Below are 56,703 nucleotides of genomic sequence, written 5' to 3' on the forward strand. Positions count from 1 at the left end.
GTCAGGGCGGCCGGCCCGCGGGTCAAGCCGCCCCCTCAACCACCACAAAGGCCGCCTGAACCACGTTGGAGACACCGCGGCTTGAGGCGCGGGCCGTCCGCGCGGAAAATCGAAGAGCGGGAGGGGCGGGAGGCCGCCAACAGCCGAACAGGCACGGGACGGTGCAGGCCGGCGCAGTTCACGACGCGCCGGCGCGGCCCAGGAACGGTGCAGCCACCGTCCCCAGGCCGCCCCCGAACGGCAGGCCTGTTGGAAGCCGGGTCAGCCGGCGAACCAGCCGCCGTCGACCGGCATGATCGCCCCACTCACGTACGACGCCGCGTCCGACGCCAGGAACACCGCGACCGAGGCCATCTGCTCCGGCTCGGCCATCGCGCCCGCGTTCATCAGGACGCCCGCGAGGCGGCCGAAGCCGGCCTCGCTCATCTCGCCCTGGACGATGTTGGTGTTGACGCCGCCGGGGCAGATCGCGTTACAGCGCACGCCCTGCTCGCGGTACATGTACGCGATGCTGCGGGTCAGGCCGACCACACCGTGCTTGGACGCCGTGTAGGAGGGGCCGCCGCAGCCGCCGCGGATGCCCGCCTCGGAGGCCGTGTTGATGATGCTGCCCTTGCTCTCCAGCAGGTGGGGGAGCGCCGCGCGGGCGACCAGGAACACGCCGGTCAGGTTGACGCCTATGGTGCGCTGCCACTCGGCGAGGGAGATGTCCTCGAGCACGCCCATGGAGTCCAGCACGCCCGCGTTGTTGCACAGCACGTCGAGGCCGCCGTACGTGGACACCGTCGTGGCGACCAGTGCCGCGACCGACTCCTCGTTCGCGACGTCGACCTGCACCGCGGTGGCGGTACCGCCCGCCGCCTGGATCTCGGCGACCGTCTTGCCGGCCGTCTCCTCGAACAGGTCCGCGACGACGACGCGGTCGCCGAGCGCCGCGAAGGCGATCGACATGGCCCGGCCGATGCCGGAGCCGCCGCCGGTGACCAGGACGGTGCGGCCAGTCCGCTCGGGGGTGACGCTCATGATCGGCTCCTTGTACACGACGCTGTGACGAGCTGCTGCCGGACCACGACGGGCCGTTCCCGCGAACCCGCATGACGCACCATCAGTTCCGGCGGCCACCACCGTATGGCACGTCGTGCCAAAAAGGGACCTCCCGCGACCGACCAATTTCGGCCGCCCAACCCGCCCGACCCGCCCGACCTGCCGAGCCGCACAGCCGCCCGACCTGCCGAGCTGCTCAGGCCGCCCAAGCCGCGCAGGCCACCCCGAGTCGCTCAGGCCGCCCCCGACCGCCCGTCAGGCCTTACCGCGGCGGCGGCACCGACACCACGAGCGTGATCACCGTCGGCACGCTCCCGTTGTTCGCGTACGTGTGCGCCACGTGCGACTCGTAGCTCGCCGTCGACCCGGCCGGGATCACGTGGTCGTGTCCGTCGAGGACGAGGGTCAGCTCGCCCTCGTCGACCCGGACGAGCTCGGCGGTCCCGACGGGGTGCGGGTCGGAGTCGTGTCGCTCGCCGGGCATCAGGCGCCAGCTCCACAGTTCGAGCGGGCCGGGGGCCTCGGTGCCGGCGAGGAGGCGGCCCTGCGAGCCGGCCTCGGTGTGCCACAGGACGACGGCGTCCTCGTCGGCGGTGATCCGCACGGTCGGGGCGTCGGAGTAGTCGAGGAGCTGGGCGATGCTGACGCCGAGCGCGTCCGCGACGCGGATCACGGTGCCGAGGCTCGGGTTGGTGCGGGCCGCCTCGATCTGGATGAGGATGCCGCGGCTGACGCCGGCGCGGGCCGCGAGTTTGTCCAGGCTGAGGCCGCGCGCCTGGCGCACGCGCTTGGTGTTGCGGGCCAGCGAGTCCGCGATGATCTTGAGCTCGGGCATCCGACCGTCCAATATTCTGGATGACACAGTTCACTCTGATGCACTACGTTCTACTGAACCATCCGGTTCACCGTACTGCACTCGAGGTCTGGCGATGACGATAGTGCTCGCGCTGCTCACCAGCGCGCTGTGGGGCTTTGCGGACTTCGGCGCGGGCCTGCTGTCGCGACGCATGGCCTCCGCGCGCGTCGTCGTGCTCTCGCAGGCCGCCGCCGCGCTCGTGCTCGCTGTCGTGGTCGCCGCCACCGGGGCCTACGACGAGGCGGGCCCGCGTCTGTGGTTCGCGGTCGGCGCCGGAATCGTCGGCCCCGTCGCCCTCCTCTGCTTCTACGAGGCGCTCGCCCGCGGCCCCATGGGCGTGGTCTCGCCGCTCGCCAGCGCGGGCGTCATCATCCCGGTCACCGTCGGCCTCGCGGTCCACGGCGACCGGCCCGGGCTGCTGCAGTACGCGGGGATCCTCGTCGCGGTCGTCGGCATTGCCCTCGCAGGCGGCCCCAGGCTCGGCGGCGCAGCCGTCCACCGGTCCACCCTGCTGCTCACCCTCGGGGCGGCGCTCGGCTTCGGTACCGTCTTCGCGCTCATCGCCGAGGCGTCCACCAATGTCACCGGATTGTTCCTCGCGCTGTTCGTCCAGCGCGTCGTCAACGTCGGCAGCGGCGGCGCACTGCTGCTCCTGACCGAACGCCGCGGCCGGGCCCGGGCCGCGGCCGGACCGCCCCACGGCACGGCCGAAGAGCCCCCGTCGAACACGCCCACAGCGAACGGTGCTTCAACGCGTCCGGCGTGGGCCCGGATGCCCGCTAAGCTCGTGCTCGCACTCACCGTGGTCGGCGTCGCGGACGTCGCCGCGAACGGCACGTACTCGACGGCCGCCCGGCTCGGACCGGTCACCGTCGCGGCCGTCCTCGCGTCGCTGTACCCGGTGGTCACGGCACTCGCGGCACACGGGATCCTCAAGGAACGGCTGCAGGCGGCCCAGGCGTTGGGCGCGGGACTCGCGCTCGCCGGGACGGTCCTGCTGGCGGCCGGCTGACGCCGGGCCCCAAGACGCGTGCGGCGGTAGGAACGGGGCGCTCCTGCCGCCGCACGCCCGTGTCCGGGCGCGGCCGTTACGGCGTCCCCGCCCCGGCCACCGCCACCTCGGTCGTCTCGATCCGGCCCGCGCGCAGCGCCCGCGACGTGTCCGGGTCGCCCAGCGTCTCCGCCGTCACCATGAACAGCGTCCGGCGCTCCGGCCCGCCCAGCACACACGCGATCGCGCGCCGCTCGTCGCCCAGTTCGATCGCGTCGGTCACCTCGCCGCCGGGCAGCACCCGCACGAACCGGCGCGCGACCGGGCACGCCACCCACACCGCGCCCTCCGCGTCCAGGCAGATCCCGTCGGGGTGGTCGCGCGGGCCGAGCGCGGCGAACACCCGGCGCCCGGACAGCGATCCGTCCGCCGCGACGTCGAACGCGGTCAGCCGTTGCGCCGCGCTTTCCGCGACCACCAGCAGCGTCCCGTCGGGCGAGAGCGCCATCCCGTTCGCGCAGTGCAGGTCCTCGGCGACCGCACGCACGGTGCCGTCCGGCGCGACGCCCAGCAGCGGCAGCGGCTCGGGCCGCGTGTCGTGCGTCGCGTAGTCGTAGCCCATCTGGCCGACGTACGCGAAGCCGTCCGCGCGCACCACCATGTCGTTGACGTGCAGCCTGCCGAGCTCCGGCGCGTTCAGGTCCGCGTGGGTGCTCAGCGTCCCGTCGGAAGCCCGGCGCAGCACGCGTCGCCCGGCCATCGCCACCACCAGCAGGTCGCCGTCCGGCAGGAACCCCAGCCCGGACAGCTGGTCCTCGTGCTCGGGCACGACCTCCTCGACCGCGCCCAGCCCGTCCACCGCGAGCACGCGGTGCCTGACCAGGTCCGAGAACCACAGCCGCCCGGCGTGCCACCGCGGGCCCTCGGCGAAGCACAGGCCGTCCACCAGCGTCGTCAGCTTCCATATGCGCACCTGGCTACCGGACGCCGCCACAGATGTGAAGGCGCGTCAGGGCAGGTAGCCGGTGTGCGTGACCGGCTCGACGGGGCCCTCGGTGCGCGCCCGGGCGCGGGCGAGGCCTTCCAGCAGTACGTCGCGCAGCTCGGCCGGGTCGATCACGTCGTCGTACGACAGCGCGTTGGCCGAGCGCCACGGCCCCGACGCCTCGTTCGCGACCAGCCGGGCGCTGGTCTCGGCGTCCTGCTTCGCCGTCGCGGCGCCGGATGCCGCGGGGATGCCGCCGAGGGTGACGCCCGGGAACGCGTACGACACCGTCTGCGCGTCGAACGGGTTCATCGCCATCACCGACGACCCGAACCCGAACGCCTTGCGCAGCGTGACGTGCAGCTTCGGCACCCGCAGCCGGTGCTGCGCCGCGAACAGGCGGGCGGACGCGCGCAGGATGCCCGCGCGCTCCGACGCCGACCCGGCGAGCACGCCGGGGTTGTCGGCCAGGAACACGACGGGCAGGTGGAACGCGCCGCACACCTCGACGAACCGGGCCGCCTTCGCCGCCGCGTCCGCGTCGATCGTCCCGGCCCTGACGGCGGGCTGGTTCGCGACCACCGCCACCGCGTGGCCGCCGAGCCGGGCCAGCGCGGTGAGCACGGACGCGCCGAAACGGGGCTGGAGTTCGAGCACCGAGGCGGCGTCGAAGACGGTCTCGAGGACGGCGCGCATGTCGTACGGGCGGCGGGCGTCCGGCGGTATCAGGTCGAGCAGCGCGTCGACCGGGCGCGGTCCGGTGTCGGCGTTGCCGTGCTCGGGGCCGGCGTACGGCGGGCGCTGCCACGCGTTCGACGGGAGGTAGGACAGGTAGCGGCGGGCCAGCCGCAGCGCGGCCGCGTCGTCGGGTGCCGCGTTGTGCGCGACGCCGCTGAGGACGGTGTGCACGTCGGCGCCGCCGAGCGTCAGCTTGTCGACCTGCTCGCCGATCGCCGCGGCGACCAGCGGGGGACCGGCGGTGAACAGCGCCCCCTCGCCCGCGACCATCACCACGAAGTCCGACAGCGGCGCGGTGAGCGCGCCGTGCCCGGCGGACGGGCCGGTGACGACCGCGACGGTCGGGACGACGCCCGCGAGTTCGGTGAGCGCCTGGAGGTCGTTCGGCGACGCGGTGTGGCCCTGCAGGGCGTTGGTCGCGCGGTGGCCCGCTCCCTCGAGCAGCATGACCAGCGGCGCCCGCTCCTGCCCCGCGAGGCGGGCGAGCCGGGCCCGCTTGGCGGCGGCGGACGGACCGATCGAACCGCCCTGCACGGTGAAGTCCTCCGCACCGACGAACACCGGACGGCCGTCGACCCGGCCCGACCCGGCGACGAACGCGTCCGCGGGGACGTCCGCGCCGCCGGCCAGCGTGCCGAGCTCGGTGAACGAGCCAGGGTCGAGCAACGCGTCGACCCGCGCCCGCGCGGTGAGCCGCCCGCCCGCGGTGTAGCGGGCCAGCTTGGCCGGGCCGCCCATCGCACGGGCGGCGGTACGGCGCCGGGCGAGGTCGTCGCGGAGGGGGCGCCACGCGGCGCGGTGGGGGGACTCGACGGGGTGGTCCGGGTCGGCGGGGCCTGCGGGGTCGGGCATGAGGGCTCCCGGGGTGGGGCTGATGTGCAGGCCTCGACTAATATCAGACTCGATCAAGCTTTTGGTGGTTGTGGTCGCTGCGCGGCCGTCAAACAACCGGCGAACCGCTGTCAAACGGTCGATCCGCATCAACGGCAGCACAGGCCCGCTCGACCCCGGACGGTGCCGCAGACCAGGTCGAGGTGGTGCGGCGTCCACTCCAGGACGTACGCGAACGGGTAGTCGCCCGCCGTCAGCACCTGGTCGCGCGTGGCCACCCGCGGTGCCGGATCAGCGAGTTCGGCGGCGCGCCCGGCGCCCGAGCCGACGTCGTCCAGGTGGAACTTCAGCAGGGCCGGGTCCCGGTACGCGGCGGTCGGCCGCACGCGGCGCGGCGGATTTCCGCGCGGGCTTTCCCCACGTCGGTTGCGGCCGCTCAGACGAGGATGACCGTCTTTCCGCGCGCCGCCTTGCCGGCGCGGCCGCGTGCCACGGCGTCCGGGGCGTCGGCGAGTGGCACCTGGGCGCCGAGCTGCACCGTCACCCGACCGGCCGACACCTCCGCGGCGAGGCGGGCGAGCAGGTGGCCGTTGGGCTCCACGACGAAGTTGACGCCCTCCACGCCGCGGCGGGCCAGCGACTCGACGTCCGCCGACCGGATCGCGCTGATCGCCACGCCGCCGTCCGAGACCAGCGTGGCGTACTCGGCGAACGCCTCGGGCGGCGAGACCAGGTCCACCAGGGCGTCGACGCCGTCCGGGTACGCCTCACGCAACGCGTCCACCGGCGGCCCGGCCTTCGCGTCGACGGTGTCGGCTGCGCCCAGTTCACCCATCAGCAGCTCGCCGACGCCCCGGGTCACGGCGACCACCCGCACGTCCCTCGACGCCGCCAACTGCGTCACGAACGACCCGACCCCGCCGGCGGCGCCGACGAGGAGCAGTGTCTGCGCGGCCTCGACGCCGCCGACGTCCAGGATCGACAACGCGGCCATCCCGGCGGTCGGCAGCGCGGCGGCGAGCGGCAGCGGCAAAGCGTCGGGGGCGAGCGCGAGGACGCCGTCCTCGGCCGCGACCACGTACTCCGCGTACGTCCCGTACGCGCCGACCGCCGCCGGGGCGGGCTGGCCGAAGACCGCGTCGCCCACGTTGAACTTCGACACGCCGGGCCCGAGCGCGGCGACCTTGCCGGCGAAGTCGACCCCGTAGATCAGCGGGTACACCGCCTCGGCGACCCCGTCCCGCGCCCGGTCCGCGAGCTTCCAGTCGACCGGGTTCAACCCCGCCGCGACCACCTTGACGAGAACTTCGCCCGGACCCGGCTCGGGCACCGGAAGCCGCATGAGCTCCGGGCTGCCGGTGGGCTTGGCGACGGCTACCGCGCGCACGGGGCCTCCTGGTCGGACACGACGACGGCCGCGAAACAGGACGAACCGCCTTTGGCCCATGGTCGCGGCAACCCGCCCCCACGGCAACGCGAACCCCCCCCCGCCGGGGTGACGAGCCGTCAGCCACCCGTGGAGGTCAGGACGGGGACGCGACGATGTGGCCCGACGCGGCCGACGAGCCCGCCGACAGCCGGCGCCCGACCCGAACCGATCAGCAGGCCAGTCCGAACGGCGCCAGCGCGCGCGGAGACGAGCGCAGCGCCCCGACGCGGAGGAGGAGCGCCCGCCGACAACCCGGCCCTACGCGAGCAGCGGTCACCCGGTCGGGCTGTGCGGCATCGACGGGGCCAAGGGGAGTAGTGTCGACGCCCGCACCGCACGGGACGGACGCGACTGCTCGCGCTTCGCTGACTCGTCTCGCATCGGCGGCGCGGTGGAGGAGCGCCCGCCGACGGCCCGGGCCCCGAGGCGAACTGGTCGGCAGGCGGGCCAGGCTGCGCCGTGCCGACGCGCGGGGCGGCGAGCACCGACGCGCTCACCAGCCCCGAGCGTTCGGCCGGAGCCGCTTGCAAGAGTCGGCGGCGTCGTGGGTCGGCTGCCGCGCCCGCCCGTCTCGACGGTGTTGCCTGCGGTGACGCCAGCACGCGGCTTCGGCCTGGAGCTGAAGCCGGAACAGCGCCGCGCTGACGATCCGTCGTCGGGCGGGGCGGCGGCCGTTGCTCCCGTGACCCGGACTCGTCCTACAGGGGCGCCGAGCCGGGGGAGGTCAGGACTCGGGCTGCGGCGGCGTGGCCTGTTGCGCAGGCCTTGGTCAGGTCGTCGGTCTCCATGTAGGTCGACAGGAACCCTGCGGCGAAGGCGTCGCCTGCGCCGGTCAGATCCCGCACTTCGCGGACCGGGGGGACCGGGATCGCGAACGGGTCGGCGCCTGGGGCGTCGACCCAGGTCGGGTCGGCGCCGTGCTTCACGACCACGATCGTGTCGGGGAGGGCGACCCGGTCGGGGCCCGGTGCGCCGGACCACCACAGCCCCAGGCAGGCGGCCTCTTCGGCGTTGGCCAGCAGGACGTCCGGGCGCAGCTCGGCCATCAGGTCGAGGAAGCGGCGGGCGCCGTAGCGGGCGAGCATTCCTGTGGACGAGGCGTCGACGGAGATCCGCGCGCCGAAGGACCGGGCGCGGCGGATCGCGTCGGCCGTCGTGATGCCGGTGGGCTCGCCGTGGAAGGCGTACGCCGGAACGTGCAGCAGCCGCAGGTCGTTCAGCCACGCGTCCGGCACCTCGTCGAGGAGGACGGACGCGCCGCGGTCCGGCAGCATCGTCCGTTCACCCTCGGCGTCGATGAGGATGACGATGGTGCCGGTGCTGCCGTGCCGGTTGACCCGCACGTCCACGCCGTCCGCCTCCAGGGTCGCGACCAGCGCGTCCCCTCGGGCGTCCGCGCCGACGCAGCCGATGAACCGGGTCGCGCCGAACCGGGCCGCGCTCGTCGCGACGTTCGCTCCGCTGCCGCCGCGGGTGTGGAAGATCCGCGACTCGGTGTCCGTGCCGTGCTCGATCGGCCCGGACAGCCACACGACGGTGTCCTCGACGAGGTCCCCGATGATCCCGATCACGTGTCCGCGCCCCCGCCCCGTCAGGCGGACAGGGCCGCGGCGACGCGGCCGCCGAGCGCGACGTTGCCGCGGTAGACCTCGACGTTGACGTCGAGGCTGCGGCCGCCGGTCGTGCGCTGGATGTAGTCGAGCAGGAACGGCGTCGTGGCGTTGCCGATGATGCCCTTGCGGTCGGCCTCCGCCCAGGCCGCGGCCAGGATCGCGTCGAGCTCCTCCGGCGGCAGCTGCTTGTCGGCGGCCACCGGGTTCGCGAGCAGCACCGCCTGCGGCAGGCCCAGCCCGTCGCGGGCGTTGAGGACCGCGGCGGCCTCCTCCGGGGTCGACACGGAGTAGCCCACCTCGTGGCCGGAGTCGGTCACGTAGAAGCCCGGGTAGCGCGTGGTCCCGTAGCCGAGCACGGGGATGTTCAGGGTCTCGAACCGCTCCAGCGTCGCGGCGATGTCCAGGATCGACTTCACGCCCGCGCTGACGACGAGTACCGGGGTGGTGGCCAGCGTCGTCATGTCGGCCGACTCGTCGAAGGTCTGCGACGCGCCGTGGTGCACGCCGCCGAGGCCGCCGGTGGAGAACACCTTCACGCCCGCCCGGTGCGCGAGGAACGCGGTCGCGGCGACGGTCGTGCCGCCGTGCAGGCCGAGCGCGCTGACCACGGGGAGGTCGCGCAGGCTGACCTTGGCGATGCCGTCCGTCTCGGAGAGCTCGGTGATCTGCTCGGGGGTCAGGCCGACGGTCGGCGTGCCGGCGTACACGCCGATCGTCGCCGGGACGACGCCCTGGCCGCGCAGGATCTCCTCGGCCTCGCGGGCCACCTCGAGGTTGCGGGGGCGCGGCAGACCGTGGGTGAAGATCGTCGACTCCAGCGCCACGACGGGCCGGCCCTCGCGGACCGCGGCTTCGACCTCTTCGGATACACGGACGACGGACGAGTTCATGTGCAGCGCTTTCTGTGGCCGACGCGGGCATGTGGACTGGCGAGACGGGGCCGGACGGATGCCGGACGGGTCCGCACGCCACCCTAGGAGCCCCGGAACCGGGAATCCACAATCAATCCCGATGCAAGCGATAGCCTAAGCCTATGGGAGTGACGTTGCGGCAGGTCGAGGTCTTCGTGTCGGTGGCCGACCACCTGCACTTCGGCCGGGCCGCCGAGGCGCTGCACATCTCCCAGCCGACCGTCAGCCAGGAGGTCGCCCGCCTCGAGCGCGCGCTCGGCGTGCCGTTGTTCGACCGGTCGGGCCGCTCGGTGCGGCTCACGCCCGCGGGCGAGGCGATGGTGGAGCAGGGGCGCGGGCTGCTGGCCCAGGCCGACCGGCTCGTCCGGGACGTGCGCATGTACGAGGCGTCCCGGCTCAAGACGGTCCGCGTCGTCGCGACGCCGAGTGTCGTGAACCGGCTCCTGCCGGCCGTCATCAAGCGGGCGGAGCGTGAACTCCCGGACGTCACCATCGACGACGTCGCCGTCGACACCGGCGCCGTCGCGGCCCAGCTCGCGGCCGAGCACGGCGACCTCGGCCTCGGCCGCTTCCTCGCGCCGCTCGACGGCTACACCGCCCAGGTCGTCGCGCACGAACCGGTGTTCGCCGCGCTGAGCCGCGACCACCCCAGCGCCTCGGGCGACGCCGTCGACCTTGCCGCGCTGCACGACCTCCCGCTCCTGCTGTGGCCGCGCGAGCAGAACCCCCGCTATCACGACCGGCTGCGCGCGATCTGCGCCGAACGCGGCCTCGACCCGTTCCTCCTCGTCAGCCCGCCGCGCATCGTCGGCTCACGGCTCTACCTGCTCGCCGAGGGCCGTGCGTTCTCGCTCGTCCCGCACTCGGTGACGGCGTCGCTGCCGGAGGGCGTGCGCGCGTTGCCGCTGACCACCCCGGCGGAACTGCCGCTGGAGATGCAGTGGCGCGACGGTGACACCCGGCCCCACATGCGGGCGCTGCGCGACCTGATCGTGGCCGAGGCCCGCCGGCTCGACGGCGGAACCGAGGACTGACCCGCGTCAGCAGCCCGACACCAGCTTCGTGACGTCGTCCGACGTCAGCACCCAACCGTCCGAGACATAGCCGGTCTTGCCGCCCGGCTCGGTGACCTTGTCCCACGTCGTCGTCGAACGGCCGCTGGACGACACCACGCTCGGGCCGGTCGTGTAGCAGATCAGCGTCAGCGGCGTGTTGTTCGGCACCGACGCGACCAGGTCGGAGCGCTGCGTCGGGGCGCTGCGGACCAGCAGGTTGTACTGGTGGGCGTACGCGACGGGCTTCGGCGGTGGGGCGGGCTCCGGTGCCGGGGGAGGCGGCGTGGGGCTCGCGGGCGGGTCGGCCGGGGGCTGCGGGGCCGGGGTGGTGGACTTGGGCGGGGCGGGCGCGTGGCTCGGAGGCGGCTGCGTCGGCGTCGGCGCCTCGGCCGGGGCAGGCCCGGACGGCGGCCGGTTCTGCGGCGGGACGGGCTGGTCCTGCGCCGCCGGGCCCGCGGCGGCGACGGCGGCCGGTTCGATCGGCGGCCACGCCGGGGTGGTCGGCGGCGTGGGCTTCGGCGGCTCGGCGTTGCGCCGGCTCGGGTCGTGGCCGAACGTGACGTCGGCCAGGATCCAGCCGACCAGCACCAGCACCACCAGGCCGAACACCGCCGCCGCCCGCGACCCCGCCGCGCGGACCGCGCTGCCGACGGCACGCCGACGCCGCGCCTTGAACCCGTCGAGCACGGCGGGCAGGCGCGCGTACCACGGGCGCTCGCCGTTCGCGCGCACCATGGCGTCCCCCTGACTCTCCGCGATCCGCCTCCTCGGCGGCGACGACCGGACGAAAGACGCGGATCGGGCGCTAAAGCGGATGGATCCCAACCAACTTCATTATCCGCCACTGGAGTTGATCGTCCAGGGCGCACAGGGGGCGCCTGGCGACATCCTCGCCGCCGACACCCTGATGGCGCAATCCGTGGGGTGCGCGTCGTGGACGCCATCGGCACGCGCGCGGCAGGCTGGACGCGTGCCCACCACCCGAACCGTCGTCTTCGTCGTCTTCCCCGGCTTCCAGGCGCTCGACCTGACCGGCCCCCACGAGGTCTTCGCGCAGGCCGGCGGCTACCGGTGCGTCGTCGCCGCGCACACCGCCGGACCGGTGCCGTCCAGCAGCGGACTCCCCGTGCACGCGGGGGCCGCGCTCGCCGACCTCGCCGCGGAGCGCATCGACACGCTCGTCGTCGTCGGCGGGTCCGGCGTCGACCAGGCGTGCCGCGACCTGCCGACGGTGGAGTGGGTGCGGGACGCCGCGCCGCGGGCCCGGCGCGTCGCGTCCGTCTGCAGCGGCGTGCTGCTGCTCGCCGCCGCGGGGGTGGTCGCCGGGAAGACCGTCACCACGCACTGGAGCCGCGCCGCGCAGGTCGCGCGCGTCCATCCGGACGTCACGGTCGACGCCGACCCGATCTTCGTGCGTGACGGCTCGGTCTGGACGTCGGCCGGCGTCACCGCGGGCATGGACCTCGCGCTCGCCCTCGTCGAGGACGACCTCGGCCGCGAGGCCGCCCACGCGGTCGCCCGCGAACTCGTGCTGTTCCTGCGTCGCCCCGGCAGCCAGTCGCAGTTCAGCGTGCCGATGCGCGCCGCCCGCAGCACCACCGACCCCATCCGCGCCGCGACCGACGCGGTCGCCACCGACCCGGCCGCCCGGCACACCGTCGACACGCTCGCCGCCCGCGCGGGGCTCAGCGCACGGCACTTCCAACGCCGGTTCACCGCCGAGTGCGGCGTCTCGCCGACCGCGTACGTCGAGGAGGTCCGCGTCGAGGCGGCCCGCCGCGCACTCGCCGAGGGCGACGACCCCGTCGAGTCGGTCGCGCGGCACTGCGGCTTCGGCACCGCCGAGACGCTGCGCCGCACGTTCCACCGGCGGCTCGGCGTCTCGCCGTCGGACTACCGCGAGCGGTTCCGCAGCAGCCGGCCCGCCGCCCCGCGCCCGTGACCCCCCGACGGACCCCGTCACGCACCGAAAGGACCACTCGTGACCACGTACGGCCTACTGATGTTCGACGACTTCGAGGAACTGGACCTGGTCGGCCCCTGGGAGGTCTTCGGCGCCTCCGCGATGCTGCGCGAGCGGGACGGCCACGGCGACCGCGTCGTCGCCGTCGCTGAGCGCCCCGGGCCGGTGCGGGCCGCGAAGGGCCTTGTCACCACGGCCGAGTTCGGGCTCGCCGACCACCCGCCGCTCGACGTCCTGCTGGTCCCCGGCGGCATGGGCACCCGCCGCGAGGTCGCCAACGAGGTGCTCATGGGGTGGATCGCCAAGACGGCCGAGACCGCCGAGTGGGTGACCAGCGTGTGCACCGGCTCGCTGCTCCTGCACGAGGCCGGGCCGGCGCGGGGGCGCCGTGTGGCCACGCACCACGGGTTCGAGGACACGCTGGAAGCCCGCGGCGACATCACCGTCGTCCGCGACGCCCGCTACGTCGTGGACGGCAACCTGGCTACCTCGCAGGGCGTTTCGGCCGGCATCGACATGGCGCTGTGGCTGGTCGGACGGCTGCACGGCCGCGACCACGCGCGCGCCGTACGCCGCTACATCCAGTACGAGCCCGCGCCGCCGTACCTGGCCGACGAGCCCGTCGCCTGACCCCGCCGCGGCCGTGTCGGCGGGACGAAAGTCCCTCCGACGCGTGCCCTGCGGCCCTGCCGTCCACGTCCTTCGCCGAGTCGCAGCCGCCCACCCGGGCGGCAACCATGGTCTGAACCGGACGGGTCCGTCCGTCCGGCATGCGACGACGCGGCGACGAGACGGCGAAGGAGCGGACGCGATGACCGAGGGCCTGGCCACCCGTGTCGACGGCCTCATGGACGGCCTGTGCGACGACCTGCGCCGCCTGACCCGCATCCCGTCCGTCAACTTCCCCGGCTACCCGGACGAGCCGGTCAAGGCCGCCTACGACCTGGTCGTCGAACTGCTGCGCGACGCGGGCGTCCAGGACGTCAAGGCGCTCACCCTCCCGGACACCGCCCCCGTCGTCACCGGCCACATCCCGCCGCCCACTCCCGACGCGCCGACCGTCCTGCTGTACGCGCACTACGACGTCCAGCCGTCCGGCGACGAGGCGCTGTGGACCACCGAACCGTTCGAGCCGACCGACCGCGACGGCGCCGTCCACGGGCGCGGCGCGGCCGACGACAAGTCGAACCTGATCGCCCACATCGGCGCCATCCGCGCCTTCGACGGCAGGCCGCCGGTCGGTGTCCGCGTCGTCTTCGAAGGCCAGGAGGAGTACGGCAGCGGTTTCGACGACTACCCGGCCGAGCACGCCGACGAGTTCGCGTGCGACGCCATGGTCGTCGGCGACATGGGCAACATCCGCCCCGGCGCGGGCACCCTGACCGTCGCGCTGCGCGGCGTCGTCGAACTCGTTGTCGAGGCCCGCACCCTGGACGTCGCCAAGCACAGCGGCAACTTCGGCGGCGCGGCGCCCGACGCGCTCATCGCGCTCATGCACGCCCTCGCCACCCTCCACGACGACGCGGGCGACGTCGCCGTCCCCGGCCTGCTGCGCGAGGAGTGGGACGGATCCGGCTGGACCGAGGCCGAGTTCCGCACCCTCGCCGGCGTCCGCGACGACCTCCCGCTCATCGGCACCGGCGGCCTCGGCGCCCGCCTGTGGTCCGGGCCTGCGATCACCGTCATCGGCCTGGACGCGCCCAGCGTCGACCGCGCCGCCTCCGCCGTCGTCCCCTCCGCCCGCGCGAAGCTCAACGTGCGCGTGCACCTGCGGCAGGACCCCGTCGAGGCCGAGCGCATCGTCATCGAATTCCTCGAAGCGGCCAAGCCGTTCGGCATCCCGCTCACCGTGCGCCGCGCCGGTGAACCGGGCGCGGGCTTCGCCGCCGCCACCGGCGGGCCCGCCTACCAGGCCGCGCACGAGGCACTGCGCGCGGCGTGGGGCGACGACCCCGTCCACGCCGCCGCCGGCGGGTCGATCCCGTTGGTCAACAGCCTCGCCGCCGCGCAGCCGCACGCCGAGATCCTGCTGATGGGCGCCCAGGACAGCCTGTGCAACCTGCACGGGCCCAACGAGCGCGTGCTGGTCAGCGAACTGCGCGGCGCGGTGCTCGCGGAAGCGGAGTTCTTCCGGGCGTACGCCGAACGCTTCGCGCGCGCCCGGTAGCCCCCGAACCCGGGTGCGCGGGACGGGCCGCGCCGTCTCCGGCCCGCCCCGCGCACCCGTCCCTCACGGCTGTCCGCTCAGAACGACATGAATCCCGAGTGCTCGACCTCGACCAGGTACACCACCCGCTCCTCACCGCGCGGGTAGGGAACGCCGAGGTACTTCAGGGCCATCCGGTCGATGATCGCCCAGCCCTCGTCGCCGTCGACGCACTTCACCACCCGGCCGCGCGCGTGCGCCATCCGGCGCGGATCCGCCGCGTCGAGCACGGACAGCGCGACCCGTGGGTCCTTGTCCAGGTTGCGGGCCTTGCGCGACGTCGGCCCGGTCAGGAACGCGACGCGGTCGCCCTCCATGTCCACCCACAGCGGGACGGAGTGCGGGGAACCGTCCGGCATGAGCGTGGCCAGGTGGGCGAAGTTGACACCGGCGAACAGCGCGCGGACGTCGTCGTGCAGGGTGGTCATGGGGACAGTCCTCTCCCAGGGAACGAGCCGTACCCCCTTTGGACCGCGACTCCTTCCGGAACTCATCGGTGGGCCACGGGAATCTTTCCGGCCAACCCACCGGTGACACTGTCGCCGTCGTACGGCAGGATGCCGGGCGCCGGTGGGGACCGCTCGACGCGCCCCGCTACCAGCCGGTCCACCACAGCCACTCCGGGGAACCCCACGTGTCCGCAGACGTCCCGTCCCAGCTCCCGCCCCCGAACGCCGCGTGGCCGACGCCGATGCCGGCGGCACTGCCGCCCGCGGTGGCCCGGCCGCTCCGGGGAAGGGCGAAGATCGCGTCCATCGCACTCGCTGTCATCGGCGTCCTCGCGTTGGCCTGCGCCGTGGTGCTGATGCGGCAGGCCGCGGACGTCAACGGCATGGACCCCGCGCGGTGGAACGGGGAGAACCCCTATCAGGACGACGAACTCGTCGCACGGTCGTGGAGCGGCCCCCTCGGGCTCGAACTGCTCGGTGCGGCGGCGTTCATCCCTTGGTTCTACCGGGCCCGGACCAACATCGAGGCGCTCTCGCCCGGACCGCGCACGCTCGGCAAGGGCTGGGCGGTCGGCGGTTGGATCGTTCCGCTCGGCATGGCCGTGCTTCCGGCGATCGTCGCGCACGACATCTGGAAGGGCAGCGTCAGCGAGCAGACCGCGCACGAGGGACGCCCACGGGCGCGGCACCTGCTCCTGTGGGGCTGGTGGCTGACCTTCGCCGCCGCGTCCTTCCTCTACGGCAGGTCGCTGACCGGCCACACGTCTCCGGACAAGGTCAGGGAAGGCAAGGCGACGGCCGCCGAACTGCTCGACGGCGCGCACCGCTCCTTCGTCATGGCCTCGTTCGGTCTCGTCCTGACGGCCGTCGCCGCCGCGTTCGCCATCGCCGTCATTCACCGCATCACCGCGATGCAGGCCCGCCTGATGGAGGACTGACAACCACGCCCGGGCGGGGCAGGGCGCTCCCGTACCCTGTCCCGCCCGGGCGGTCCGCGGTGCGCTGGGTCCCGGTCAGGCGCTCAGCTTGTCGCGGCGTGCGGCGGCGCGGCGCTCGGCTTCGAGCGCGGCCGGGGAGGTGGCGAGGTAGTCGATCGCCTTCTGGGTCGAGGCCTCGCCCTCGGGGTGGTACGACGGCTTGAAGTAGCGCGGAATCGCCCCGATGAGCATGAGGTAGCTCGGCACCCGGTCCTGGCGGGCCGCGCGGCGCATGTCGCGGAAGGTGTAGCGGCGGTCGGGGATCGACGGGTCGTGCCGCATCAGGTAGCTCGCGCCGATCTGCCACAGGCCGAGCAGCGCGGGCGCGGTGAAGACCATGCCCTCGACGCGCCGCGGGTAGCGGCCCCAGGTGCCGCCGAGGTGCTGGTACAGGTCGAACGCGACGGAGCGGTGCTCGACCTCCTCGGCGCCGTGCCAGCGCAGCAGGTCCATCATCATCGGGTCGGCACCGAGGATGTCGAGCTCCTCGTTGTCCAGCACCCACTTGCCGAGCAGCGCGGTGAAGTGCTCGACCGCCGCGATGATCGACAGCCGCAGCTTGAGCCATTCGAGAGCGGGCATCGGGATGAGCGGCTTGTCGCCCAGGAAGTCGAAGAAGAACCAGTCCAGGCGCTTGGTGTAGCCGCGCGTGTCGATGCCCTGGTCGCGCAGGTGGTCCAGGACGGCCGCGTGCGAGTACGAGTGCACGGACTCCTGGCCCATGAAGCCGCGCACGTCCTCGCGCAGCTTGTCGTCCGTGATGAGCGGCAGGGCCTGCTTGTAGACGTGCACGAACCACTTCTCGCCGGCGGGCAGCAGCAGGTGCAGGACGTTGATCAGGTGGGTGCTGGGCGCGTCCCCCGGGATCCAGTGGACGGGGGTGTTCTCCCAGTCGAACGCCACCCGGCGCGGGCGGATCGGTGTGTCGCTGACGGAAATCGCGCTGACGGATGTCTCCGCTGTCACGGCTGATACCTCCTCACTTCGGTTCGGGCGACGGTCACTTCGGCAGGTCGACGCGGGCGAGCGCACGCAGGACGCGCGGCGTGAACCGCGAGGCGGCGTACGCGGCGTGCGCCTCCGGCGTCACCGGCTGCACGGCGGTGTTCTCGGCGACCGCGCGCAGGATCGCGTCGGCGACCTTCTCCGGGCCGTAGCCGCGCCGCTTGTACGCCTTGGTGGTCTTCTCGCGCAGCGAGCGCTCCTTCTCGGCGCTGGTGCCGACGAAGCGCGTCGCGCCGGTGATGCCGGTGGCCACGAAGCCCGGGCAGATCGCCGTCACGCCGATGCCGTGCGACGCGAACTCGGCGCGCAGGCACTCCGACAGCATCAGCACCGCGGCCTTCGACGTCGAGTACGCCGGCAGGCCCTTCGACGGCTGGAACGCCGCCGCGGACGCGGTGTTGACGATGTGACCGCCCTGCCCGCGCTCGACCATCATCGCGCCGAACAGCCGGCAGCCGTGGATGACACCCCACAGGTTGACGTCGAGCGTGCGCTTCCACTCCTCGGGCGAGGTGTCCAGGAACGAACCCGCGATGCCGATACCGGCGTTGTTGACGACCAGGTCCGGAACGCCGTGCGTGGCACGGACCTTCGCGGCGAGCTGCTCCATCGCCTCGGCGTCGGACACGTCGACCGTCTCGGCGTACGCCTCGGCGGCGCCCAGGACCTGGGCCAGGTCCACGGTGCGCTCCGCCGACGCCGCGTCGCGGTCGACGAGGACCAGTCGCGCACCGGCCTCGGCCAGCGACAGCGCGGTGGCCCGGCCGATGCCGCTGCCCGCGCCGGTGATCACTGCCAACTGCCCCGCGAAACGGCGGCGGTTGGCCTCGTCGCGGCGTGCCTTGCGGCCCTTGGAGGCGAGCGTCGCCGCCGCGGTGGCGGGCTTCGCCGTGCCGTGCTGTTCCACCTGGTCCACGAACTCTCCGATCCAACGGGCCATCAGGTCGGGCCGGGTGCGGGGCACCCAGTGGCCGCCGGAGACCTGGCGGCGGGTCAGATGCGGGGCGAACCGGTCGAGTTCGTCGTACAGCCGCTTGGCGAGGAACTTGTCGCGGTCCGGGACCACGAGCTGCACCGGCATCTCGGCGATCGCGTCGTGCCGCGGCGCGGCCATGCGGTGGCGGACGTTCGCGCGGTACAGCTTGGCGCCGAACGCGGCGTCCTCGGGCAGCGACGGCTCGGGCGGGCCGAGCGTCTTCTCGGACCGCGCCATCATCGCGGGCCAGTGCTTGCCGAGCACGCCGCGCCACGCCAGTTCGGGGACGACCGGCATGTGCAGCGCGTAGACGTACCACGAGCGGAACAGCTGCTCGACGTTGCGCGAGAGCCGCTTCGGCGTGGGCCTCGCGAGGCCCTCGCGGGTGACGAGGGCGAGGTGGTCCAGGCTCGGCCCGGAGACCGTGGTGAACGAGGCGACGCGTTCCGCGGTGCGGCGCGTCGTCACGAACTCCCAGGACTGCACCGAGCCCCAGTCGTGCCCGACCAGGTGCACCCTGCCGTCGGGCGCGACGGCGTCGAGGACGTGCTCGAAGTCGTCGGTCAGGCGGTGCAGCGCGTAGGCGGAGGTCGCGTCGGGGCGGCTGGACTCGCCGGCGCCGCGCACGTCGTACGCGACGATCCGGTAGCGGTCGGCGAGCCGCGCCGCGACGTCGGCCCAGACCTCCTTGGTGTCGGGGTAGCCGTGCAGCAGCAGCACGGTGGGCCCGGCCGGGTTGCCGGCCTCCACGCAGGCGAGGCGGACGCCGTCGGTGGAGGCGACCTCGAACCGGCGCGCGCCGGGCAGGTCGTACAACGAGGTCACACCGCCTCCTTGGCGATCGCTTCGGCGGTGGCCACGACGGCCCGGGCGGCGGTCTCGCCGGGGGGGTCGGCGTCGGGCGCGCTGCCGGTGGCGAGGCTCCCGGAGATGCCGCGCCCGGCCCAGCGGCGCAGGTGGGGGAGCGTGTCGTCGAGCCAGTAGGCGTCGCCGTCCTCCTGGACCACCAGCAGCTCCTCGAACTTGGCGCCCACGCCCCGGAATCCGAGGTGCGGCTCGACCGCCCACAGGCCCGGCGTGGCGGGGTGGTCGGAGCTCTTGCGCGGGTTCCACAGCGGGGACCAGCCCTCGCGGTGGCCGCGTACGCCGTCCTGGAGGAGGCCCAGCAGAGCGCGGCTGCCGAAGCCGAAGGCGTGCGGGCGGACCGTGCCGTCGGAGATCTTGCCGACGCGGTGCGCGATGACCCCGAACGGGTAGGCGCGGTGCCGGTTCTCGTAGCCCTGGCGGGCCATCAACTCGTCGACGTCCAGGTAGATCTGACGCAGCGTCCGGCCGGCGCGCACGGCCTCGACGATGAGCGCGCGGTGCACGGCGAGGTCGTCGAGGAGGTGGTCGAGGACCCGGTTGGGGCCGAGCGACGACGTGTAGCCGATGTCGGCGGTGTAGCCCTGGTAGATCGGCGCGGCGTCGAGGATGAACGGCATGCCCTCGGTCAGCCGGCGGCCGGTCGGGAAGAACTGGTGCGGAACCTTGAAGCCGGTGAACGCGGTGCGGTCGCCGAACCACGCGAACGGCAGGTGCAGCCAGTCGTGCACGCCGCGGTCCGCGAGCCAGCGGCGCATCATCGCGGCGGCCTGGCGCTCGGTGACGCCGGGGCGCAGCTGCGCGGCGACGGCTTCGGCGCAGTCGTACGCGAGGCGCTGGACGGTGCGGAATCCGTCGATGTCCGGCCCGGAAACCCCGGCGCGGGCCGCCATGAGCGGGGTCGCCATACGACCACCTTCCCTGGGGGAGATCGGTGTTACCGGGGGTAACATACCCGGGAGCGGACGGCTGTGGAACCCCCCGGTGAACGACACCTTGCGCGCGACACGCCCGACACAACCACTAGGGGTCGCATGCGCGGGCACCCACTACATATATGCTCCTGCTCGCAGCTGGTTCACCCGCTCCGGGCACTTGGAGCGGGTGGCGAAAAGGCGCTGATGTCCCGTCAGGCATGGTTCTGTCCGGGGCGTCGCGCGCCTTTGAAGAGGGAACCCGGGTGCCACGCGGACGGCTCGAGAGCCGACCGACGTCGCACGCGAAAGCCGGGACTGCCCCCGCAGCGGTGAGCGGGAACGACCGCCGTCACCAGAGCACTCCGGGCCTTCGGGCCCGGGGGAAGCGACGGCCACTAGGACCTCCGCGGCCCGGCACACGCCATCGGTGTGCCGGTGCCCGGCATGCCCGCGAGTCCGAAGACCTGCCGGCTGCCCGTGCCCGCTCCCTGTCGGCGTGCACGGTGGTCACCGCACGATCGAGCTCGCGAGGAGAGAGCCCCGTGACCGTCATGGACAGCGCGATTCCGCGCGCCCAGAACCGACCGGTTTCTACCGGTTCGTCGGCAATTGTCGAGGCGGACGCCGCCGCGCTCCCCACCGCACCCGAGGCCCTCCTCGACGCGGTCCGCGCGCTCGCCGCCGACCTCCCCGACACCGACCCCGCGCGCGTCGTCGACCGCGCCGTCGCCGGCCTACACACCGGCGCCACCGCCGCCGAACTCGACGCGCTGGCCGTGCGTACCGCCGCCGAACTCATCGCCCAGGAGCCCGAGTACTCGCGGCTCGCCGCGCGCCTGCTCGCCCGCACTATCGGCGCCGAGGTCCGCAGCCAGGGCGTCGGCGCGTTCAGCGAAGGCATCGCGCTCGGCCACGCCGAAGGCCTGATCGGCGACACCACCGCCGCCTTCGTCGCCGCGCACGCCGCCGAACTCGACGCCGCCGTCGACAGCGCGCTCGCCGCGGGTGCCGACCGCCGCTTCGAGTACTTCGGCCTGCGCACCGTCTACGACCGCTACCTGCTGCGCCACCCGGTCAACCGGCAGGTCGTCGAGACCCCGCAGTACTTCCTGCTGCGCGTCGCCTGCGGCCTGTCCCGGACCGCCGAGGAGGCCGTCGGCTTCTACCGCCTGATGTCCTCGCTCGCGTACCTGCCCAGCTCGCCGACGCTGTTCAACTCCGGTACCCGGCACACCCAGATGTCGTCCTGCTACCTGCTCGACTCCCCGCAGGACAACCTCGAGTCGATCTACGACATGTACGGCCGCATCGCCCGGCTCTCCAAGTTCGCCGGCGGCATCGGCGTCGCGTGGTCCCGCATCCGCTCGCGCGGCGCGCTCATCCGCGGCACCAACGGCCACTCCAACGGCATCGTCCCGTGGCTCAACACGCTGGACGCCTCCGTGCAGGCGGTCAACCAGGGCGGCCGCCGCAAGGGCGCCGCGTGCGTGTACCTCGAGCCGTGGCACCCCGACATCCTCGAGTTCCTCGAACTGCGGGACAACACCGGCGAAGAGGCGCGGCGCACGCACAACCTCAACCTTGCCAACTGGATCCCCGACCTGTTCATGCGGCGTGTCGACGCCGACGGCGTGTGGTCGCTGTTCGACCCCAACGAGGTCCCCGAACTGCCCGACCTGTGGGGCCCCGAGTTCGACGCCGTCTACGAACAGGCCGAATGCGACGGCCGGTTCGTGCGGCAGATCCCCGCGCGCGAGCTGTACGCGCGCATGATGCGCACCCTCGCGCAGACCGGCAACGGCTGGATGACCTTCAAGGACGCCGCCAACCGCACCTGCAACCAGGCCGCCGAGCCCGGGAACGTCGTCCACCTGTCCAACCTGTGCACCGAGATCCTCGAGGTCACCAGCGACGGCGAGACCGCCGTGTGCAACCTCGGCTCCGTGCAGCTCGGCGCGCACGTCGCCGACGGCGGCATGGACTGGGACAAGCTCCGCGCGACCGTCCGCACCGCGGTCACCTTCCTCGACCGCGTCATCGACATCAACTACTACCCGACCGGGCAGGCCGCCGCGTCCAACCCGCGCTGGCGCCCCGTCGGCCTCGGCGTCATGGGCCTCCAGGACGTGTTCTTCTCGCTCGGCCTGCCGTTCGACGCGCCCGAAGCGCGCGAACTGTCCACGCGCATCGCCGAGGAGATCTACCTCACCGCGCTGGAGACCTCCTGCGACCTGGCCGCCGAGGCCGGACCGCACCCCGCGTACGAGGAGACCCACGCCGCGCGCGGCCGGCTCCAGCCCGACCTGTGGGACGGCGTCACGCCGACCCAGACCAAGCGGTGGGACGCGCTCCGGGACCGCGTCGCCGCGCACGGGCTGCGCAACTCGCTGCTGATCGCCGTCGCCCCGACCGCCACGATCGCGTCGATCGCCGGCGCGTACGAGTGCATCGAGCCGCAGGTCTCCAACCTGTTCAAGCGCGAGACGCTGTCCGGCGAGTTCCTGCAGATCAACACCTACCTGGTGCGCGAGCTCAAGGCGCGCGGCCTGTGGACCGCCGCCGTGCGCGACCGCATCAAGCGCGCCGAGGGCTCGGTGCAGGACATCGTCGAACTCCCCGAGGACGTACGCCGGTTGTACCGCACCGCGTGGGAGCTCCCGCAGCGCGCGCTGATCGACCTGGCCGCGGCGCGCTCGCCGTACATCGACCAGTCGCAGTCGCTCAACCTGTTCATGGCCGACCCGACCATCGGCAAGCTGTCGTCGATGTACCGCTACGCGTGGTCCACCGGCCTCAAGACCACGTACTACCTGCGCTCGCGGCCCGCGACGCGCATCCAGCAGGCGACCGTCGCCGCCGCCCCCGCGGTGGCCGACGAGGAAGCCATCGCCTGCTCCCTGGAGAACCCCGAAGCCTGCGAGGCCTGCCAGTGAGACTGCTCGACCCGGGGATGAACCTCACGCTTCGTCCCATGCGCTACCCCGACTTCTACGAGAAGTACCGGGCGGCGATCCGCAACACGTGGACCGTCGAAGAGGTCGACCTGCACTCCGACCTCCCGGACCTCGACAAGCTCGGGCCCGCCGAACGGCACCTGGTGCAGCGGCTCGTGGCGTTCTTCGCGACCGGCGACACCATCGTCGCCAACAACCTGGTGCTCAACCTGTACCGGCACATCAACGCGCCCGAGGCGCGGCTGTACCTGTCGCGCCAGCTGTTCGAAGAGGCCGTGCACGTCCAGTTCTACCTGACGCTGCTCGACACCTACCTGCCCGACCCGGACGAGCGCGCCAAGGCGTTCGCGGCCGTCGAGCACATCCCGTCGATCCGGCGCAAGGCGGAGTTCTGCTTCCGCTGGATCGACTCGGCGATGGGCCTCGAACGGCTCGAAACCCGGGACGATCGGCGGCAGTTCCTGCTCAACCTGATCTGCTTCGCCGCGTGCATCGAAGGCCTCTTCTTCTACGGGGCCTTCGCGTACGTGTACTTCCTGCGCTCGCGCGGCCTGCTCAACGGGCTGGCCTCCGGCACCAACTGGGTCTTCCGCGACGAGTCCGCGCACATGGACTTCGCGTTCCAGGTCGTCGAGACCGTGCGGGCCGAGGAGCCCGACCTGTTCGACGACGAACTGGCCGAGGACGTACGGCGGATGCTCGCTGAGGCGGTCGAGGCCGAGACCGCCTTCGCCGAGGACCTGCTGGCCGGCGGCGTCGCGGGCATGACCGTCGCGGACATGCGGACCTACCTCCAGCACGTCGCCGACCGGCGGTTGGCGCAGCTGGGGATGGCGCCGATGTACGGGGTGGCCAACCCGTTCGCGTTCATGGAACTGCAGGACGTGCAGGAGCTGGCGAACTTCTTCGAGCGGCGCGTGTCGGCGTACCAGGTCGCCGTCACGGGGTCGGTGTCGTTCGACGAGGACTTCTAGCGGGACTGCGGGACTGCGGGACCAGCGGGACGGCGGGGCGCCTGGCGTCCCGCCGGTTCCGTGGTCGCGTCCGCGTCCCGAAACAGTCTGGGACCTTTGCACGTTACTGCGTAGCGTGCCGCGCATGGTGAAGCGATTCACGCTGCGCTGGTACCTCACGGGTGCGATCGCGGCGCGCACCGGCAACGAGATGTCGGGGCCCGCGCTGCTGCTCGCGGGGCTCGCCGCGACCGGGTCGGCGGCGTCCGGCTCGGCGCTGCTCGCCGGGCTGACGGTCGCCGCCGCGGTCGGTGGGCCGGTCGTCGGCGTCCTCCTCGACCGTGCCGACCGGCCGGGGCGGCTGCTCGCCGCGGCGCTCGTGCTGTACGCGGCGGTGCTCGCGGTCATCACCGTGCTGCTCGGGCGCGTCCCGCTCGGGGTCGTCGTCGCGGTCTCGGTCCTCGGCGGGCTGGTCGGGCCCGCGCTGTCGGGCGGCTGGACGGCGCAACTGCCGTCCGCCGTAGGGGCCGACGCGTTGCCGCGGGCCACCGCGTACGACGCCATGACCTACAACTTCGCGACGCTGGTCGGGCCGGCGCTGGCGGCACTCGCCGTCGGGCTGTCCGGCGCGACCGTGGGCGTCCTGGCCGCGCTCTGCCTGATCTGCACCGCCGCGCCCGTGGCCGCCGCACTGCCGCGCCGGGCCCGGCCCGCCGAACCGGGCGTCTCCATGCGGGCCGGACTGGCCTCCGGCTTCCGCGTGATCGGGAACAGCCCCACACTGTTGCGCGGCACCGTGGCCTCGGTGGTGACGTGTGTCGCGGACGGCGTGCTCGTCGCGTGCACGCCGCTCCTCGGCGAACGCCACCTCGGCGGCGCGGCCCGCGGTGCCGTCCTGCTCTCCGTGATCGCCGCATCCGCCTTCGCCGCCAACGCCGTTCTGGCCCGCAGGCCGCAGACGCTGCGGCCGGACACCGTGGTGTGGGGCAGCAACCTCGTCCTCTCCGCGTCGTTCGCCGTCGCCGCCCTCGGCCACCCGGCCGCGCTGCTGCTCGCCGCCGTCGGCGCCGGCATCGGGCAAGGCCCGCAGATGGCCGCCCTGTTCACCATCCGCAACCGCGAGGCCCCGGACCACCTGCGAGGACAGGTCTTCACCACCGGGGCCAGCCTCAAGATCACCGGCTTCGCCCTGGGCGCCGCGCTCGCCGGGCCCGCCGCGACCTGGTCCCTCCCGGGCGCGCTGGTGATCGCCGCGGGCATCGCCCTGTCGGCCGTCGTGCCGTACGGCGTACCCGCGCGCGCCCGCCCGGCGGCGGACGGGGCCGTGGGTGCGGACCCCCGGCGTCCGGTCGAGCGACTTTAGGCGCCACACCGCCGGACACGGTCACCAGGGTGCCGTGACGGCGCCGGTCCATCGGTTAGGTTGCCCGGCATGTCACCAACCGGCCGCCTCCGATCCGTCCCCCGCGCCGCCGTGAACGACGCGACGCGGGACGCCGGGAGCGCCGGGTTCACCCGCCGACGCGTACTCCAGGGCGCGACGGCGCTCGCCGGTGCCGCGCTGCTGCCGGGCGGCCGCGCCGCCGCGGCATCGGAGGCCCCGGACTCGGCGGATCCGGAGCAGAGCCAGCTCCGGATGATCCCGGGAGGGAACGGGACCATCTACAGCCAGCAGGCCGACGGGCGGCTGCTGTGGTTCCGGCACGTGGGACGGCAGCAGGGAACCGTGCGGTGGGCGGCTCCCACAGGCCGTGAGATCGGCAGAGGTTGGCAGCAGTACACGCACGTAATGGCCTCGGCCGACGGGCAGTTGTTCGGCCTGTGCGGCGACGGCAGCCTGGTGTGGCACAAGTACGTCCTGACCGACGAGCAGTCAGGCGACGGGCACTGGCACCCCGGCAGCGGCAACGTCGTCCACCGCGGCTTCGGCGGCTACAGCTACGTCTTCGGCGGCTGGCAGGGCGTCTGCTATGCGGTCGACCCGGACGGCGACCTCCACTGGTTCAAGTACCTCGCCGGCGACGGCACCGACGCGGCCGGCTCCTGGGCGAACGACGGAAAGGGCACGCGGATCGCGACCGGCCGCCGCGACTACGACCTCCATTTCGCCGACCAGGACGGCGTGATCTACGGGGTGCGGCACGGCGCTTCCCTCGACTGGTTCAGGTACACGGCGGGCGACGGCACGAACGGACCCGGCGCCTGGGCCAACGACGGCCGCCCGATCCGGATCGGCGACGGCTGGGAGTGGGGCTCGTGCGTCGAACGCTTCGCCGACGCCGGCTCGCTCTACTGCGTCTGGATCGACCGCCGGGTTCCGGCGGGCCCCGACCACGAGCTGCGCTGGTACGGGCTGTCCAACTGGCGCACCGTCGACAAGGACCGGCGGCCCCTCTGGGCCAACGGGAACGGCGCCCTCGTCGGGACCGGGTTCACGGTGACCCGTACCGCGAACCTCCAGGGCTACGCCGACCGGTGGTCGGTCGCCAACGGCCAGTCCCTGGCCGTCTCGGTCTCGTCGTCCTTCGACCGCTACCAGGCCACCGTGCTGCGGCTCGACGGCCCCCTGACCGCCGGCGCCGCGCCCGACACCGCGAACAGCCGGGTCGTGTCCGGGCCGACGGCCCACGCCGGACGGCTGCGGAAACTCCCCGCGGACTACCGGGCCCGTGGATGCGGATGGCCGCACGAGTTCTCCGTTACCGTCGCCGACGACTGGCGGTCGGGCTTCCACGTCGTGCAACTCACCGGGGACCGCGGCCTGCGCAGCTACGTCCCGTTCGTGGTGCGGCCGCCGAAACCCGTGGCCAAGGTCGCGGTGATGCTGCCGTTCCTCACCCACAGCGCGTACAACCACTGGGGCGGGCACTTCCAGTACAGCTGGGACGCGTACCCCCACCGCCGCACGCACACGATGCTGCGGCCGTTCGCCAACGCCTACATCGAACCGCCCGGGCACATGGACGTGCGGTTCTACGGCGACCTCCTGCTCCTGCGGTGGCTGGCGGACAACGACGTCGCCTACGACTGCTACCAGGACCTCGACCTCCACAACGACGGTGCCTGGCTGGGCGGTTACAAGGCGCTGGTCCTGGCCTCCCACCCCGAGTACTGGACCGCGGCCATGCGCTCCCGGCTGGAGGCGTACCTCACCGCCGGCGGCCGGGTGATCTACACCGGCGGCAACGCCATGTACGAACGCGTCGAGCCCACCGAGGACGGCACCGCCCTGACGCACCGCAACGAGCGCGGAGACCGGTGGCTGTGGCGCGACCAGGGCAAACTCGAGAAGAACATCTTCGGCGTCGCCTACAACGGAGCGTCCTTCATGGAGTTCGCCCCGTACGAGGTGCTCGCAGAGCACCCCTTCCTCGCCGGCACCGGCCTGAAGCCCGGCGCCCGCTTCGGCCACACCGGCTACAACTTCGCCGCGAGCGGCTGGGAGGTCGACACCACCGACGTCAACGGCCCCGCCCTCCCAGGCGTCCACCGGATCGCCCACGGCACGCAGAAAGGAGGCTCCCACATGGTCCTCTTCGACCGAGGCAACGGCGGATGGGTGTTCGCCGCAGGCTCCCTCTCCTTCAACGGCGCCCTCGCCCACGACCGAGCCATGTCCACCCTCCTACACAACGCCCTCCACGCAGCCGTCCAATAGCCCCTACGCCGAAGCCGGGGACTCCTCGACGGTGCTGGTGCCGGTGCCGGGGCGGGATTCCCATTCCCAGGTTTCGGTCATGCGCAGGCGGCCGTCGGGGAGTTCGGTGAGGGTGGAGCGGCAGTGGCCCGAGGAGGTTTCGCCTGCGGCGTTGAGTTGGACGTAGCGGAAGTCGATCGTGTCACCGTCGCGCGTCCCGACGAGGTGACCGCGGACGATGTCCCCGCCCGCGTAGTCGGCCCACACGACCCCGTCGGCCTCGTGGTAGCTGAAGGCCGTTCCCGCGTCGACCTCCCCGAGCTCGGCGCGGCCGTGGGGGACGAAGACCCTGCCGTCGAGTGAGGGTGCCATGGGTGGTCCTTTCGCGCATTCGTCCAGGCGGTACGCCGTGAATCTAGTCGGGGGCCGGCGGGCCGGCGTCGTGGGGACGGGCGTGCGCGGCGGTCGTCCTGGTGGCGCGGGAAACCCGTTGGATCGGGGGTGGGGGGCGCGGTTAGGGTCGGCGGATGAGTACTCGTACCTTTCGTGTCATGGTCCGCGGGGTTTTCGACGGGCTGACCGAGGCGCAGCGGGCCGAGCTGTTGGCGGGGGCCGCGGAGCACGACGTGTTGCGGGCGGCGTTCACGGCCGAGGGGCAGATGACGTACGACGTCGCCGTGCGGCCCGCGTTCGCGTTCCGGTTCCTGGACACGGGGGAGGCCGAGGAGGACATCCTCCTGGCGACCGAGCGGGGCGAGGCGGCCGCGCGGGCGTGGTTGGAGGAGCGCGGGTACGGGTTCAAGAACCTGCGGGTGAGTGCCGAGGACCTGTCGCTCGCGCCGTTGTCGAAGCGCCAGCGTCAGGCGGCCGCGCGAGGCGTGTGACGGGTTGTGGGACAGGGGCGCGCCCTCCGGCGGATCTCGGAGGGCGCGCCCCTGGACTTCGGGTGCGGTCGGGTCGCGTTCCCGCGTGGGGTCAGCGGGCTGCCACCGGGATGCCGCTCGTGGTGGCGTGGATGCGCGTACCGCTCTGGCCGAGAGCCTGGTCGAGGTCGGCGATGAGGTCCTCGTGGTCCTCCAGGCCGATGGACAGTCGGACGAGGTCGGCGGTGGGCCGGGCCTCCGCCGCGACCGGGCGGTGGGTGAGGGCCGCCGGGTGCTGGATCAGGGAGTCGACGCCGCCCAGCGAGACCGCGTGGGTGAAGAGCTTCACCGAGGACGTGACCCGCAGCGCCTGGTCGTAGCCGCCGCGCAGGCGGATGGCGAGCATCGCGCCGGGGCCGCGCATCTGGCGGCCGACGAGGCCGGAAGGGTCGTCGAGCCCGGGGTAGTGGACGCGCGCGACGTCCGGGTGGGTGGCGAGCCAGGCCGCGATGCGGCGGGCGCCGTCCTGCTGGGCGCGGACGCGGATCGGGAGCGTCGCGAGTCCGCGGTGCACGAGGTACGCGCCGAGCGGGTGCAGCAGGGCGCCGGTGACGGCCCGGACCCGGCGCAGCGCGGCGGCGTGTTCGGTGCCGCACGCCACGATGCCGGCGACGACGTCGCCGTGTCCGCCGAGGTACTTGGTGGCGCTGTGCAGGACGAGCGCGGCGCCGGCGTCGACGGGGTTCTGCAGGATCGGCGTGGCGAACGTGTTGTCGACCAGCACCGGTACGTCGCCCGCGGCGGTGACGGCGGCGCGGATGTCGACGAGGTCGAGGGTCGGGTTCGCCGGCGTCTCCAGGACCACGAGCGCGGTGTCGGGCCGCAGCGACGCGGTGATCTCGTCGGGCGCGCAGAACGTGGTCTCGACGCCGAGCAGCCCGGAGGCCAGCAGGTGGTCGGTGCCGCCGTACATCGGCCGGACCGCCACGACGTGCCGCTTGCCGGTGCCGCCGGTGAGCGCGAGGACGGTCGCGGTGAGCGCGGCCATGCCGGACGAGAACGCCACGGCCTCCTCGGCGTGCTCGAGCCGGGCGAGGGCGGATTCGAGGCGCGCCACGGTCGGGTTCCACAGGCGCTGGTAGACGGAGCCGCCTTCGGGGAGCGGGGCGCCGCCGGTGGCCATCGACTCGTACGACATGCCGCCCGCCTCGATGTCGGGGAGCGGGTTCGTGGAGGACAGGTCGATGGGGAGCGCGTGCACGCCAAGCGCAGTCAAGTCCTCGCGACCGGCGTGGACGGCTATGGAGTCGAGCTGCAGAAAAGGCGAGGTCATGGGCACAATGTGCGCCTGATCCGCAGATTATGGCAACAATGGCCGAAGCTTCTGCGGGCAGACGCCGATACTGATGAAGAATCCCCAAGGAGGTGGCCCGTGGCAGGCCAGCCGCCGAAGAAAACGCAGCCCGCCCCCGTGGCGTCCGCCACCCCCGGCGGGCTCGACGGCACCGACCTGGCGATCCTCGCGGCCCTGGTCGAGGACGGTCGGATGACGAACGCCGCGCTCGCCGCCCGCGTCGGCGTGGCCGAGTCGACGTGCACGTACCGCGTGCGCGCGCTGCGCCAGTCCGGTGTCATCGAGAGCATCAACGCGCGCCTGAACCTGGCCGCGCTCGGCCATCCCATCAACGCGATCATCAAGGTCCGGCTCGGCAGCCACAGCCGCGACCTGGTGCGCGCGCTGTACGACAACCTCGTCAAGGTGCCGGGCGCGCTGTCGGTGCTGCACATGGCGGGCGACGACGACTTCCTGCTGCACGTGGCGGTCGCGAGCCCCGAGAAACTGCGCGACCTCATCCTCGAACACGTGACCGTCCACCCGGTGGTCCGGCAGACGGAGACCCAACTGGTGTTCGAGGTCCGCGACGGCTGCGGCGTCCTGAAGCAGTAGCCGCGCGGCCTCCGCGGGACGGTCCGTACGTCCTCCGCAGGATGGTCCGGGCTTCACTGACACAGGACGGCAGTGGACCTCCGGAGACTTGCCGTCATGACACCCCTCGCCGGACCTCCCGCCGCGCCCGCCACCACCGCGCGCCGGGTCGAACGCCCCCTGATGGCCGCCGCGTTCGTCACCGCCCTCGGCAACAACGTGCAGCTGATCGCCGGGGCGCTGCTCCTGGTGCGCGGCGAGCGGACGATGATGGCGGTCGGCTGGCTGTTCGTGGCCGTCGCCGCCCCGCAGGCGCTGCTGTCGCCGTTGTTCGGGCGCGTCGCGGACCGGTACGACCGCCGCACGCTGTGGATCGCGTGCGACGCGGCGAGCGCCGCCGTCGCGCTCGCGCTGCCGTTCTGGCTGGCGTACGGCGGCCGCCAGGACGCGGGCATCTACGCCACCACGTTCGCGCTGTCCGTCGTCAGCGCGCTGCACTTCCCGGTCAGCAACAGCCTGGTGAAGGAGCGCGTCGCCGCTGACGCGCTGCGCCGGTTCAGCGGGACGTACGAGATGGCCATGCAGGCCGGCATGCTGCTCTCCGCGACCGTCGGCGGCCTCGCGCTGCAGTGGCTCGGCATCACCCCGCTGCTGGTCTTCAACGCCGCCACCTTCGTGGTGTCGGCGTTGTTCGTCGCGGTCCTGCCGCGCCGCCGGGAGCGGCCGCGGGTCGAGGAGCACGCCGAGGAGGGCGCGGGCGGGCGGCGCGCCTCGGGGCCGATGGTGTTGGGGATGATCCTGCTGTACGCGCAGGGCAGCGTGCTGGTCACCGTGTTCAACGCGTTGCTGCCGAAGTTCGTGATCGGCGAACTCGGTTACGGCAGTGCGGTGTTCGGTGTGGTCGACGCCGTCGGCAGCCTGGCGTTCGTGGCGGCGGCGGTGCTGTACCGCGTCCTCGCGCGGCGTACGTCGGACCTGCGGATCGCCGTCGTGGGCTTCCTCGCGTGCGACGTCGCGCTTGCAGTGCAGGGCCAGTTCGGTATCGCTGTCCTCGTGGTCGGTGTCGGCGTCGGCGCGTTGGTGTTCGGCCCGGCCCGCATCGCGACCCGCAGCATGCTGCTGGCGTCGGTCGACGAGGCGGGCGCGGGACGGGCGTTCGGCCTCGCGAACGGCTTCGGGCTGGCCGCGACGATCGCCGTCATGATGGGCGTCGCGCAGCTGACCGACCACACCAGCGCGCGGTACGGCTTCGCGGCCGTCGCGGCGATCGGTGCCCTGACGACGGCCGCGCCGGCGCTGTTGCTGATGCGGCTGCGGGCACGGGAGCGCGCGGCCGGGTCCGCAACCGGGGCCGGGGCCGGCACGCGGCTTGCGCCCGCGACCACCGACGGGCGCGCCGCCACCTGCCCCAACGAGCCGGCGGAGCCGGCCGCGGCGGGCTGAGCCAAGGCGGCGCCGCGCACGGGCCGGGCCCGCCGCCCATAGGGAGACTCGGCGGCGAGCCCGGCGCTTCACGGCCGCTGACCGTACGTCAGGCGGCGGCCGGCTGCGGGAGGTGGCGGGTCCGCGCGGCCTGCCCCGCCACCCGTACGCCCAGGTGCCGTGCCGTGGCCAGGTCCGACGGGTGCGCCGCCTCCGGGCCCTCGTCCCCGTTGGACTGCGCGGCAGCGCCCAGCCAGAACCCGAGCCGGTTCAGGTCGAACTCGGAGGCCAGGCTGCTGTTCCAGCCCGGCAGCAGGCCGAGGCTGACCCACACCATGCCGTGCTGCGCGGCGAACAGGTTGAGCGACTGCAGGGCGTGCAGCTTGTCGCCGGACTTGGCACCGGAGTTGACGAAGCCGCCCGCGAGCTTGCCGTTCCACTCCTGGTTCTTCCAACGTCCGCTGGTCTGCTCCATGAACGCCTTGAACTTCGCGGCGATGTCGCCCAGGTACGTCGGCGAGCCGAAGACGATGGCGTCGGCCTCGTCGAGCGCGAGCCAGTCCTCCTCGGTGAGGGCGTCCACCGCGACGAGGTGCGTGCGGGTGCCGGGCACGGACGCCGCGCCCTCCTCGACGGCGGCGGCGAAGCGCGCGGTGTGGCCGAAGCCGCTGAAGTACGCGATGGCGACGGTGTTCACAGTCGGTCCCCCTTCTGGGCAGGGCTGTCGATGTCGGTGAGGAAGGCGGCGACGAGCGGCGCGATCTCGGGCAGGCACTCCTCGAGCGCGAAGTGCCCGGTGTCGAAGACGTGGACGGCGGCGTCGGGGACGTCGCGCAGGAACGCGTGCGCGCCCGCCTCGGGGAAGAACGCGTCGTTGCGGCCCCACAGGACGAGCGTCGGCGGCCGGTGCTCGCGCAGCCACGCCTGCCACGCCGGGTAGGCGGCGATGTTGCTGTGGTAGTCCAACGCCAGCTGGATCTGGGCGTGTTCGCGCCCCGGCCGGTCGAGGAAGTGCTGGTCGAGCGTCCAGCCGTCGGGCGAGACGAGCTCGGGGTCGGCGGTGCCGCCCTCGTACTGGCCGCGGGTGACGGGGAGCGTGAGGATGCCGCGCACGCGGTCCTCGGCGCCGGGCACGCCGGGCCGGTTCGCGGCGGTGTCGCGCGCCAGCTGGGACAGCCCCTCGTCGTACGCGTTGGCGTTCTGGACGACGAGGCCGCTGATCCACTCGGGCCGGCGCAGCGCGACGCGGAACCCGACGGGCCCGCCGAAGTCGAACATGTAGACGGCGAAGCGGGTCAGGCCGACGGCCTCGACGAAGCCCTCGACGACGTCGGCGAGTGCGTCGAACGAATAGGTGAAGCCGTCCGGCGCCTCGGTGTGCCCGAAGCCGGGGTAGTCGGGGGCGACGACCCGGAACGCGGTGCCGAGGACGTCGATGAGGCGGCGGAACTGCTGGGATCCGGACGGGAATCCGTGCAGCAGCAGGAGAGCGGGCGCGTCGGCGGGCCCGGCCTCGCGGTAGAAGACGCGGACGTCGCCGACGTCGGCGAAGCGGTGCCTGACCTGGGGGACCGGCGGTATCCGGACGGGTGAAAGGGTGCTCGGGGCGGTGCTCATGAACGGGTCTCCGGGCAGGGTGCGGCGGCGCACCGGGCAGGGTGCGCGGACAGGAATGAGCTCGGATAGGCCATCCGGCCAACTAACGCGAATGGCTTTGCGTTACGCTGAGATCCTCGCAGGAGGTCGACCACTAATGCAAGAGCACTCTCATTTGGCGGGCACCCGGCGGCCCGGCGGACGCACCGCGCGCACCCAGGCCGCGGTCTACGACGCGCTCATGGCCGAGCTGGCCGAGTCCGGCTACGGCGGCACCAGCGTCGAGAAGATCGCGGCCCGCGCGTCCGTCGCGCCGTCCACCGTCTACCGGCGCTGGGGCAACCTCGAGGGCATCGTCCTCAGCCTCGTCGGCGACATGACGCGCGACGTCGACGTCCCCGACACCGGCGACCTCGAGGCCGACCTGCTCGCCCTCGCCCGGGTGATCGTCGGCCTGCTCGGCCACCCCGTCCAGGGCACGCTCCTCGACTCGATCGTGGCGGCCGCCACCCGCGACCAGGCCGCGCGGGACACCCTCCGCGCCGAGATGCTCGGCCGCGTCAAACGAACCTCGGTCATCGTCGAACACGCCGTCCAACGCGGCGAGGTGCCCGAGGACACCGACACCTGGGAGGTGATCCGCCTGATGGCCGCGCCGCTGTACTACCGCGCCTACATCACTCGCGAGCCCCTGGCCGACGCCGACGCCCAACAGGCGGCCACGGTGGCCGCGTTCGCCGCCAAGGCGGGCATCGTACGCAAGCGCCCCGACCCGTCCTGACGGGCGGTCGGGGCGCCTGCGCCGAACGATCCGGGCTACTCCACCCGCAGGGCCGTCGCCGTGCGGGATTTGGCGGCCCAGGTCGCCGGGGCCAGGGCGCCGGCGACGGCCAGGAGCAGGCCCGCGCCCGTCAGCAGGGTGTAGGGGAGCACGCCGTAGACGTCCAACATCGATTCGGGCAACCGTAGTTGCGCGGTGTCCGCCATGTGCGGCACGACCACGTCGTGGAGGGCGACGCCCAGCGGGATGCCCGCGAGGCCGCCGACCAGGCCCAGGGCGGCGACGGACGTCACGACCATGGCGAGCGTCTGGGCGGGCGTCATGCCCAGGGACTTCAACACGCCGATGTCACGGGCCCGTTCGCGCGTGTTGAGCAGTACCGTGTTGAACACGCCCAGCCCCGCCACGACCGCGAGGATCAGGGTGAGCAGCGCGGCCAGCGCCAGCATCACAACGATGGTGCCGTTGGTGGAGTCGTGCACGAACACGGCTCCGGGCGACGATCCGAACACCGGGTCCGTGGCGATCCGGTTGGCGTACGCACGGGCGCTCGCACCCGGCCGCAGCTGGATCTGGAACGTGTCGGGGCGAGCCGACGAGCCCGCCGCGGCGAGCGTGGCCGCGTCCGCGAACACCCGGTTCTCCGACGTCACGAACACCTCGCCGACGATCCGCGCCACGGTGCGCCGGCCGTCGATCTCCAGCGTCATCGAGTCGCCGACCTCGAGCGCGCTCGCGCGCAGGAACGGCGTGGGCGCGACGACCTCCCCGGCCCCGGCGAACCAGCGGCCGGACACCAGCGGATACCCCAGCCACGACGAATCACCGCTGTACGCATCGATGTTCACCGGCTCCGTACGCCCCGGAACCGCCGCGACCACGTGTGCGACGCCGGTGAACCGCGCCGTGTCCGCGTCCGCGCGCAGCACCGCCGCCAGCGCGTCCGGGTCCGCGTCCGGGTCCGCAGAAGGCTGCGCCTCGGGCACGCCCCGAGACGGCGCCGGACCGCGCATGACGCCGTCGTCCCCGACCGGCACCCCCACATGAGCCTCGACCTGCACGACGCCGTCCCGCTCCAGCCCGTGTTCGGCCCGCTCCAGCGACTGCGTGAGACCGTACGCGAATGTTACCGCCGCCGACCCCAACAGCAGCGCCACCAGTGTCATCGCGGTACGCGCCGGGCGGGCGAACGGCGTCGCCAGCCCCATGCCCACCGCCCGCGGCAGCCGCGACCGCCCCAACCACCGGTGCGCCCGGAACCCGCGCCCGACCTTCGGCGCCCTCCCGCTGCTGATGGCCCGCGCCGCTGGAAGCCGCCCCGCGCGCACCGCCGGCACGATCGCCGCCACGCCGACCGCGAGCAGGACCGCGGCCGGGACCAACGTGTCCGCCCACCACGCCACCCCCGGGACTTCGGGCACCGCGAACGACGTCGCCGTGTCCGCGAGCAGCGGCAGCGCCAGCACATGCCCGACGACCGCGCCCAGCACCGCGCCGACCGCCGCGGGCAGCATCATCTGCGCCACGTACACACCGCCGACCTGACGCGGCGTGAATCCGAGCGCATTGAACACCCCGATGCGCTGGTAGCCCGCGACCACCGCGCCGCTGACGACGTTCGCGACGATCAGCACCGACATCACGATGCCCAGCACACTGAACGCGGTCACGAACGGCAGCACCAGGCTCGCCGTGTCCCCGGACCGCTGCCGGGCCTCCCGGTACGACGCCGCGCCCAGCACCGCGTCGGCCGGCAGCGCCGCCCGCACCGCGTCCACTCCCGCGCGCACGGCCGCGTCGGTGCCGGAGCTCGCGAACCGGTACAGCACCTGGAACGTCGGGGTGCCGCCCAGGGCCGTCACCTGCTCGGGCACGGTCCACGCCCCCGCGCTGCCCGTGACCGACGACGCGAGGCCGACCACGGTCAGGTCGACTCCGCCGACGCGCACCCGGTCGCCGACCTGGACGCTGCCCCGGTCGCCCTGCTCACGCGACAGCACGACCTCGCCCGGCGCGCGGGCCCAGCGCCCGGAGTGCACGACGACATGGTCGACGGGGCCGCCTGAATCGGAGCGTCCGACGACCGAGACCGACGGCGCCGCGCGCATCGGGGGGCCGCCCGGGGACTCGACCGGCGCCGACACCATGGGGTACGGCCCGCCCATCGCCGTCACGCCCGGGGCCGCCGCGGTCGCCCGTACCTGCTCGGCCGTCGCCTTGGCCGCGTCGACGGCGACCGTGGCGTGCGCGCCGCGCAGCCGCGCGACGGCCCGGTCGAACGGCGAATGCGACGCGACCATCAGCGCGGCCGACAGCACCGTGGTGGCGGTGGACAGCAGCACGACCATCGCGACCACGACGGTCTGCGCGCGCTTGCGCCGGACGGCCGCGCCGACCGCCCGCAGTACGGCCCTCATCGGGGGATCTCCGTGCGGGAGCCGTGCCTCGGCGCCGCGTCGGCCTCCGATGCGAAAACCTCGCGTTCGGTGGGCCGGTGATCGTCCGTCAGCCGACCGTCCACCATGTGCACCACCCGGTGCGCACAGTGCCGCGCCAGCGCCGGATCGTGCGTCACCAGCAGCAACGCCTGCCCGTCGCGGTTGAGTTCGGCCAGCAGCTCCATGATGTGCTGCCCGGTCGCCGAATCCACCGCGCCCGTCGGCTCGTCCGCCAGCAGCAGCGGAGGCCGGTTCATCAACGCGCGTGCGATCGCGACACGTTGCCGCTCGCCGCCCGACAGACGCGACGGGTACGCGTCGGCGCGGTCGGCGATGCCCAGGTAGCCGAGCAGCTCGTCGGCCCGTGCCCGTGCCGCCCGCGCGGACATCCCACCGAGCCGGGCCGGCATCAGCACGTTGTCCACGGCGGTCAGGTCGTCCAACAGGTGGAAGAACTGGAAGACCATGCCCACGCGTTCGCGGCGGAAGCGGGCCAGCCGGGTCTCCGACAGGCCGGCCAGCGGCGTGCCCGCGACCGTCACCGCGCCCGACGTGGGGCGGTCCAGGCCCGCGACCACGTTCAGCAGCGTCGACTTGCCGCTGCCGGACGGGCCCATCACGGCCACCGCCTCCCCGGGACGGACGGTCAGGTCCACCGCGTCCAACGCGGCCGGGCCGGCCTCGCCGTAGCGCTTGCTCACGGCCTCGAGCCGGATCACGTCGGAGCCGAGCTCCGTCGGGCCCGCAGCGGGTCCCGTAAAGGTGTCTGCAGTCATGCCGCGGACGCTAGGCGCGTGCCCCCCACGCGGTCGTCGCCGCAGCGCGCCAACCGCCGTCCCCCGCCGGGGTGACCGCGCGGCGGATAGCTCCTGCGAGGGACGCGTGCCGCCCCGCCGGATGATGCGCCCCTTACGCCGCCTCCATGACAATTGCTGGGTGACGACGAATCCGCACGCCTCCCCGGCCGATCCATGGGGCGGGCCCGACGAGGCCGACCCGGAGGGCCTGACGGCGCCCGACCGGCCCGCGTCACTGCGGCGTACCGTCGCCGAACGCCTGCGCACGCCGGGCCCGTGGGGCGGAGACGGGCTGCTCGCGCTCTTCGTGTTCGGCGCGCAGATCGGGATGGCGCTCCACGGCGACGGCCCGCGCGGCGGAGACGCCCCGATGCGCGCCATCACCGACCCGGTCCTGATCGCCAACCACGACGGGCCCGAGCTCTTCGACTTCGCCGTCATGGCGGCGCTCTCGCTCCCGCTCGCGTGGCGGCGCACCCAGCCGGTCGCCGTGTTCGGCTTCCTGCTCGGCGTCGTCGTGCTGCGCCCGCCCCGCGATCTCAGCGCTCTCGTCATCGCCGCACTGCTGATCGGCGGCTACACCGTCGCGGCGCACCATCGCCGACGGTCCACCGCCGTCGTGGTGTTCGTGGTCTCGTCGCTCCTGCTCGCGGTCAAGTTCCCGGGCGGCAGCGGACCGCCGGGCATGATGGTGTTCGTCATCATGGGCCTGCTGTGGGTCGGCGGCCGCAACATCAGCAACTGGCGAGCCCGCGCCGGAGCGCTGCACGGGCGCGCCCTGCGCGCCGAACGGGAGCGCGAGCTCGCCGTCGCCCAGGAACGCGCCCGCATCGCCCGCGAGTTGCACGACGTCGTCAGCCACAACGTCAGCGTGATGGTCATCCAGTCCGGCGCCGCCCGCAAGATCCTCGGCACCGACCCGGAGGCGGCCACCGAGGCGCTGCGCGCCGTCGAGGCCAGCGGACGAGAGACGATGGCCGAACTACGGCAACTGCTCGGGGTCTTGAACGGCCCGTCAGGCGACGGACCGATCGAAGGCCTGCCCGGTGAACCCGTCGGCACCGACGACGAGTACGCGCCGCCACTCGCCCCGCAACCCGACCTCGCCCGCCTCCCCGCACTCGTCGAACGGGTGCGCGGCGCCGGTCAGGACATCCGCCTCCGCGTCACCGGCGACCCGCGCCCGCTGCCGCCGGGCCTCGAACTCACCGGCTACCGCATCGTCCAGGAGGCGTTGACCAACGCCCTGCGGTACGCGCCGGGCGCGGCGACTTCGGTGCGTGTCCGGTACGACGCCGACAGCCTCCACCTCGACGTCACCGACGACGGCGCCCCGGACGCGCACCGCGGCGAACCCCAGGGCGCGGGCCGGGGACTGATCGGCCTTCAGGAACGCGTGGCCCGGCACGGCGGACACCTCCAGGCCGGCCCGCGCCCCACCGGCGGGTTCCGGGTCCGGGCCTCGATACCGTTCGCGACGACCACCGGAGGAGCGCTGTGACGACGGGGGAGAACACCACGGGGACGACGCCCTCGGCAGACGCGGGCCCGCCCCTGCGGGTGGTCGTCGCCGACGACCAGGCGCTCGTCCGCTCCGGCTTCCGCATGATCCTCAAGGCCGACGGCATCGACGTCGTCGGCGAGGCCGCGACCGGCGAAGAGGCCTGCGCGGCGGTCCGCCGGCACCGCCCCGACGTCGTGCTCATGGACATCCGCATGCCAGACCTCGACGGGCTCGAAGCCACCCGGCGCATCATGGCCGACCCGCCGACCGCACGCGACGGGCGGCCGTGCCGCATCGTCATCCTGACGACCTTCGACCTCGACCGGTACGTCTACGCGGCCCTCAACGCCGGCGCCAGCGGCTTCCTCCTCAAGGACGTCACCCCCGAGCAACTGGTCGCCGCCGTAAGGCTGGTCAGCCAGGGCGACGCCCTCCTCGCCCCGACCATCACCCGCCGCCTGGTGGCCCGCTTCGCCCGCCAGGACCACGCCAAACCGGCCCTGCACCGCGACCTGTCCTCACTCACCCCACGCGAACTCGAAGTCCTGCGCCTGCTGGCGACCGGCCTGAGCAACGCGGAACTCGCCGCGACCCTCACCGTCAGCGTCGAAACGGTCAAGACCCACGTCACCCGAATCCTCGCCAAACTCCAACTCCGCGACCGCGTCCAAGCCGTGGTCCTCGCCTACGAGTCGGCACTGGTCGCCCCGGGCCACGTGGTGGACGCGGCGGTGCCCGAGGGGTGACCGTACCCGTCTCCAACAAGCCTCGCCTCTGGGACAGTTGGAGCGGGGATGCGACGAACGGGGGAGTCACGATGGTGCTGCAACGCTGGCCCGAGGGCCCGGAGGCCGATCCGGTCCTGGCCCGCGAGCGGTACGACAGCGACATGCGGCTCGCGCGCGAGGCCCTGCGCGAAGTGCCTCGCGACATGGCGCGGGACACGCTCGACGTCCCGCTGTGGTTCGCCCACGCGGGCCTCGTGATCGCCGCGGCTGTGCTCACCATCCTCGGCGTGATCTTCCGCCCGCTGGTGCCGGCCCTCGGCGCGCTGGGGCTCGGGACGGTCTTCGCGCTGGTGACCGTCGTCCAGCTGATCCGCCGACGCGGGTGGCGCCGGGCGCTCGGCGATGCGTACCGGGGCACGTTCGGGCTGGCGCTGTATTTCGTTCTGGGCTCGCTCATCTGACCCGGGCCGGGCGGAAAATCCTTGGAAGGCCCACGGCGACGCGGTTTAGCGTGAGGGCGTGATCGTCTCGTCAGGCCAGGTGGCCGAGTTCGCGGAGCGCGGCTATGTGGTGGTTCGCGGTGCCGTCGCGTCCGACACCGTCGCGGCGGTGAACGCCTTCGTCGACCGGCTGCTCGTCGGCGAGCCGCTCGCGTCCGATGTCCGCGGACCTGCCAACCGCTTTCCGCGCACCGAGGAACTGGCGGAGCTGGAGGACCTGGTCGCCACGTCCGTGCTGCCCGCGGCTGAGGCGCTCACCGGTCCCGGCACCCTCGAACTGCCGTGGCAGACGCAGATCGCGCTGAACGTGCCGCCGAACCCGCACCACCCCGGGTGGCACCACCTCGACGGCGTCGGGCCGCATGTCGGTGAGCGGCCCGGTACGTTCACGCTGCTGGCGGGGCTCCTGCTCACCGACCAGACCGCGCCCGACAACGGCAACCTGTGGGTCTGGCCCGGAAGCCACCTCGCGCACGCCCGGTACTTCCGCGAGCACGGCCCCGGGCGACTGGTCGCCGACGGCGGCTATCCGCAGATCGCGCCGAGCGAGCCCGAGCAGGTCCTGGGCGAGGCCGGCGACCTGCTGCTGGCGCACTACCTGCTGGGCCACAACATCGGCGGCAACACCGGTCCGAACGTCCGCCGCGCCGCCTACTGGCGGGTCAAGCGCCACGGGCACGACGACCGTTGGCCGCACGTCATGCAGGACCCGTGGGTCGAGTACGACCCGGTGCGGGAGGTGCCCGGGGCGTAGCGGGGCCGGCTTCCAGCCGCCTGGTCAACGGTGCGTCAGGATGCCCGGATCGGGAGTCAAGATCGCGGTAGGAACACCGTTCCGGCGCGAATCTCCGCTGGTCAGCGGCCTAGCGTCGAAGTGCGGGTCCGGGTGTCTCCGGGCCGGTGCGCCGCTCCGGCGGCGGGCGGTTCGACAGCGTGGAGGCTCGCTGTGTTCACCACCATCAGCTCCGCACCCCTCGGCGACGACCCCGGCGATCCGGGGCGTGGCCGGACCGTGTTGTCGGTGCCGCGGAAGGCGGTCCTGGCCGCCGCGGCGCGGCCCAGGCCGGTGCGGTCGCGGCAGGTCACCGTACGGCCCGACGCGGAGCCTCGCACGCTGGTCGTCCCGGTGCGGGCGTCGGCGGCCGGGGCGGAGGCGGTGCGGTTGTTCCGGGATCCGCTCGGGCGCCGGGTCGCGGTGACGTTCACCAGCGTCGCGCAGCTGCGGAACGTGTGCGGGCCCGGGCAGCGGTGGGTGCGCATGGCCGAGGCCTGCCTGCGCGAGACGCTGGAGGGGCTCGGGGTGGCCGCCGTCGTGCGGGATCCCGGGATGGTCGCGGCGCCGGTGGCGGGTGAGCGGCGATGACCCTCGTCGAACCCACGCCGCGCCGGGCGGCCCACCCGCATCTGGGGCTCGACCCCGACGAGCCCCCCATGGGCCGCAGCGACTGCGGCTCCCCGTGGCCCACGAGCGCCCGGCAGGCCCCCGCCTGCGGGCAGGTCACCGTCGCGGGCGTCGACCTGGCCGAGGCGGCGGAGCGGTTCGGGACGCCGGTGTACGTCCTCGACGAAGGCGAGTTCCGCGACCGGGCCCGCGCCTACCGCGACGCGCTGCCGCACGCCGATGTCGCCTACGCGGCAAAGGCGTTCCTCTCACGCGCCGTGGTGAGGTGGCTGCGCGAGGAGGGCCTGCACCTCGACGTCTGTTCGCGCGCCGAGCTCGAACTCGCCGTCATCGCGGGCTTTCCCGTCGAGCGCCTCATCCTGCACGGCAACGCCAAGAGCCCCGAGGAACTGCGCGAGGCGGTGCGGCTGGGCGTCGGCCGTATCGTCATCGACAACACCGCCGAGATCGCGCGCCTGGTGGCGCTGGTGCCACGTCACGACCGGCAGTCGGTGATGGTGCGCGTCGTCCCCGGCGTCGCCGCGGGTGCGCACCGCGCGATCCGGACCGGCACCGAGGACCAGAAGTTCGGCCTGTCGATCGACCACGGCGACGCCGAGGACGCCCTGGAGCGCGTTCTCGCCCAGCCCCGCCTGCACCTGCTCGGCCTGCACTGCCACCTGGGCTCGCAGATCACCTCGGTACGGCCGTTCCTGGCCGCGATCCCACGCCTGGTCGCGCTGATGGCCCGGATCCGCGACCGGCACGGCGTCGTGCTGCCCGAGCTCGACCTCGGCGGCGGCCACGGCATCGCCTACCACGGCGACGAACCAGCCCTGGAACCACGGGAGTTCGCCGACGACGTCGCCAGGCACCTGCACCGAGCCTGCGTCGAACACGGCCTGTCGGTGCCGAAGTTGGTCGTCGAACCGGGCCGCGCCCTGGTCGGCCCGGCCGGGGTCGCCGTGTACCGCGTGCTCGCCGTCAAGCGCACCGGGTCGCGGGTGTTCGTCGCCGTCGACGGCGGCATGAGCGACAACCCGCGCCCCGCGCTGTACGGCGCGCGTCCGGACATCCGCCTGATCGGCCGCCGCGGGGCCGCGGCCACCCGCCGCGTCACCGTCGTGGGCCGCTTCTGCGAGGCGGGCGACGTCCTGGTCCCGGACGCCGAACTGCCCACGGACGTCCGCCCCGGAGACCTCCTCGCCACCCCGGCGGCCGGGGCGTACCAGATGTCCATGTCGTCGACCTACAACCTCGTGCCCCGTCCGCCGGTCGTCGCGGTGCGCGGCGGCCAGGCACGCGTGCTGCTGCGCCGCGAGACGGTCGCCGACCTCCTGGCGCGCGACCTCGACGCGAACTGAGGCCGGCGGTCGGCCGACCGGGTGAAGTCGCGGTCGCGGCTTGCGCCGCTCGGCCGGATCGGCGTGTCCGGGCCGTGGGCGCGGGGCATCCGTACGCCCGCACGCGTACGTCCCCGACGCCGAGAGGCCGCCATGCCCCACCGCACCCGCATCCCGGCCCTCGCCGCGGCGCTGCTGCTCGGACTCGCCACCACCACCGCGTCCGCCGCCGCACCGGCGACCGCCGCGCCCGGCCACGCCGCGCGGCGGTCGCCCCACACGATCTACAGCGGCGTCTTCAAGGAGGCAAGGCACGGCGAGGTCCTGACGACCGTCGCGACCTGCCCGCCCGGACAGTTCGCCACCGGAGGAGGCAGCTGGAACTACGACTACGACCAGCCCAACACCTTCACCGTCTCGTCGTACGGGGGTGACGACTTCTGGGTCACGCAGGCCAACCAGATCTTCCCCAGCTCCACGACCACGTCGGTGATCTCCGAGGTCGTCTGCTCGCCGGCGCCGCACACCGCCCTGATGGAGCCGGAGGGCGCGGGCGTCGAGATCCCGGCGAACGGCGTGGCCACGCACATCGCCCGGTGCCCGGCCGGGCAGGTGCCGTCAGGCGGCGGACCGCGAACCTCCAACGGCCTCATCCTGACCAGCAGTTCCATCCCGTTCAACGACGGCTGGGCGATCACCGCCAAGAACGTGGACGCCAGTCCGGGCCACCTGTGGGTCAACGTGACGTGCGCGACCGTCCCGCATCCCGTGACCATCGGCCAGACCCAGCAGATCCCGTCCGGCGGACACGTCTCGGCGAAAGCCGACTGCCCGCAGGACCGGGTGCTGACCGGAGGAGGTGTGCAGACCAGCGACGGCTCCGTGTACGTGCGGGACGTCTACCCCAGCGAGGACGCCCAACGCGTGGCCAGATTCTGGGAGGCCCGCGCCGTCAACACCAGCGCCACGCCCCAAACCGTCACGGCCTGGGCCATCTGCACCACCCCCTGACCCGCCGGGCCGCCGACAAACCGCCCGCCTGGACGACGGCGTGAGCGCGAGCCTGTCAGGACCCCGTCAGGGGCCCGCGCCACCGCGTCAACGCGGCGTCAACGCGCCCCTGAACGGCCGTTCCGGTCCGCCGGCGGGCGTAACGTCGCAGGCCTGAACCGCCCGTACGAAGAAGGTCACCCGTGTTCTCCGCGCTGCTCGCCACGCTGTTCGTCCTCGCCGTCGTCGCCCGCGTCTGGGGCACTTGGCGGCTGTCGGTCAGGAACCTGGCTGCCGAGACCCCACCGGTGCCGGAGAGCGCCGAGGTCGCGGAGTACCGCGAGTGGGTGGCCGCCGGACGCACGCTTCGCACCGGGCGCGGAGCCTGAGCCGGCGCGTGGGGCCGGGGGAGGCCCGGCCCCACGCCTGTCGCCGGCGGGTCGGCGGCCGGGCCGGTCACCAGCGCAGTTCGGGGTTGGAGACGAGGGCCTTGAGCTGGTCCTGGGTGACGGGGATCGACTTCAGGTGCGGCGGGTCGGGGTCGAGCTTCTTGCCGTAGCCGATGACCGTCATGGAGACGCTGACCTTGCTGCCGTCGGTGTGGATCGCCGACGCGGTGATGGCGTTCGGGTCGGTGCTCGTGCCCTTGCCCACCTTGACGACGGTGCCGTCGGGGAGCGTTTCGGTGGTGCAGGACGCCCACCAGTGCTCGTCCTGGCCGTTCGGGTGCGGCAGCGTGCCGCACAGCGGGCCGAAGCCCTCGCCGAGGTCCTGGCCCGAGCCCATGAAGGTGACCCGGAGCGTGCCGACCCGTTCTCCGTCGTGCCAGGTGTGGGAGTAGCCGACGTCGTAGTAGGCCGGCGAGTCCAGCCCGCCCGCCGACGGGCCGTTGTTCAGGGTGATGTGCGTGCCCGAGGGGTCGAGCGTGTTCACGATGATCGTGGTGACCCGGGTGCCGTGCTGGTCGAGGACCTGCTGTTCCCGGCGCAGCTGGTCGTCCATCCGCGCCTGCATTTCGGCGGATGTCGTAGGCCGGGCCGAGGGAGGGGCCGACGCGGACGTCGGGCCGGCGGTCGGCGTACCCGACGGGCCGGCCGTCGGCGACGCGGGGGAGGACACCGCGGGCATGGACGTCGTCGGCACACCCGCCGCCTGCTTCGGGGCCGCTCCCAGCACCCCCGACGCCAGCACCGCGACGCCCGCCACCACGGCCACCCCGGTCACCGCCCCGAGCCCGGAGGCCATCCGCCGGCGCCGCCGGGCCCGGCGTCCGGCGCCCAGGATGGCGGCCATGTCGGGCCCGAGGCCCGTGTCGTCCTCGGCGGCCAGCCCCAGGATCTCGCGAACGTCGTGCTCGGTCATGCCACACCTTCCGCCGCGGCCGCGCTCACCAGTCCGCGCAGCCTCATGTCGTCCCAGCCCTCCGCGTGCAACGCCCTGCGCAGTGCCTCGAGCCCGCGCGCGGTCTGGCTCTTGACGGTCCCCTCGGAGCACTCGAGCAGGCGCGCGGTCGCGGCCACGTCGAGGTCGTCGTAGAACCGGAGCACCAGCACCGCCCGCTGCCGGGGCGGCACCCGGGCCAACGCGCTTGCGACGGCGAGGCGGTCGCCGACCCGGCCAGGGGTCTCGTCGTCGACCGTGAGGGTGTCGGGCAGCACGCCGACCGGGTGTTCGCGCTTGCGCCAGCCGCGCCGCGTCTCGTCGAGCAGCGCCGAGACCACGGCCTTGCGCGCGTACGCCTCGAGCGCCTCCTCGCGGCGCAGCCGCGGCCACGCCACGTACAGCCGCACCAGTCCGGCCTGGACGGCGTCCTCGGCCTGCTGCCGGTTGCCGCAGATGAGCCACGCCGTACGGCGCAGCCGGGGCCACGCTATTCGCACGAAGGCGCTGAACTCCTCGTCGGACACCGTGCCCCGGCGTCTGTGTGGCTGGTCGTTGTGCTCCACGGAGCCCCCTCGTCGTCGTGCATGAACGCGATCGAGAGGGTATGCGGTTGCACGGCCGGGCGGGGTTTTCGAAATGCGCGTGACGCGCCCCGCCCGGCCGGGGGTTACCGTGGGTCGGTCAGCCGGCGGACGGCCAGCTTGGTGGCGCTGGTGGGGCAGCCGCCGTCGGACAGCCGGAACGTCCAGCCGTGTCCGGGGCACACCACACTGCCGTCGCGGATCTCGGCGCCCGCGAGGTCCGCCATCGCGTGCGGGCAGTACCGCTGGATCTCATAGCGGCAGCCCTCGTGTTCGACGACCGTGCGTTCGTCGGACCGCTTGCCGCGCTCGTAGCGGGCGTACGCGCGGTAGCTGTCGGGGTTGGCGAAGCGCAGGAAGACCACGAGGAACTCGTTGTACCGGTCGGGGTCGCGCCGGGCGTCGAAGCGCAGGCTGAGGAGCAGTTCCTCCCAGCTCAGCCGGCCTTCGAGCACCTCGTTGAGCAGCCGGTCCTCGGCCCGGATGCGGTACATGACGTCGCCGCCCGCGTACGGGTAGACGGGGTCCTGGTAGCGGGTGAAGTCGAGGACGACGGCCTCGGGGTGCTCGGGGTCCGCGCCGACGCTCTCGATGAGGACGCGGCCGCCGATGCCGTCGCGGAAGAACGCGGACGACGCGATGAGCGGGGTGAAGTAGTCCGACAGCTTGCCGAGCATCGACGGCGGCGCGTCGGGCAGCGCGGCCAGCTCGTGCCGGATGACGGGCAGCCGTTCGCGCTGGTACTCGGTGAGGTAGGCGCGCTTGTCCGTGAAGCAGGGGTGGCGCAGCCGCTCCTTGTTGTCGGTGCCGTGGTCCTCCTTGTCGTGGAGCTCGTCGCCGGGCAGCAGGACGATCGTGCGGTCGGCGTACCCGGCGCGTTCGGCGAACTCGTAGAAGTCGGCCTGGGTCGGGAAGATCGAGTCGGGTTCGAAGTTGAGCTCGAAAAACTCCGGGTCGAGGAAGCACGGCGGCCCCGCGCTCGGCACCAGCCACCGCGCCCCGGACGCGGTGAAGGTGCGCAGCACCGAGGCGAACTTGTTCTCCCGCTTGTGCCGGGAAATGCGCTGCTTCTCCTCGGGCGGGTAGCCGTAGACCTGCGGATGCCAGTTGGCGCCCGAGTACTGCAGGAACAGGTAGTCGATGGCGAACGAGTCGTGCAGCCACTTCAGGTCCTTGGCCGACGGCTTCATGTCGTTCAGGTTCGCGATGGTGTACCGCGGGGTCTCGACGACCATCGTGCAGTCGTCCCAGATGGGCACGGACTGGACCATGGGGGTGAGCCGCAGGTCGGGCGCGAGCGGCAGTGTTTCGTGCGAGGCCATTTCCACGACCTCGTTCGGAAGGTGCAGGGCCAGTTCGCGCGCGAGGTAGCCGTCGGTGTAGCGCGGGATCAGGATCGTGGCGTCGCGGCGCACGGTGCGCAGGAAGTCGATGTCGAAGTGGTCGCGGTGCTCGTGCGACAGCACGACGAAGTCCGCCTCGCGCAGCGGCTCCAGGTCGAGGTGGTCGTTGCGCGGGAACTGGTGCCACGTCGAAAGGAAGGCGCCCGCGCGGCTGAACCACGGGTCCATGACCAGCGAGGCGTTCGGTGTTCTGACGTGAATTCCCGCGTGACCGTAGAACCGCACCACCGAATCGGCATCCGACATAAGCGCCTCCTTAGTGACCGCGTGAGATCGCCAGTCAGTTTGGTGCCGCGCGGCGGAATTCCGGGGACGCCCGGCACGGCCGCCGGGCGATACCACCCGGCTGGCGTAGTAATTCCGGCGGATGCCGGGTTCGGGATCCGCTTAGCCTGATTCGGCGGTCGAATTCCCGGCCGGGAAAGGGGACTCCCATGCGGGTGGTCGTCGCAGGACAGGGATATGTCGGGCTGCCGCTGGCGGTACGTGCCGCCCAGGTCGGGCACGACGTGGTGGGGTACGACGTCGACGCGCGGCGGGTCAAGCTGCTCACCGCGGGCGAGTCGTACGTCGAGGACGTTCCGTCGGCGGACCTCGTCGAGGTCATCGGCGCGGGCCGCTACCGGCCCACCGGCGACGAGGCGGACCTCCGCGGCTTCGACGTCGCGGTCGTCACGGTGCCGACGCCGCTGCGCGAGGGCACGCCGGACCTCAGCTACATCGAGGAGTGCTCCCGCACCCTCGCGCGCCACCTGCGTCCGGGCGCGACGGTCGTCCTGGAGTCGACGACGTTCCCGGGCACCACGGAGGAGCTCGTCGGCCCGATCCTCGCGGCCGGCTCCGGGCTGGTCGTCGGCACCGACTTCCGCCTCGGCTACAGCCCCGAGCGCATCGACCCGGGCAACCCCACGTGGAACCTGGTCAACACGCCCAAGGTCGTCTCGGGGGTCGACGCGCGGTCGCTCGCGGCCGTCGAGGCGTTCTACGGCACGATCGTCGAGCGCACGGTGCCGGTGTCCTCGCCGCGCGAGGCGGAGCTGGCGAAGCTGCTGGAGAACACGTTCCGGCACGTGAACATCGCGCTCGTCAACGAGGTGGCGATGTTCGCGCACGAGCTCGGCATCGACGTGTGGGAGGCGATCGACGCCTGCTCCACCAAGCCGTTCGGCTACATGCGCTTCACCCCGGGCCCGGGCGTCGGCGGGCACTGCCTGCCGGTGGACCCGTCGTACCTGTCGTGGCGGGTCGAGCGCGCCCTCGGGCAGAGCTTCCGGTTCGTGGAACTGGCCAACGACGTCAACAGCCACATGCCGGACTACGTCGTGCGCCGCCTCACCGCCGCGTTCAACGCCCGGAGCCGGTCGGTGCGCGGTTCGTCGGTGCTGATCCTCGGGCTCGCGTACAAGAAGAACACCGCGGACGCGCGCGAATCGCCCGCGGCGCGGATCGCCACGCTGCTGCTCGACCTGGGCGCCGAGGTGAGCGCGGTGGACCCGCACGTCGACCTGGCGCAGCCGTTCGACGCGCGCCTGACGCGCGTCGAGTTGGACGCGGACGTCGTGCGTTCCGCCGACGCGGTGGTGCTGCTGGTCGACCACGACGACGTCGACCTGGCGCTGGTCATCGAGCACGCGCAGTACCTGCTGGACTGCCGCGGTGTGCTCGACCGGGGCGCCCCGGTCGAGGCCCTGTAGGTCCGAGGCACGCAGGCGGTCGGTCAGCGCTCGCGCGCGGCCGACCGCCGTGCGGCGCTCGGGGTCAGCGCCCGTGGTTCGTGAGGAGCTCGGCGAGGCCGTCGGCGAACCGCCGGCTCATCTCCTCGATCGTGTAGCGGTCGGCGTCCTTGGCGCACTGCTCGGTGAGCTCGGCGAGCCGCCGCGGGTTCTCCAGGAGGTCGACGACGCCGTCGACGAACGAGGCCGGGTCGTTGCGGGTGACCACCGCGTTGCGGCCGTGCTCCAGGTACTCGGACTCGGGGCCGTTCCAACGCTGTTCGGTGGTGACGATCGGGCTGCGCAGCGCGAAGGAGTCGACGGCGATCAGGCCGACGAGCCCGGGCACGAGCAGCACGTCGGAGACCGTGCCGAGCAGCGCCTTGTCGTCGCCGAACGCCTGTCCGACCGGAACGACAGCCGAGCAGCGCTCGGCGGCCTCGGCCACCAGCCCCCGGTCGGGACCGGTGCCGGCGACCAGCAGCCGGAAGCCCGGCAGCCGCCGCTCGATCTGCTCGGCGGCCTCGATGAGGAACGGGATACGCTTGGCGGGGCTGAGCGCGCCGACGAACAGCCCTGTGCGTCCCGGCGTGAGGTCGTACCGGCGGCGCAGCTCCGCGCGTTCCTCGTCGGTCACGCCCGCGTACACGCGGCTGAGCCCCGTGGTGTCGACCGAGTTCTGGACGACGGTGACGCGCTCCGCCGGGAAGCCGTGGTCGACGACGGCCCGCTTGCCGCCCTCGGTGTAGGAGAAGAACCACTTCGCGCGCCGGGTCAGCGCGTACTTCAGGGACTGCTCGAGCGCGGACTGCGGGCGGTCGTAGGTGCGGCCGTGGTCCCACATGGCGACGATCGGGCCGCGCCCGAACCGCTGCCGCACCAACATCGGATACAGCTCCATGTTGCGCAGCGCCTGGTCGACGACGAACACGTCGGTCTCGCGGGTCAGATCGCCGAGCCGCTTGTGGACGAACGGCCGCCCCGCGATCCGGGCGCTCCGTTGGCGCAGGCGCACGGCGCCCTCGACCTCGACGACGTCGTCGCGGGCCCGCTGGTCGGCCGTGTACGGCTCGCCGTAGGCGACCACGAGGGTGATTCCGCGCGTGTCGAGGTCCGCTTCCAGATGCCGGAAGAACGGCACGCGAAATTCTGACAGGAACGGGACGACCAGGGTGACGTGCGGGCGCCGCGGGCCGCCGCGGCCGGTACGGACCAGTCTCTCCATGATTGACAAAATGCCAGAATCCGGACACCGCGTGGTCGTACGCCACGAACGCGCGGCGGAGACAACACGCAAGGAGCAGTCATGAGGCACACCGCTCTGACCCGACGCATCGCCGCCAGCCCCCTGGCATCCGCGGCGGCCCTGCCGACACGGCTGACCGCCCTCGCCCGGCACAACACGCAGCTGATGCGCGCCCAGGCGACGTGGCTCGTGCGATCGCGCGAACACGTGCACTACACCTACGACCTCAAGCCGCTCAACCTCGAACACCTCGCGTGGACGGTGTCCGCCGCCACCGGCGCGCCGGTCGCGGACGTCCGCGGCTACCTCGCCGAGGTGCGCGACGACGCCGAACTGCGCGCCACCATCGAGGCCGGGCTGGCCGCCAGCCCGCGCCGCGCCACCACGGACCGCGTGGTGCGCTACGGGCGGCGCATCGGCTGGTACGCGTTCGTCCGCGCGCTGCGCCCCGAGTTCGTCGTGGAGACCGGCACCAACCGGGGCCTCGGCAGCGCGGTGATCGCGGCGGCCCTGCTGCGCAACGGCCACGGCACGCTGGCCACGTGCGACCTGGACGACCGCTCCGGCGAGCTGATCCGCTCGCCGTACGACAAGGTGGTCGAGCACGTCGTCGCCGACTCGCTCGCGTTCCTGGCCGGTCCGGTCGCGCGCCGTCACCCGGTCGACCTGTTCGTCAGCGACACCGCGGTCAGCGAGCGCCACGAGGAGGCCGAACTGGCCTCCATCACACCGCTGTTGGCCCCGGGCGCGGTCGTCCTGGCGACGATGGCGCACAAGTGGAGCGCACTCCCGAAGTGGGCGGAGGAACAGAGCCTCGCGTTCTCGTACTTCGCCGAACGCCCCGAGCAGCACTGGTACCCGGGCCTCGGCATCGGCGCGGCCTACCCCGCCAAGGCCGGTTCGTGACCGTCTCCGTGAGATCCGCCGGAAAGCCGGCCGCCCAGGTCCGGCTTTCCGGCTGGCACGCGCGCGTGGACGCCTGGCGGGCGCCGGACGTCGTGCTGCGCCGCTCCCCGGCGCAGGCGTGGTTCCGGCGCCGCGCGGCCGGCCGGCTCGCGGTGCTCGGCTACCACGGGGTGGAGGACGCGGACGCGTTCGCCGCGCAGTTGGACATGCTGTGCCGCGTCGCGCACCCGGTGTCGCTCGCCGAGGTCGAGAAGGCCGTGCACGGCGGACGGCCGCTGCCCCCGCACAGCGTGCTGGTCACCTTCGACGACGGCGACGCGACCGTCTTCGCCGACGGATTGCCGAGGCTCGCCGCGCGCGGGATCCCGGCCGTGTGCTTCGTCGTCCCGAGCCTCCTCGACACCGACGCGCAGTTCTGGTGGGAGGAGGCCGTGTCGCTGTGGGACCACGGCGGGACGTCGCGGCACCTGCCGTTCGGCCGAGGCGCGAACGCGCAGTCGGCCGTGGCCGCCCTGAAGCTCCTGCCGGACGACGAACGGCGGCTCGCACTGGCCGAGTTGCGGTCCACCGCGACGCGCCCGGCGCCGCCGTACCGCCAGCTCACCTCGGACGAAGTGCGTGCGCTGGACGCCGGCGGTGTCGTGGTCGGCAACCACACGCTGAGCCATCCCTGCCTCGACCGCTGCACCGACGCACGCGTCGAGGAGGAGGTAACCGGGGCGCACGAGCGGCTCACCGAGGTGCTCGGGCACGCGCCGACGACCTTCGCCTATCCCAACGGCAACGTCGACGAGCGCGCGGACCGGGTGCTGGACAAGCTGGGCTACCGCACCGGATTCCTCTACAACCACGCGCTCGCCGACCCGCGTTCGTGTCCGCCGCTGCGGATCGACCGGCTCCGGGTGTCGACGACGATCGGGCCCGACCGGCTGGCGACCGTCCTGTCCGGACTGCACCCGGCGGTGTTCAGAACCGCGCGCGGCGCCGCGAGGGGCGCCGCGCGCGTCCTTCAGCCCTTGGCCAGGACCTCGTGACCGGCCGTCAGCACGGCGGCCAGACGCGCCACCGCCCGGTCGATCAGGTGGGCGCAGGCGTGTAGTTCGGCCAGCGGGAGGCCGTCGGGGTCGGCGATGTCGTCCGACTCCGGCGGCAGCCCGGACGGGCGGCCCCGGGTCGCCCCGGCCCGCGCCACCACGTCGCGCGGGTCGTCGGCCAGTCCGTCGGTGAGGCGGACGAACTCCGTGAGGGTGAAACAGCGCCGCATCGCGGCCGGGCGCAGCCGGACGGCCGCCTCGCGGTGCTCCCGGGCCAGCCCGAGCACCAGATCCGCTTTGTCGAGGTGCGCCGCGTCGAGCCGACGGGCCGTGAACCCGTCCGGATCCGCGCCGAGTTCCCGCAGCAGTCCGACGGTGGCGGCGTCGAGCGGCCGACCCGGCCACGCGTGTGTTCCGGCACTGGCGACCCGGAGGTCGGCGCCGGGCCGAGCGGCCAGGAGCCGCTCGGCGATCGGCGACCGGTACAGGTTGCCCGTGCAGACGAACAGGACGGAGAAGGAGCTCATCGGCCCTCCACCGGCGGGGCGTCGGCGCCCACCTTCAGCGCCTCGGTGCGCACCGCGAGCACGGCCTCGGTCAGCGGCTGGTCGTCCGCGGACTTCCCGTAGCCGTACCCGTATCCGTAGCCATAGCCGTATCCGTAGCCGTACTTGCCGACGCCCTGGAGCCGGGCCATGTTCAGCACCGCGCCCAGCAGCGGTGCGCCGACGGAGTTCAGGGAGCCGACGGTGGCGCGGATGCGCTCGGCGGGGGTCTTGCCGGCGCGCGCCACCACGATCACGCCGTCGGCGAGCGGGGCGAGGCCCAGGGTGTCCGCGACGGGGAGCACCGGCGCGCTGTCCACGATCACGATGTCGAAGGCGTCGGCGAGGTCGCGCAGGACCTGCCGCATGCGCCCGCTCGCCAGGACCTCCGCCGGGTTCGGCGGCATCGGTCCGGAGGTGAGCACCGCGAGCTGGTTGTCGCCCCACCACTGCAGGACGTCGGCGGAGGCCGCGGCGCCGATGAGCACGGTGGTCAGGCCGGCCTCCTGCACCAGGCCGAACACCCCGGCGACGCTGGGGTTGCGCAGGTCGGCGTCGACGAGGCACACCCGGCGTCCGGACTCCGCGAGCGAGAGCGCGAGGTTGGCGGCGGTGCTCGTCTTGCCCTCGCCCGGCACCGAGCTGGACACGAGGATCACCCGGGGCTTGTGGTCCACCTGGGTGAACTGGAGGTTGGTGCGCACCATGCGGAACGCCTCGGCACGCCCGCTGAGCGCGCCGACGCGGACGGCGATCGGCTGGTCCTGCGCGCCCTTGTCCATCGGCACGGCGCCCAGCACGGGGAGGCCCGTCACGTCGGTGAGTTCCTCGGTGCCGCGCAGGCTCGTGTCGAGAGTGCGGCGCAGCACCGCCAGGCCCACGCCCGCCACGAGTCCCGCGAACAGGCCGAGTCCGGCGTTGAGCAGCGGGCGCGGGGTGAAGGGGGAGTCCGGCGGGACCGCGCTGCGCGTGACCCCGATGTACACCGGCGCGGTGCCGCCCCCGGGCGGCGTCTCCAGCCGGCCGATCAGCTGACCGGCCTCGTCGGCGGCCTCGTTCGCGATCTCCGCGGCGCGCACGGCGTCGACGTCGGTCGCGGAGATGTCGATCAGCACGGTCTCGGGCTTGACCGAGGCGCTGATCCGCTTCGCCAGCCGCTCGGCCGAGGTGTCCAGGCCGAGCCGGTGGACGACGCCGGCCGCGACCCGCGGGCTGGCGATGATGTCCGCGTACGACTGCACGCGGGCCTGCGAGAACACGCTGCCCTGGGTGAGCTCGGAGAGGTTGCCGCTGGCACGCGTGGAGACGAAGACCTGGCTGGTGGCGCGGTACTGCGGGGTGGTGCCGGCGGTCCAGGCGATCCCGCAGGCCAGTCCGAGCGCCGCGAGCAGGGTGATCGGGAGCCACGAGCGGGCCAGGGTCCTGAGGTAGCCGCGGAGGTCCAACGTGCGTCCTTTCGGAGCGGGCCGGGTCCGGGGTCCCGAGGACTCCGGATCGGTGTGCGGGAGGCGCAGGCCGCGGCGGGGCTTCGGAAGCTCCACGCCGGTCGGGCCGCGCCCGAGACTGGTGCCGACGACCAGCGCGACGGGCACCGTGACGAAGCTGTAGACGATCAGGTTGGAGGTGGCGATGTTGAGCGAGAACGCCACGACCATCAGCAGGGCGGCCTGGTGGATCGCCCAGTCCTCGGCGTTGTCGGCGCGGCGTCGCCGCCGGTAGGCCCCCAGGCCGAGGAGGACCACCGCGGCGGCCCACAGGCCCAGGCCGAGCAGCCCGAGGTCGTGCCACAGCCGCAGGTAGTCGTTGTGCGGGTGCCCGACGGCCCCGCCGGGTTCGGCGAGCAGGTGGCCGACGCTGCCGATGCCGTGGCCGAACCACGGCTTCAGCTGGATTGACTCCCACGTGGTGGACCACATCTCGCCGCGCCCGGAGGTGCCCACCTGGATGCCGCCCACGCCGCGGTTGTCGTTGTTGGTGAAGCGGTCGCGGATCGGGGCGTACCGGGTGACCAGCAGGTAGCCGGCCACGACGATCCCGGAGGCCAGCGCGACGAGCTTGACGAACTGCCCGCGGCTGCGCCCCCGGGCCACCAGGCCGAGCAGCAGCAGCGCGCACACCGCCGCCGACGTGCGCGACAGGCTCAGCACGTCGGCGACGACGAGCAGGACGACGGCCGCGAGTCCCGTACGGGCGCCGCGGCCGGCCAGCGCGACCGCGGCGACGACGCCGATCCACAGGACCTCGCCGAACATGCGTGCGGGGAACACGACGTAGTTGCCCGGGCCGAACACCGCGACGCCCGCCAGGTATCCGCTCGCCAGGACCACCGCCGTCGCGCGCAGCCAGCGCAGCAGGGACAGCGCGTGGACCGGCGTGGCCCCCGCGGACGCCACCAGCAGCACCGCCGGGAAGGTCAGGTAGACCAGCAGGTTCTGCACCGCGATCATGTCGTGGTGCAGCAGCGTGGAGGCGACCGCGAGCGCGGTGAACGCCCACAGCGGCCGGGGGACGCGGGCCCAGAACGCGGCCGCCGTGGAGGTCCCGGCGACCTGCGCCCGTCGGTCCGCGACCAGTTCGGGCAGGACGAGCAGGCAGTAGAGGAACAGCACCGCCGTCGCCGGCCCGGTCACGCCGTAGCGTGCGATGAAGACGCCGTCCACCATCCAGAACGCCGCGACGGCCCCTCGCGCGAGGGGTTGCGAGTGACGCTTCACCGCGATCAGTCGCGATCCGCGCGCAGCGCCGCGAAGAGCTCGTCGGCGGCGGGCTGTTGCAGCTCGTCCCTGTTGGGGTCGACCGGGTAAGGCCGACGTGGCACGGTGTGGAATTCCACGCGGCCCTCCGGAATCGCGCGCAGTTTCTCGGTCAGGCCGTAGAGCGCGCTCAGGCTGTCCAGGCCGGGGTCGGCGGTGAGCGCGCCGGTCGCGGCGTCGAGCACCTGGTACATGCGCACCGGGTTCAGCAGCGTGTCGCTCCCGCGGATCTTCGCCGACAGCAGCTTCATGAACCGCTGCTGGCGGGAGATGCGGTTGGTGTCGCTGCCGTCGCCGACGTACTCGCGGGCCCGGACGTACGCCAGCGCGTCCTCGCCGCGCAGCAGGTGCGGCCCCGCGGTCAGGTCCAGGCCGACGTTCGGGTCGCGTTCGGCCGTCGGGAGGGTGACCTCGACGCCGTCGACCGCGTCGACGAGCCGCTTGAACCCCTCGAAGCCGAGCACCAGGTGGTGGTCGACGCGGATCCCGGTGAGTTTCTCGAACGTGCGGATCGTGCACGCCGCGCCGCCGCGCTCGAACGCCCAGTTGAACTGTTCGTACCGGGCCGGGCCCTCGGTCAGGTCGGTGCGGCCGCAGTCGGGGATCCACACCATCAGGTCGCGCGGCACGCTGACCACCTGCGCGCGCTGCCCGTCGCCCGCGATGTGCAGCAGCAGCACCGTGTCCGAGCGCGCGCTGCCCAGTTCGGGGCGGTAGTCCGAGCCCAGGACGAGGATGTTCTGCGCCGAGCCGGTCGCCTTGGGACGCTCGGCCTCGTGCCGCGACAGCTCCTTGTCGGTGGCGTGGTCGGTGTGGATGTTGTCGTTCAGGTGTCCGTACAGCCACAGCCCGCCCGTGATCGCCACGCCGACCAGCAGCACGAGCGCCGCGGCGAACACGCTCAGCACCACCGTGACACGGCGGCGCGAGGCGGGTGCGGGTGCGGGCGCGTTCCACGCCCACTCGAGCGGGGATTCCGCGTCCGGCTCCTCATCGTGCATCAATAGGCACCGCCTCACGTTCGGAGTATTTCGCGCGCGCCCCTATCCGGTGACGGGCCTTCGCCGTGTAACAGTTAATGCGCATTTCCGGGAGTTTCCAGCGTGACACACAGCGTTTCCGCTGAAGGAGTGAGTAGGACTTGCGCGTCACCACCACCCGTCGCTCGGTTCTCCGGTTTCCCGTCAAACGACTAGTGGACGTCGTGGGAAGCGGCCTGCTTTTGATTCTCACCGCGCCGGTAATGGCGTTGGTATATCTGCTCGTGCGGAGCACCTCCCGGGGCCCGGCGCTGCACCGCCAGATGCGTGCCGGACGCCACGGGAAGCCCTTCTGCATGCTCAAGTTCCGCACGATGCACGTCGGCGCGCACCGCCAGCGCGCGGCACTGTCCGACCGCAACGAGGCCGACGGCCACCTGTTCAAGGTGCGCAACGACCCGCGCATCACCAAGGCCGGGCGCCACCTGCGCCGCCTGTCGCTCGACGAACTGCCGCAGCTGGTCAACGTGCTCCGC

General features: G+C 73.2%; 51 protein-coding genes, 1 pseudogene and 1 riboswitch (1 of these 53 only partly in view). Of the genes and pseudogenes, 26 read left to right on the top strand and 26 right to left on the bottom strand.

Translation table 11 applies throughout. From position 1 onward, the window contains the following. Positions 1 to 261: 261 nt before the first annotated feature. On the bottom strand, positions 262 to 1,023 hold the full coding sequence (locus QI554_RS00005; RefSeq protein ID WP_281464346.1) for an SDR family NAD(P)-dependent oxidoreductase: 762 nt from the start codon (positions 1,021 to 1,023) through the stop codon (positions 262 to 264). A 283-nt stretch (positions 1,024 to 1,306) separates the two neighbouring features. Continuing rightward, positions 1,307 to 1,879: a helix-turn-helix domain-containing protein gene (locus tag QI554_RS00010; RefSeq protein ID WP_281464348.1), complete on the bottom strand. Its 573-nt coding sequence runs from the start codon at positions 1,877 to 1,879 to the stop codon at positions 1,307 to 1,309. 94 nt (positions 1,880 to 1,973) lie between these two features. Here QI554_RS00010 and QI554_RS00015 point away from each other — a divergent pair, with 94 nt between their 5' ends. After that, complete coding sequence (locus QI554_RS00015) at positions 1,974 to 2,912, top strand: EamA family transporter (protein ID WP_281464350.1); 939 nt, start codon at positions 1,974 to 1,976, stop codon at positions 2,910 to 2,912. A gap of 76 nt (positions 2,913 to 2,988) precedes the next feature. Here QI554_RS00015 and QI554_RS00020 read toward each other — a convergent pair whose 3' ends face one another. From QI554_RS00020 to QI554_RS00045, 6 genes and pseudogenes are all read right to left on the bottom strand, one after another. After that, on the bottom strand, positions 2,989 to 3,864 hold the full coding sequence (locus tag QI554_RS00020; protein WP_281464352.1) for an SMP-30/gluconolactonase/LRE family protein: 876 nt from the start codon (positions 3,862 to 3,864) through the stop codon (positions 2,989 to 2,991). Between the two features lie 36 nt (positions 3,865 to 3,900). Beyond that, the gene (locus tag QI554_RS00025) at positions 3,901 to 5,466 is read right to left on the bottom strand and encodes an acyl-CoA carboxylase subunit beta (RefSeq protein ID WP_281464354.1); all 1,566 of its coding nucleotides are present in this window, start codon (positions 5,464 to 5,466) and stop codon (positions 3,901 to 3,903) included. A 170-nt stretch (positions 5,467 to 5,636) separates the two neighbouring features. Next, positions 5,637 to 5,828: pseudogene (locus QI554_RS00030) on the bottom strand (maleylpyruvate isomerase N-terminal domain-containing protein); the annotation flags it as partial. Positions 5,829 to 5,881: 53 nt separating this feature from the next. Beyond that, on the bottom strand, positions 5,882 to 6,832 hold the full coding sequence (locus QI554_RS00035; RefSeq protein WP_281464356.1) for an NADP-dependent oxidoreductase: 951 nt from the start codon (positions 6,830 to 6,832) through the stop codon (positions 5,882 to 5,884). A gap of 740 nt (positions 6,833 to 7,572) precedes the next feature. Further along, entirely contained in the window at positions 7,573 to 8,445 is an 873-nt protein-coding gene (locus QI554_RS00040) for a carbohydrate kinase family protein (protein WP_281464358.1), read from the bottom strand. Between the two features lie 20 nt (positions 8,446 to 8,465). Next, a complete protein-coding gene (locus QI554_RS00045; RefSeq protein WP_281464360.1) occupies positions 8,466 to 9,377 on the bottom strand; it encodes a pseudouridine-5'-phosphate glycosidase in 912 nt (303 codons plus the stop codon). Between the two features lie 143 nt (positions 9,378 to 9,520). Between QI554_RS00045 and QI554_RS00050 the strand changes: the two genes are divergently transcribed. Further along, a complete protein-coding gene (locus QI554_RS00050) occupies positions 9,521 to 10,432 on the top strand; it encodes a LysR family transcriptional regulator (protein ID WP_281464362.1) in 912 nt (303 codons plus the stop codon). 6 nt (positions 10,433 to 10,438) lie between these two features. Here the strand turns inward: QI554_RS00050 and QI554_RS00055 are convergent, their stop codons facing one another. Continuing rightward, positions 10,439 to 11,188: an SH3 domain-containing protein gene (locus QI554_RS00055; protein ID WP_281464364.1), complete on the bottom strand. Its 750-nt coding sequence runs from the start codon at positions 11,186 to 11,188 to the stop codon at positions 10,439 to 10,441. Between the two features lie 235 nt (positions 11,189 to 11,423). On the opposite strand from QI554_RS00055, the gene QI554_RS00060 reads away from it, so the two are divergent. The 3 genes from QI554_RS00060 to QI554_RS00070 all read left to right on the top strand — a co-directional run bounded on the left by QI554_RS00060 (position 11,424) and on the right by QI554_RS00070 (position 14,583). After that, entirely contained in the window at positions 11,424 to 12,395 is a 972-nt protein-coding gene (locus QI554_RS00060) for a GlxA family transcriptional regulator (RefSeq protein WP_281464366.1), read from the top strand. A 39-nt stretch (positions 12,396 to 12,434) separates the two neighbouring features. After that, positions 12,435 to 13,046, top strand: coding sequence for a DJ-1/PfpI family protein (locus QI554_RS00065; RefSeq protein ID WP_281464368.1), 612 nt, complete (start codon positions 12,435 to 12,437; stop codon positions 13,044 to 13,046). 181 nt (positions 13,047 to 13,227) lie between these two features. Further along, entirely contained in the window at positions 13,228 to 14,583 is a 1,356-nt protein-coding gene (locus QI554_RS00070) for a M20/M25/M40 family metallo-hydrolase (RefSeq protein ID WP_281464371.1), read from the top strand. Positions 14,584 to 14,660: 77 nt separating this feature from the next. Here QI554_RS00070 and QI554_RS00075 read toward each other — a convergent pair whose 3' ends face one another. Further along, positions 14,661 to 15,050: a PPOX class F420-dependent oxidoreductase gene (locus QI554_RS00075; protein WP_281464374.1), complete on the bottom strand. Its 390-nt coding sequence runs from the start codon at positions 15,048 to 15,050 to the stop codon at positions 14,661 to 14,663. A 206-nt stretch (positions 15,051 to 15,256) separates the two neighbouring features. On the opposite strand from QI554_RS00075, the gene QI554_RS00080 reads away from it, so the two are divergent. After that, positions 15,257 to 16,009: a DUF4328 domain-containing protein gene (locus tag QI554_RS00080; RefSeq protein WP_281464376.1), complete on the top strand. Its 753-nt coding sequence runs from the start codon at positions 15,257 to 15,259 to the stop codon at positions 16,007 to 16,009. Between the two features lie 75 nt (positions 16,010 to 16,084). Here QI554_RS00080 and QI554_RS00085 read toward each other — a convergent pair whose 3' ends face one another. From QI554_RS00085 to QI554_RS00095, 3 genes are read right to left on the bottom strand one after another with little or no spacing between them, the layout of a single operon-like run. Next, complete coding sequence (locus QI554_RS00085) at positions 16,085 to 17,014, bottom strand: metal-dependent hydrolase (protein WP_281464378.1); 930 nt, start codon at positions 17,012 to 17,014, stop codon at positions 16,085 to 16,087. 34 nt (positions 17,015 to 17,048) lie between these two features. Continuing rightward, on the bottom strand, positions 17,049 to 18,854 hold the full coding sequence (locus QI554_RS00090) for an SDR family oxidoreductase (protein ID WP_425527892.1): 1,806 nt from the start codon (positions 18,852 to 18,854) through the stop codon (positions 17,049 to 17,051). Then, positions 18,851 to 19,801, bottom strand: coding sequence for a M24 family metallopeptidase (locus QI554_RS00095; protein WP_281464381.1), 951 nt, complete (start codon positions 19,799 to 19,801; stop codon positions 18,851 to 18,853). The genes QI554_RS00090 and QI554_RS00095 overlap by 4 nt, the downstream gene beginning before the upstream one ends. A 219-nt stretch (positions 19,802 to 20,020) precedes the next feature. Next, positions 20,021 to 20,296: riboswitch (cobalamin riboswitch) on the top strand. A gap of 65 nt (positions 20,297 to 20,361) precedes the next feature. Between QI554_RS00095 and QI554_RS00100 the strand changes: the two genes are divergently transcribed. The 4 genes from QI554_RS00100 to QI554_RS00115 all read left to right on the top strand — a co-directional run bounded on the left by QI554_RS00100 (position 20,362) and on the right by QI554_RS00115 (position 27,375). After that, on the top strand, positions 20,362 to 22,743 hold the full coding sequence (locus tag QI554_RS00100; protein WP_281464429.1) for a ribonucleoside-diphosphate reductase subunit alpha: 2,382 nt from the start codon (positions 20,362 to 20,364) through the stop codon (positions 22,741 to 22,743). A gap of 38 nt (positions 22,744 to 22,781) precedes the next feature. After that, the gene (locus QI554_RS00105) at positions 22,782 to 23,738 is read left to right on the top strand and encodes a ribonucleotide-diphosphate reductase subunit beta (RefSeq protein WP_281464383.1); all 957 of its coding nucleotides are present in this window, start codon (positions 22,782 to 22,784) and stop codon (positions 23,736 to 23,738) included. 124 nt (positions 23,739 to 23,862) lie between these two features. Continuing rightward, complete coding sequence (locus QI554_RS00110) at positions 23,863 to 25,080, top strand: MFS transporter (protein WP_281464385.1); 1,218 nt, start codon at positions 23,863 to 23,865, stop codon at positions 25,078 to 25,080. A 69-nt stretch (positions 25,081 to 25,149) separates the two neighbouring features. Further along, positions 25,150 to 27,375: a N,N-dimethylformamidase beta subunit family domain-containing protein gene (locus QI554_RS00115; protein ID WP_281464387.1), complete on the top strand. Its 2,226-nt coding sequence runs from the start codon at positions 25,150 to 25,152 to the stop codon at positions 27,373 to 27,375. A gap of 3 nt (positions 27,376 to 27,378) precedes the next feature. Here QI554_RS00115 and QI554_RS00120 read toward each other — a convergent pair whose 3' ends face one another. After that, positions 27,379 to 27,726 (bottom strand): avidin-fold protein, encoded by a 348-nt coding sequence (locus QI554_RS00120; RefSeq protein ID WP_281464389.1) that lies wholly within the window; start codon positions 27,724 to 27,726, stop codon positions 27,379 to 27,381. Positions 27,727 to 27,881: 155 nt separating this feature from the next. Between QI554_RS00120 and QI554_RS00125 the strand changes: the two genes are divergently transcribed. Continuing rightward, positions 27,882 to 28,238, top strand: coding sequence for a DUF6204 family protein (locus tag QI554_RS00125; protein ID WP_281464390.1), 357 nt, complete (start codon positions 27,882 to 27,884; stop codon positions 28,236 to 28,238). Between the two features lie 91 nt (positions 28,239 to 28,329). Here the strand turns inward: QI554_RS00125 and QI554_RS00130 are convergent, their stop codons facing one another. Next, on the bottom strand, positions 28,330 to 29,550 hold the full coding sequence (locus QI554_RS00130; RefSeq protein WP_281464392.1) for a trans-sulfuration enzyme family protein: 1,221 nt from the start codon (positions 29,548 to 29,550) through the stop codon (positions 28,330 to 28,332). A 99-nt stretch (positions 29,551 to 29,649) separates the two neighbouring features. On the opposite strand from QI554_RS00130, the gene QI554_RS00135 reads away from it, so the two are divergent. After that, positions 29,650 to 30,165, top strand: a complete 516-nt coding sequence (locus tag QI554_RS00135; protein WP_281464394.1) for an Lrp/AsnC family transcriptional regulator — start codon at positions 29,650 to 29,652, stop codon at positions 30,163 to 30,165. Between the two features lie 96 nt (positions 30,166 to 30,261). Then, positions 30,262 to 31,587: an MFS transporter gene (locus QI554_RS00140; RefSeq protein WP_281464396.1), complete on the top strand. Its 1,326-nt coding sequence runs from the start codon at positions 30,262 to 30,264 to the stop codon at positions 31,585 to 31,587. A gap of 88 nt (positions 31,588 to 31,675) precedes the next feature. On the opposite strand, the gene QI554_RS00145 is transcribed toward QI554_RS00140, so the two are convergent. Together QI554_RS00145 and QI554_RS00150 are read right to left on the bottom strand one after the other, a co-directional pair. Further along, entirely contained in the window at positions 31,676 to 32,263 is a 588-nt protein-coding gene (locus QI554_RS00145; RefSeq protein ID WP_281464398.1) for a flavodoxin family protein, read from the bottom strand. Next, positions 32,260 to 33,183 (bottom strand): alpha/beta fold hydrolase, encoded by a 924-nt coding sequence (locus tag QI554_RS00150; RefSeq protein ID WP_281464400.1) that lies wholly within the window; start codon positions 33,181 to 33,183, stop codon positions 32,260 to 32,262. Before QI554_RS00150 ends, QI554_RS00145 begins: the two co-directional genes overlap by 4 nt. Positions 33,184 to 33,319: 136 nt before the next feature. Between QI554_RS00150 and QI554_RS00155 the strand changes: the two genes are divergently transcribed. Next, positions 33,320 to 33,943: a TetR/AcrR family transcriptional regulator gene (locus QI554_RS00155; RefSeq protein WP_281464402.1), complete on the top strand. Its 624-nt coding sequence runs from the start codon at positions 33,320 to 33,322 to the stop codon at positions 33,941 to 33,943. A 35-nt stretch (positions 33,944 to 33,978) separates the two neighbouring features. On the opposite strand, the gene QI554_RS00160 is transcribed toward QI554_RS00155, so the two are convergent. Both QI554_RS00160 and QI554_RS00165 read right to left on the bottom strand, forming a co-directional pair. Then, a complete protein-coding gene (locus QI554_RS00160; protein ID WP_281464403.1) occupies positions 33,979 to 36,360 on the bottom strand; it encodes an FtsX-like permease family protein in 2,382 nt (793 codons plus the stop codon). Next, a complete protein-coding gene (locus QI554_RS00165) occupies positions 36,357 to 37,157 on the bottom strand; it encodes an ABC transporter ATP-binding protein (protein WP_281464405.1) in 801 nt (266 codons plus the stop codon). Before QI554_RS00165 ends, QI554_RS00160 begins: the two co-directional genes overlap by 4 nt. Before the next feature lie 160 nt (positions 37,158 to 37,317). On the opposite strand from QI554_RS00165, the gene QI554_RS00170 reads away from it, so the two are divergent. The 8 genes from QI554_RS00170 to QI554_RS00205 all read left to right on the top strand — a co-directional run bounded on the left by QI554_RS00170 (position 37,318) and on the right by QI554_RS00205 (position 44,013). After that, the gene (locus QI554_RS00170) at positions 37,318 to 38,679 is read left to right on the top strand and encodes a sensor histidine kinase (RefSeq protein ID WP_281464407.1); all 1,362 of its coding nucleotides are present in this window, start codon (positions 37,318 to 37,320) and stop codon (positions 38,677 to 38,679) included. After that, complete coding sequence (locus tag QI554_RS00175; RefSeq protein ID WP_281464410.1) at positions 38,676 to 39,428, top strand: response regulator; 753 nt, start codon at positions 38,676 to 38,678, stop codon at positions 39,426 to 39,428. The genes QI554_RS00170 and QI554_RS00175 overlap by 4 nt, the downstream gene beginning before the upstream one ends. A gap of 71 nt (positions 39,429 to 39,499) precedes the next feature. Continuing rightward, positions 39,500 to 39,871, top strand: coding sequence for a hypothetical protein (locus QI554_RS00180; protein ID WP_281464411.1), 372 nt, complete (start codon positions 39,500 to 39,502; stop codon positions 39,869 to 39,871). 58 nt (positions 39,872 to 39,929) lie between these two features. Then, a complete protein-coding gene (locus QI554_RS00185; RefSeq protein ID WP_281464412.1) occupies positions 39,930 to 40,664 on the top strand; it encodes a phytanoyl-CoA dioxygenase family protein in 735 nt (244 codons plus the stop codon). A 192-nt stretch (positions 40,665 to 40,856) separates the two neighbouring features. Beyond that, positions 40,857 to 41,273 carry an SAV_915 family protein gene (locus QI554_RS00190; RefSeq protein ID WP_281464413.1) on the top strand — a complete coding sequence of 139 codons (417 nt, stop codon included), beginning with the start codon at positions 40,857 to 40,859 and terminating at the stop codon, positions 41,271 to 41,273. Between the two features lie 68 nt (positions 41,274 to 41,341). After that, a complete protein-coding gene (gene lysA, locus QI554_RS00195) occupies positions 41,342 to 42,655 on the top strand; it encodes a diaminopimelate decarboxylase (RefSeq protein ID WP_281464430.1) in 1,314 nt (437 codons plus the stop codon). Between the two features lie 132 nt (positions 42,656 to 42,787). Next, positions 42,788 to 43,645 (top strand): hypothetical protein, encoded by an 858-nt coding sequence (locus QI554_RS00200; protein WP_281464414.1) that lies wholly within the window; start codon positions 42,788 to 42,790, stop codon positions 43,643 to 43,645. A 182-nt stretch (positions 43,646 to 43,827) separates the two neighbouring features. After that, positions 43,828 to 44,013, top strand: a complete 186-nt coding sequence (locus QI554_RS00205; RefSeq protein WP_281464415.1) for a hypothetical protein — start codon at positions 43,828 to 43,830, stop codon at positions 44,011 to 44,013. 67 nt (positions 44,014 to 44,080) lie between these two features. Here QI554_RS00205 and QI554_RS00210 read toward each other — a convergent pair whose 3' ends face one another. The 3 genes from QI554_RS00210 to QI554_RS00220 all read right to left on the bottom strand — a co-directional run bounded on the left by QI554_RS00210 (position 44,081) and on the right by QI554_RS00220 (position 47,237). Further along, a complete protein-coding gene (locus QI554_RS00210; protein ID WP_281464416.1) occupies positions 44,081 to 44,986 on the bottom strand; it encodes a hypothetical protein in 906 nt (301 codons plus the stop codon). Beyond that, positions 44,983 to 45,570 carry a SigE family RNA polymerase sigma factor gene (locus QI554_RS00215; RefSeq protein WP_281464417.1) on the bottom strand — a complete coding sequence of 196 codons (588 nt, stop codon included), beginning with the start codon at positions 45,568 to 45,570 and terminating at the stop codon, positions 44,983 to 44,985. The genes QI554_RS00210 and QI554_RS00215 overlap by 4 nt, the downstream gene beginning before the upstream one ends. 104 nt (positions 45,571 to 45,674) lie before the next feature. Next, on the bottom strand, positions 45,675 to 47,237 hold the full coding sequence (locus QI554_RS00220; protein ID WP_281464418.1) for an MBL fold metallo-hydrolase: 1,563 nt from the start codon (positions 47,235 to 47,237) through the stop codon (positions 45,675 to 45,677). 188 nt (positions 47,238 to 47,425) lie between these two features. On the opposite strand from QI554_RS00220, the gene QI554_RS00225 reads away from it, so the two are divergent. Further along, positions 47,426 to 48,685 (top strand): nucleotide sugar dehydrogenase, encoded by a 1,260-nt coding sequence (locus QI554_RS00225; protein ID WP_281464419.1) that lies wholly within the window; start codon positions 47,426 to 47,428, stop codon positions 48,683 to 48,685. Positions 48,686 to 48,749: 64 nt separating this feature from the next. Here the strand turns inward: QI554_RS00225 and QI554_RS00230 are convergent, their stop codons facing one another. Continuing rightward, positions 48,750 to 49,928: a glycosyltransferase family 4 protein gene (locus QI554_RS00230; protein WP_281464420.1), complete on the bottom strand. Its 1,179-nt coding sequence runs from the start codon at positions 49,926 to 49,928 to the stop codon at positions 48,750 to 48,752. Between the two features lie 81 nt (positions 49,929 to 50,009). Here QI554_RS00230 and QI554_RS00235 point away from each other — a divergent pair, with 81 nt between their 5' ends. Further along, positions 50,010 to 50,855 carry a class I SAM-dependent methyltransferase gene (locus QI554_RS00235; RefSeq protein WP_281464421.1) on the top strand — a complete coding sequence of 282 codons (846 nt, stop codon included), beginning with the start codon at positions 50,010 to 50,012 and terminating at the stop codon, positions 50,853 to 50,855. After that, entirely contained in the window at positions 50,852 to 51,889 is a 1,038-nt protein-coding gene (locus QI554_RS00240; protein WP_281464422.1) for a polysaccharide deacetylase family protein, read from the top strand. Before QI554_RS00235 ends, QI554_RS00240 begins: the two co-directional genes overlap by 4 nt. Here QI554_RS00240 and QI554_RS00245 read toward each other — a convergent pair. From QI554_RS00245 to QI554_RS00255, 3 genes are read right to left on the bottom strand one after another with little or no spacing between them, the layout of a single operon-like run. Next, entirely contained in the window at positions 51,865 to 52,416 is a 552-nt protein-coding gene (locus tag QI554_RS00245; RefSeq protein ID WP_281464423.1) for an arsenate reductase/protein-tyrosine-phosphatase family protein, read from the bottom strand. The two genes, QI554_RS00240 and QI554_RS00245, sit on opposite strands and share 25 nt — an antisense overlap. After that, on the bottom strand, positions 52,413 to 55,148 hold the full coding sequence (locus QI554_RS00250) for a polysaccharide biosynthesis tyrosine autokinase (RefSeq protein ID WP_281464424.1): 2,736 nt from the start codon (positions 55,146 to 55,148) through the stop codon (positions 52,413 to 52,415). The genes QI554_RS00245 and QI554_RS00250 overlap by 4 nt, the downstream gene beginning before the upstream one ends. Positions 55,149 to 55,153: 5 nt before the next feature. Next, positions 55,154 to 56,188: an LCP family protein gene (locus QI554_RS00255; protein WP_281464425.1), complete on the bottom strand. Its 1,035-nt coding sequence runs from the start codon at positions 56,186 to 56,188 to the stop codon at positions 55,154 to 55,156. Between the two features lie 140 nt (positions 56,189 to 56,328). On the opposite strand from QI554_RS00255, the gene QI554_RS00260 reads away from it, so the two are divergent. Next, a protein-coding gene (locus QI554_RS00260; RefSeq protein ID WP_281464426.1) for a sugar transferase crosses the window boundary here: on the top strand, positions 56,329 to 56,703 show its 5' portion. It continues 252 nt past the right edge of the window; the window shows 375 of its 627 coding nt (coding positions 1-375); the start codon lies at positions 56,329 to 56,331; the stop codon falls past the right edge of the window.

It is taken from the genome of Yinghuangia seranimata (assembly GCF_029953285.1).
Classification (GTDB): domain Bacteria; phylum Actinomycetota; class Actinomycetes; order Streptomycetales; family Streptomycetaceae; genus Yinghuangia; species Yinghuangia seranimata.

Coding starts and splice junctions, on each gene's coding strand:
- QI554_RS00155 (WP_281464402.1), top strand. CDS start 33,320: ATGCAAGAGCACTCTCATTTGGCGGGCACCCGGCGGCCCGGCGGACGC.
- QI554_RS00140 (WP_281464396.1), top strand. CDS start 30,262: ATGACACCCCTCGCCGGACCTCCCGCCGCGCCCGCCACCACCGCGCGC.
- lysA (WP_281464430.1), top strand. CDS start 41,342: ATGGGCCGCAGCGACTGCGGCTCCCCGTGGCCCACGAGCGCCCGGCAG.
- QI554_RS00050 (WP_281464362.1), top strand. CDS start 9,521: ATGGGAGTGACGTTGCGGCAGGTCGAGGTCTTCGTGTCGGTGGCCGAC.
- QI554_RS00105 (WP_281464383.1), top strand. CDS start 22,782: ATGCGCTACCCCGACTTCTACGAGAAGTACCGGGCGGCGATCCGCAAC.
- QI554_RS00005 (WP_281464346.1), bottom strand. CDS start 1,023: ATGAGCGTCACCCCCGAGCGGACTGGCCGCACCGTCCTGGTCACCGGC.
- QI554_RS00230 (WP_281464420.1), bottom strand. CDS start 49,928: ATGGAGAGACTGGTCCGTACCGGCCGCGGCGGCCCGCGGCGCCCGCAC.
- QI554_RS00045 (WP_281464360.1), bottom strand. CDS start 9,377: ATGAACTCGTCCGTCGTCCGTGTATCCGAAGAGGTCGAAGCCGCGGTC.
- QI554_RS00150 (WP_281464400.1), bottom strand. CDS start 33,183: ATGAGCACCGCCCCGAGCACCCTTTCACCCGTCCGGATACCGCCGGTC.
- QI554_RS00095 (WP_281464381.1), bottom strand. CDS start 19,801: ATGGCGACCCCGCTCATGGCGGCCCGCGCCGGGGTTTCCGGGCCGGAC.
- QI554_RS00075 (WP_281464374.1), bottom strand. CDS start 15,050: ATGACCACCCTGCACGACGACGTCCGCGCGCTGTTCGCCGGTGTCAAC.
- QI554_RS00055 (WP_281464364.1), bottom strand. CDS start 11,188: ATGGTGCGCGCGAACGGCGAGCGCCCGTGGTACGCGCGCCTGCCCGCC.
- QI554_RS00200 (WP_281464414.1), top strand. CDS start 42,788: ATGCCCCACCGCACCCGCATCCCGGCCCTCGCCGCGGCGCTGCTGCTC.
- QI554_RS00010 (WP_281464348.1), bottom strand. CDS start 1,879: ATGCCCGAGCTCAAGATCATCGCGGACTCGCTGGCCCGCAACACCAAG.
- QI554_RS00180 (WP_281464411.1), top strand. CDS start 39,500: ATGGTGCTGCAACGCTGGCCCGAGGGCCCGGAGGCCGATCCGGTCCTG.
- QI554_RS00165 (WP_281464405.1), bottom strand. CDS start 37,157: ATGACTGCAGACACCTTTACGGGACCCGCTGCGGGCCCGACGGAGCTC.
- QI554_RS00210 (WP_281464416.1), bottom strand. CDS start 44,986: ATGACCGAGCACGACGTTCGCGAGATCCTGGGGCTGGCCGCCGAGGAC.
- QI554_RS00245 (WP_281464423.1), bottom strand. CDS start 52,416: ATGAGCTCCTTCTCCGTCCTGTTCGTCTGCACGGGCAACCTGTACCGG.
- QI554_RS00100 (WP_281464429.1), top strand. CDS start 20,362: ATGGACAGCGCGATTCCGCGCGCCCAGAACCGACCGGTTTCTACCGGT.
- QI554_RS00110 (WP_281464385.1), top strand. CDS start 23,863: ATGGTGAAGCGATTCACGCTGCGCTGGTACCTCACGGGTGCGATCGCG.
- QI554_RS00255 (WP_281464425.1), bottom strand. CDS start 56,188: ATGCACGATGAGGAGCCGGACGCGGAATCCCCGCTCGAGTGGGCGTGG.
- QI554_RS00130 (WP_281464392.1), bottom strand. CDS start 29,550: ATGACCTCGCCTTTTCTGCAGCTCGACTCCATAGCCGTCCACGCCGGT.
- QI554_RS00125 (WP_281464390.1), top strand. CDS start 27,882: ATGAGTACTCGTACCTTTCGTGTCATGGTCCGCGGGGTTTTCGACGGG.
- QI554_RS00160 (WP_281464403.1), bottom strand. CDS start 36,360: ATGAGGGCCGTACTGCGGGCGGTCGGCGCGGCCGTCCGGCGCAAGCGC.
- QI554_RS00015 (WP_281464350.1), top strand. CDS start 1,974: ATGACGATAGTGCTCGCGCTGCTCACCAGCGCGCTGTGGGGCTTTGCG.
- QI554_RS00115 (WP_281464387.1), top strand. CDS start 25,150: ATGTCACCAACCGGCCGCCTCCGATCCGTCCCCCGCGCCGCCGTGAAC.
- QI554_RS00220 (WP_281464418.1), bottom strand. CDS start 47,237: ATGTCGGATGCCGATTCGGTGGTGCGGTTCTACGGTCACGCGGGAATT.
- QI554_RS00070 (WP_281464371.1), top strand. CDS start 13,228: ATGACCGAGGGCCTGGCCACCCGTGTCGACGGCCTCATGGACGGCCTG.
- QI554_RS00225 (WP_281464419.1), top strand. CDS start 47,426: ATGCGGGTGGTCGTCGCAGGACAGGGATATGTCGGGCTGCCGCTGGCG.
- QI554_RS00235 (WP_281464421.1), top strand. CDS start 50,010: ATGAGGCACACCGCTCTGACCCGACGCATCGCCGCCAGCCCCCTGGCA.
- QI554_RS00120 (WP_281464389.1), bottom strand. CDS start 27,726: ATGGCACCCTCACTCGACGGCAGGGTCTTCGTCCCCCACGGCCGCGCC.
- QI554_RS00025 (WP_281464354.1), bottom strand. CDS start 5,466: ATGCCCGACCCCGCAGGCCCCGCCGACCCGGACCACCCCGTCGAGTCC.